Origin of the sequence: Ichthyenterobacterium magnum, from assembly GCF_003610635.1 — a bacterium.
Classification (GTDB): domain Bacteria; phylum Bacteroidota; class Bacteroidia; order Flavobacteriales; family Flavobacteriaceae; genus Ichthyenterobacterium; species Ichthyenterobacterium magnum.
In genome coordinates this window covers 288,357-346,027 of the sequence record NZ_RAQJ01000003.1, presented here as the reverse complement: position 1 = coordinate 346,027, position 57,671 = coordinate 288,357, and the positions used below count along the sequence as shown (strand labels likewise).

The following is a 57,671-nucleotide window of genomic DNA, read 5'->3' as shown; positions in this document are numbered from 1 at the left end:
CTGTATTGTTGTCTTGTGAACAAGATATAAATGATGTTAAGCATAAGACAATTAGAATTTTAAATGTTCGGTTTTTCATGGTTTGAGTTTTTTGATTTCTCCCATAAAAGTATATTGAGACGATAAAAAATAGATTTAAAAAGTGTAAATTAATGTAAATCTTGTGTAATTTAATTCAAAACAATTTCTACTCAGAGTTTATTTAAATAAGTTTGTTAAATGATATTTAATCTATTAAATAGACACATATTAGTTTTATTATTAACTGTTTTGGTAATTCCAAATGTTAAAGCAGAAACTAAAGATCAACACATAAAAGTTGCTCTTCGTAATATAGGTCATGAGTTTTTATTACAAATAAACGACAGCACTTCGCGTGTATTACCAGTTGAAAAGATTGATGGAAGATATGCTGTTAGATTTAAAAGAGAGTTTTCTTTTGAACCAGACTTACTTCTTTTTGCCGTTTTTAAAGTTTTAGAAGAAAGAAAAATTATAGAAAGTTATATTGTTGAAGTTGAAACATGCGAAACAAAAGAATTGGTACATAGCTTTGAAGCAAGTTTAAATATAGATGGTAATATGATTGCATGTAGCCAGAGAGCATTACCAAAAAGTTGCTATGTGTTTTACTTTACATTGATTGAAAATAATAAAAACACATATGCAGAAGAGCGTATTAAAAGTTCTGGCTTAAATTATATATATGTTATTATTGCTTTAATAATAGTTATTTGTGTGATTTTCTATCGCAGCATAAGAAATAGAAGTGCAAAATTAAACCCAGATTTAATTAACATTGGTCAATATCAGTTTGATAAAAAAGGAATGATTCTAACATTAAAAGCACAATCAATAGGCTTGTCAAGTAAAGAATCAGATTTGCTGTTTTTGCTGTTTTCTAATGAAAATAAAACCCTTGAAAGAGAATATATTTTAAATATTGTTTGGGGAGATGAAGGTGATTATGTTGGTAGAACTCTAGATGTATTTATATCAAAATTGCGTAAAAAATTAGAGGCAGATTCCAGTTTAAAAATTATTAATGTTAGAGGTGTTGGCTATAGATTTGTAATGAACTAGTTGTTCAATTTTGAAGTAGAAATAAAAAGAGTTTCAAGGCTAGGTATTGATAGTAAGTCTTCTAAAAAATAATCTTACAAATTATAAATTTTCTTGTAAAAGACTTATAAACTGCTTCATGCCAATAGTAGCCTTGTCACTAATAACAGTCAAGTTTTCTTTACTATCAATGGCAGGTTTTGGATCTATATAGTAAATAGGAGTTTTTGACTTCACATAATGTATTAAACTAGCTGCAGGATAGACTTGCATTGATGTGCCAATAATTAATAGTATATCTGCAGTTTCACAAATGTCGATTGCTTTAGGAATCATAGGAACATCTTCTCCAAACCAAACGATGTGTGGTCTTAACTGATGACCTTTTGAGCAATAATCACCAAGCACTAAATCTGAACTCCAATTATAAATATCACTAGCATCAAAAGAACTTCTAGCTTTTAAGAGTTCGCCATGCAAATGAATAACGTTTGTACTACCAGCACGTTCATGTAAATCGTCTACATTTTGAGTAATGATAGTAACTTTGTAATCATCTTCTAGTTTTGCTAAATCCGTATGAGCTGTATTGGGTTTAACAGTATGTAGTTGTTGGCGTCTTTGGTTATAAAATTCTAAAACAAGTTCTGGATTAGCGGCAAATCCTTCAGGTGTTGCAACTTCCATTACATCATGACCTTCCCATAAACCATCAGCGTCTCTAAAGGTTTTAATTCCGCTTTCAGCACTTATTCCAGCACCAGATAATACAACAATATGTTTTTTCATTAATTCACTAAATTTTCATTATAGGTTTTAATATTATAAAATTACTAATTTTGAATTATGATAGACATTAAACTCTTAGAACATTTAGAAACATATCTCACCGAACATAGAAAAGAACGTTTTAATACAGTTTTACCACAGCGCACTAAACATTTTACAGTGGCAACAGAAGATGTGTATCAACTTCATAATACAAGTGCAGTTATTAGAAGCTGTGATGTGTTTGGTATACAAGAAGTTAACATAATTGAAGAGAGAAACTCTAAGCGTATAGATAGAGAAATTGCCATGGGAGCACAAAAATGGGTAGATTTAAATCGTTATCATTCGGTTAAAGATGCTTTAAAAGATTTAAAACAAAAAGGGTATCAAATAGTTGCTACAACACCTCATGAGAATGATGCAGTGTTACATGAATTTGATGTCACTAAAAAATCTTGTTTTTTCTTCGGAAGAGAAACCGAAGGCTTATCACAAGACGTATTAGACGAAGCAGATTGCTTTTTAAAAATTCCAATGGTAGGCTTTACAGAAAGTTTAAATATATCGGTTTCTGCCGCCATCATTTTGCAACATGTAACTACAAAATTAAAACAAACAGATATAAGCTGGCAATTAACATTAGAGGAGCAATTAGAAAAACGATTTGATTGGTGTAAAAAAACAATTAAAAGCCACGAAGAGATTATAGAACGTTTTTATAAAAGCTGATAATTTTGTAATTTAAAGGACTAACTTTTTTTAAAACTTTAAATTATGAAATGCGATGTATACCTAACCTTTGATGGCAATTGTGAAGAAGCCATGACATATTACCAAGATGTTTTTGATGGCGAAATTCAAGTAATGATGCGTTATTCTGATGGACCTCCAGAGTATTCAAACCCAGAAATTGAAAATAAAATTATGCATGTTACCATGACATTTGGTAATGGTTGTGAGCTTAAAGCATCAGACAGAATGGATATATCTATTAATAAAGGAAATGGATATCATGTAAGTGTTATGGCAGAAGATGAAGACCAAGGACAAGCTATTTTTAGTGGCTTAGCTCATGAAGGTCAAGTAACCATGCCATTTAATAATGTGTTTTGGGGCGGAAAGTTTGGTAGTACAATAGATAAGTTTGGTGTACAATGGATGGTGAGTACACCTCATGATACAAATGCATAAACTTTAAAAAAAATAAATTATGATATATATTCTGTATATAGTTATTGCACTACTAGTAATTTTAGTTGCTCTAGCATTATTTGCACCTAAAACCTATGAGGTTAATAGAAGTATAGTTATCAATAAACCATTACCTGAAGTTTTTAGTTACTTAAAGCATATTAAGAATCAAGATTATTGGTCGCCATGGAAAAAGAGAGATCCAAATATGAAACAAGAATTTGTTGGTACCGATGGCGAAGTTGGTTTTATAGCAAAATGGGATGGCAATAAAGAGGTTGGTTTAGGTGAACAAGAGATTATTAAAATTGTTGAAAATGATAGAGTAGAAGCACGACTTCGGTTTTTTAAACCTTGGAAATCAGAGTCTGATGCTGTAACCAGCGTTGAAGCTGTTGATAATAATCAGACTAAAGTAACTTGGGGTTTTTTAGGAAAAAATAAAGTGCCGGCAAATATTTTTATGATGCTTTATAATGTAGATAAGCATGTAGGAAAAGATTTTGAAGAAGGCTTAGCGAGTTTAAAAGAGATTTTAGAAAATTAATAAGTAAAATTATGAAACATAATATGGTAGGTTGGTTTGAGATTCCTGTAACCAATATGGAACGAGCAAAAACATTTTATAATACTGTATTTAATATTGAAATTCAAGTACAGGAGTTTGCTGGCACGTTAATGGGATGGTTTCCTTATGCTGAAGGAAAAGAAGGCGCTTCAGGTTCATTAATACAACAAGAAGCCTATTCACCAAGTGATAGAAAAGGTGTATTAATTTATTTTTCTTCAGTAGATGTTGCTAACGAATTAAGTAGAGTAGAAGCTGCTGGCGGAAACGTGGTACAGCCAAAAACTCAAATTTCTCCAGAAGTTGGTTATATGGGAATTTTTATTGATAGTGAAGGCAACAGGATCGCACTGCATTCACGTTAATACTAACAGACTATATTTTTCGTTTACTTCGGCTTAAAACCTTATACTCTTCATAGCATTCGCTAATAGCATCAAGTACTTGAAGATCGTTTGCTGTTTGTATAAAGTCTTTAGAGTAATTACATTGGTTTACAATTTCATCAAGATCCACACGATCTACTTCAAGTAAAACCATAAGCATTTCTCTGTCAAAACGAGAAGCAAGTAAACTTCTAATCTCGTCATCTTTTTTCATTTGTTTTAACTTGCGTAATTCTCTAGGTTTTTTTCCAAACATATTATGCAAAAAATCTGCAGGATTAAAAATTGCGCCTAATACTTTACTCACAGCACTTGGCGATCTATTACCAGCTTCGTAGCCTTTATTAGATAAACCAGAAATACTATATCTGTAGTTTGTTTTTATTGGTACTTGCTTGATATCAACTTCTAAATAACCTGTTAATTTTAATTGCTTAACAACCACTTCTTCAAGAGCTAATGCCAATTCTGTCATTCCAATTTCTGTATCTCCAAACCTTAACCAGTCGTTGGTTACTCTAATCTTTATTGATTTGTAGCCTAAATACGAAAAATGAAGTGTATCGTTTACTTTGGCTTTAATTTCAAAAACACCTTTATCTGTAGTTGAGGTACCTATAACCTGATTTAGATTAACAATATTTACGCTTTCTAACGGTAAATCTGTACTGGTATCAATTACAGTTCCTTTAACGGTAGTATCTTCTTCTTCTTGAGCAAAACCAAAACTGGTAAACCCTAATATGAAAATAAATAAAAGTAGGTGCCTCATAAGTTAAAATTACGACATAAAAGTACTAAACAAAATACAGTTAATATATTAATAGTCTCAAATTTGACTAAATATTAACAAGAAGGTTTAAAAAAGAGGCAACCTAAAAAGTGTTTTAGTTGTCATTTTGAGCACAGTCGAAAAATCTTAATAATCTGCAAATCGAAAATTTAATTTCATAGAGATTCTTCAATTACATTCAGAATGACACTTTTTTAGACTACCTCTTAAATTTTAGTATTAACGTCTAGATCGTCTTGGTCTAGAATGCGTTGTTTTAAACTCAGATTTGTCTCTATCACTTCTTGAGTTAGACTTGCCTTCTGAGCCACGTCTGTCGCTTTTATTACCTGAGCGTCTATCACTTCTGTTTCCAGAATCACCTCTTGAGCTAGAACGTCTATCGCCTCTTGGTTTAAAATCACCAGAACGCCTATCGCCTCCTGAACGTCTATCACTTCTGTTGCCTCCACCATCACGACGCCTCTTGTTTCTACTTGTGCCGCGACCTCTATCTTCACTAACTTCTACATTTACAAAACGACCTTCATGTTTAAAATCTGTAAAGAATGCTAAAACTTTTTCTTGTAATTCTTTTTCAGTATTAAAGAAAGAGAAGCTTTCTTTTACGTCTACTTTAAAGACGTCGTCACGACCTAATTCAAGAACTTCTTTTAAGAAATCTTTCAATTTCATCCAGTCAAATCCATCTTTACGACCAACATTTATAAAGTACCTTGCATCATTAGAATTGCTTGTATAACCACGTCCGCCATCACGATCAGAACCAGACTCTGAAACATTTAGGTTTTTAGTTTTTTGGTAGTAATTAAAGAAGCGTGTAAACTCAACAGAGAAGAATTTTTTAATTAATTCGTCTTTGGTAGTATCTTCAAATAATTCATTAATGCTACTTAAGTATTTATCAATTTCGTGATTTACTTCAGTATTTTGAATTTTATTAGCCAACGACATTAATTGCACTTCGCAAATTTCCATTCCGTCAGGAATTTCCTTTTTCTCAAATTGCTTTTTAATGATACGCTCGATGCTCTTTATTTTTCTAGTTTCACTTTTAGAAACTATAACCATAGAAACACCTGTTTTTCCAGCACGCCCAGTACGACCAGATCTATGTGTGTAGGTTTCTATTTCGTCAGGCAATTGATAATTTATAACGTGTGTAATATCATCTACATCAATACCACGAGCTGCAACATCTGTAGCAACAAGCATTTGTATTTGTTTGTTTCTAAATGATTTCATTACCAAATCACGTTGATTCTGACTTAAATCACCATGCAAAGCGCCAGCGCTATAACCGTCTTCAATTAAGTTTTCTGCTACTTTTTGAGTATCACGTTTTGTACGACAAAAGATAACCGAAAATATATCTGGATTTGCATCAGACAAACGTTTTAAGGCTTGATAACGATCTCTAGAGTTTACTAAATAGTACTCATGAGATACTTGACTTGTACTTTCATTTTTGTTTCCTACTGTTATTTCAATAGGCTTATGCATGAATTTTTTTGCAATAGTTGCCACTTCTTTTGGCATTGTTGCAGAAAATAACCATGTGTTTTTATCTTCTGGTGTATGTGATAAGATATCGGTAATATCTTCATAAAAGCCCATGTTTAGCATTTCGTCTGCTTCGTCTAAAACTGAATATTCAATTTTAGAAATATCAACCATGTTACGGCTAATCATATCTTTCATACGGCCAGGTGTTGCAACAATAATCTGGGCACCACGTTTTACGGCTCTTGCTTGATCTGTAATACTTGCGCCACCATAAATAGCAACAACGTTAAGCCCTTTGCAATATTTACCATATTGCTTTAGCTCGTTTGTGATTTGTAAACAAAGTTCACGTGTTGGAGATAGAATTAAACCTTGTGTTGTTCTACTATCTACATTAATTTTTTGAAGCATTGGAAAACCAAAGGCTGCTGTTTTACCAGTTCCGGTTTGAGCTAATGCTACTAAATCTGAATCTTCTTTTAAAAGAATTGGAATGGCTTTGTCTTGGACATCACTTGGCTTTTCAAAGCCTAAATCTGTAATGGCATGCAAAAGGTCTTCATTAAGACCTAAATCTTGGAATGTGTTCATTTCGAGTATAAGTATTCGATTATATTATGTTCGTGTTATAAAAGAAGCGAATCGACATACTTAAACCTAAACTTCTACTAACACATCCTCACTCTGAGGAAATTACAACTCAATCTTTTGAGTTTCAAGCGGCAAAGATAGTCTTTTTTTTGAAATGTGTTATTATAGTGCTACATATCGATTGTGTGTATGATTTCGTTACATTATTGCTAAATTTGGGAGATGAAGAAAAATTTGTTTCAAGATTAGCTTAAAATTACTTGATATTAACTCAGTACTTTTGTCTGCTAGCGTATTTTGTTTACGCCAATTACAACTTAATATATTTAGATGGTAAAATCCCGTAGGCTTCCTGAAAACATTTAGAAAAATAAGAAGGACTACTAAACCCAGTTTGATAAGCAATCTCAGAGATGTTTGACGCTTGTTTATCTAATAATTCGAGCGCTTTATTCAATCTAAAATCCTTTATAAAACTGTTTGGTGACTTTCCTATAATTGGCATCATAGTTCTGTATAGTTTTGATTTACTAAAACCTAAATTCTCATTATAATTTGTGGCACTTATATTTGAGTTTGTCCATACACTTTCAGTATAGTCAAATAAGCGAATTACAAATTCCATTTCAGTGCTATTTAATGGTTTAACACCTTTAATATTAATTGGGTTATTTTGGTTTTCACTTTCGTATAGATCTTTAACTTCTGGTGTTAATATGATATTCCCTTTAGTAACATAAGTCAAGTACTCGGCTTTATTAATGGTATCTTCAAATATGCGTTCTTTGTTAGTGACAGGTATTCCTGCACTTATGCCAATTTTAAAATCTAAATCTGGTGTAATAACACAATTATGTAATTCTTGAATTTTAATAGCACTTTCTACAGCACTAGTAACACAAGAAAAAGACATTAAAAATGAATTGAATTCTTGTTTAACAACACGTCCTTTTTCCTTATTTACAATATTGATAATCGATTTGCTATAGCCACGAATGGCAGCCTGTAAGGTTTCAATATTTTTAGTTCTTAATGTATTCTTATTTAATTTAACAACCATTAAGGTTCTAAAAGCCGAATCATTAATAATATTGAGTTCCGTATTCTGTGATTTTTCAGGATCTTCTATACGACCTAAAAACGATTCAACTAAAGTGTCATTCACTTCTATTATACGTTGAGGCACTGCACCATGAGATTTTTCATGAAGTTCTTTAATGGCTTCTTTATTAGGAGCTTCTATTAAACAAAAGGCTGTTTGTCGTCGTTCATCACACCAATAGGTTAAACCACGACAGTTGTATTTGTGTTCAATTTTTAAATCTGCTTGATGCATTTCAGCAACATGCGCTGCCGTAACACCATCTGGCAAATCATGAAAGTCCATATATATTGGCATGCTCTAGTTTTTTAGGTAAGATACTAATTTAAAAAAATAAGAAGCTGACTATTTATTATAGACAGCTTCATACTTCTTATTGTTCTGCTGTTGCTGGACTAATTACTGTTGTGACTTCACTTACCGAGTTTGCTGGAAAACCACCTTTACTAGCATGTTCTTCAATTAATGCTTTAGTCTCTGCTTTATAAACGCAGTACACTTTATCTCCAGTAACATAGCTGTGTTGCCACTCAATTTTTGGTCCCATTTCTTTTAAGACTGAACATGATGTTTGAGAGATTCCTTTAAGTTGTTCTGCTGTTAAGTCTCCTGCTCCTGGAATATTACGTTCAATTACATAGGTTTTCATAGTGTCATTGTTTTTAAGTGTTGGTTGATTTTCTTTTTTTTGTGCTTGTGTATAATTGAGAGTAAACACAATTAGGGCTAAAACTAATTTGATTGTTTTCATTATAAAGGTTTTAATTATTAATGTTTCAAAACTAAAATAGTTTATAATCAATCAATTATGCTTTTAGTCCAAAAAATCGCAATTTTGGTTCAATGTTTTTTTGACTTGTAGGTAAGTAACTAGATAATAAATCATTTTATGATTTATATCTGACGATAAGTGAAGATAGTTTGTTTTGAGAAATCTTAAATAGAATTTAAAAAAAACACCAATTGCTTAACAGCTTTCCCTCTGTGACCAATATCATTTTTCAAGCCTAAGTCCATTTCGGCAAAAGTTTGTTCATGATGGTTTGGCTTAAAAATGGGGTCATATCCAAAACCTTGCTCGCCATGTTTAGTTGTTGTTATTTTTCCTTCACAAATACCAGTAAAAGTTTCTAGCTTGTTATTTAAGTAAAGCGCAATAACGGTTTTAAATTGTGCATCTCTATTAGGCTTATCTTTAAGGTTGCGGAGTAATTTATTCATATTATCATCAGCATTACGTTGCTCGCCAGCATAACGCGCCGAAAATACACCAGGTTCGCCATTTAAGGCTTCAACCTCTAAACCGGTATCATCTGCAAAACAATCAAAACCATAATGTTCTTTGATGTATTCTACTTTTTGAATGGCATTACCCTCAATGGTGTTTTGCGTTTCTGGTACATCTTCAAAACACCCAATATCTTTTAAACTTAGTAGTTGTACGTGTTCTGGAATTAAAGATTGTACTTCCTTTAGTTTATTAAGATTGTTTGTAGCGAAAACAAGTTGCATAAGTATGTGATAAAGTAAGTTTCAAAATTAGGAATATTATAGGAATCAAAAAATAGATTATTTTCGTTTGTGAAAACTTTTACGAGATGACTAAAACAAAATTTATTTTTATTTTATGCTTAATAGGAATTGCATTGGTTTCTTGCTCAAATGTTAAGAACAAAGGAATTACAAAAAAGAATACTAATGATTTAGAAATTCCTGATAGTTTAAAGATAAATGATGGTCCTTATGTGTTTATTAAAAATGAAGTTTTGATTGAAAAAAGTATAGTTAGTGGTAAAGTAACAAAGAAGTTTATGCCTTTAACTGCTTACGATATTAAATTTAAAGCTGAAGCTTCAGTATATAAAGATGTAGAACATATTGTTGCTTTAAGTGATATTCATGGACAATTTGATTTGGCAATTGAAATATTAAAGAATAATAAGGTTATAGATAACAATCTAAACTGGTCTTTTGGTAAAGGGCATTTTGTAATTGTTGGTGATGTTTTTGATCGCGGACCTAAGGTTACCGAAACACTATGGTTTATTTATAATCTTGAAAAGCAAGCAGAAAAAAGTGGAGGTAAAGTGCACTTTCTGTTAGGTAATCATGAGTATATGGTTATTCATAATGATTTAAGATATATACATGATAAATATGCTAAAGCTTCACAGTTATTAAAAACACCTTACAATGAACTTTTTAATAACGAAACTGTTTTAGGACGTTGGTTACGATCTAAAGCAACACTTATAAAAATTAATGATAATATGTTTGTTCATGGTGGAGTGTCTCCAGACTTTTTATCTGAAACGTTTAATATTGACAACACCAATCAAGTGATGCGTGAATCACTAGATCGCGACAAAAAAGAAATGAAAGCTGGACCATTTTATAAACGTTATTATGGTAAAACTGGACCTATTTGGTATCGTGGGTATTTTAATGATAATTTAGAAGAGTCTGTTATTGACGATGTATTAGCAAAAGTCGATGCTAATCATTTTGTTGTGGGACATTGCTCTCAAGAACAGGTTTTGCAATTGTATAACAAGAAGATTTTTGCAGTAGATTCAAGTATTAAAAATGGAGTTTATGGCGAAGTGCTTTTTATAAATTTAAATGCATATTCTCGAGGTAAAAAGACTGGAGAACAAATTAAATTAGATTAATCAAACATAATAGTATGCTAACTAAATTAGGAGAAAAGTTTACAGACGTATTTCAAAAATACATGCCAAGTGCTTTTGTTTTTGCATTACTATTAACAATTATAGCTGTACTTAGTGCATTTATGTGGATGGAAGCTTCGCCTATACAAATCATTTCGGCATGGTATGATGGTTTTTTTGATTTGTTGAGTTTTGGAATGCAAATAGTACTTATCATAATTACAGGATTTAGCATTGCTTTATCATCTACAATTAATAAAGGTATTGATAGATTAGCAGTTTACATTAAAACACCAAAACAAGTATACTTTTTTGTTATACTCATTGGGTCGCTTTTGTCTCTAGTTAGTTTTGGTTGGATTGTCATTACATGTGTTTTGGCAAGAGAATTGGCTATGCGAGTTAAAGGTGTTAATTATCCTTTTTTAATTGCTTGCGCTTATTTTTCGTTTGGTGGATGGGTTAGTGGTTTGTCAAGCTCAATACCGTTATTGTTAAATACTGAAAATAATTTTTTGATTGAAGCGGAGATTTTATCCTCTAAAATTCCAACAGCATATACTTTAGGTTCAGTTTTAAATATAGCAATGATTGTGTTGTTTGTGATTATAGCACCACTATTATTTCTGGTTTTTATTCCTAAACAAACAAAAGGTAAAGAACTAAAAGATTTATTAAAATCAGGAAATCAACCTAAAGAAGCTACTATTAAAGACGAAGCGGAGAGTTTTAAATTACCAGTTAAAGCTGTTTCAGATACGCTTAATAATACATTTGTTTTGCCTTTAATTATTGCTGCAATGGGTTTTACTTATATCGTTTATCATTTTTATACTAACGGATTTGACCTCAATTTTAATATCATGATTTTTATATTCTTGATGATAGGTTTGTTTTTACATAAAACACCAATGCGTTATAGTATTGCAATGAAGCGTGCAAGTAGTAATATTTCTGGTATTTTATTTCAATACCCTTTTTATGCAGGTATAATGGGAATCATGCTTTATACAGGAGTTGGAGAGAAATTAGCTGATGCTTTGGTATCTATAATGACTATTGATACTTACCCGTTTTTTGCATATTTAACAGGTGGTGTTGTGAATTTTGCAATTCCGTCAGCTGGAGGCGAGTTTGCAGTTGTAGGACCAAGCATTATTGAAGCGGTTAAAAACATTGGTGCAGGATTACCTCAAGAACAAGTTACAGCAATGGTATCAAGAGCATCCTTATCTGTGGCTTATGGCGAAAGTTTAAGCAATATGCTTCAGCCTTTTTTCATCTTGTTAGTATTACCTGTAATGGGAGCTGGCGTTAAACTACAATCGAGAGATATTATGGGATATTTAGTACTGCCATTTATCATCTTTTTTATTATTCAATCTTTAATGGTACTTTATATACCTCTATAGATTGTTAAATTATGAGATAGAAACTGCTCAAATAGATGAAATATTTAACGATGATTGAGTGGTTTGATAAAGTCTAAGAACTTTTGGGGAAAGAAAATGACGACTTCGTCCTAAGTCATTTTTATTGTAGTAATTTTTAATTCACTTTTAAGTGTAAACTTGAAGAAAACTTTTATTATGGAAAAATTTAATTCACCACTTGATGCCTTTTTATATTGGGAAATCGAAACTCCAAACCGCATTTTTTTAAAACAGCCTATTGATGGAAAAACTATAACCTATACATTTAAAGAAGCTGGAGAAGAAGCTCGAAAAATTGCATCTGCACTAAAAAACTATAAGCTACCTGAAAAAAGCCATATAGCATTATTGTCAAAAAATTGCGCACATTGGATTATGAGTGATTTAGCTATTATGATGTCTGGTCACGTGTCGACACCAATTTATCCTACGTTAAATGCAGCGTCTGTAAACCAGATTTTAGAACATAGTGGATCTAAAGCTATTATTATAGGAAAGCTTGATGATTTTGAATCTCAAAAACCTGGTATTCCAGATATCCCCAAAATAAGTATTGGGTTATATGGCCAAACTGAAGGCGAATTATGGGAAGATATTACTTTAAATAAAACACCTATTAAAGAATTGCCGAAACCCAACCCAGATGACTTACATACTATTATTTACACATCTGGAACTACAGGAACACCAAAAGGAGTAATGCATACTGTTGGTAATTTTATTGTTAGTGTAAACAAGATTACAACAATTACTAGTTTACCAAAACAACCAAGATTGTTTTCGTATTTGCCATTAGCTCACGTTGCAGAACGTGTTGGTATTGCAACTCACGGATTGGTTATAGGTGCAGCGATTTCGTTTCCAGAATCTTTAGAGACATTTGCTTCAGATCTTGAAAAATGTCAACCACATCTATTCTTTGCTGTTCCTAGAATATGGTCTAAGTTTCAAGAAAAAATATTAGAGAAACTTCCACAAAAAAAATTAAATATTTTGTTGAAAATCCCACTTATAAACGGAATAATAAAAAATAAATTAAAACAAAAATTAGGGCTTAAAAATGCTCTGTTTATTCTTTCTGGAGCAGCACCTTTATCAGTAAACTTAATGGAATGGTTTAATAAAATAGGTGTTACTATTTTTCAAGGATATGGTATGACTGAAGATTGTATTATTTCTCATGCTAATTTTTATGGACAAAATAAAATAGGAACTGTGGGAAAGGCTTTTAGTAATGTAAAAATTAAGCTAACTCCAGAAGACGAAATTTGTATTAAGAACAATTGCTTAATGAAAGGCTATTATAAAGCACCAGATATTACAGCATCTGTTTTTACAGAAGATGGTTATTTTAAAACAGGAGATAAAGGCGAATACGATCACGATGGCTATTTAACAATTACGGGTCGTGCTAAGGACGAATTTAAAACCGATAAGGGTAAATACGTTTCACCAGCACCAATAGAATTACAGTTGACTAAAAATACAGATATTGAACAGATTTGTGTTGTTGGTATGGGAATACCGCAGCCTATAGCGTTAATCACGTTGTCCGAATTAGGTAGAGTAAAATCTAAAGAAGGCCTTTCTAAAAGTTTAGCTGAAACTTTAATGAGTACTAATCCAAATCTAAAAAAGCACGAGAAAGTCGAAAAAGTGATTATAATGAAAGAAGACTGGACGGTTGATAACGGCTTAACTACACCTACATTAAAAGTTAAACGAAGCAGTATTGAAAAAATTCATCAGCCATATTATAAAGACTGGTTTAAAATGGATGAAACTGTAATTTTTGAATAATTATGGAGAGAATAGATATTAAGGTTAACGATTTCATTTTCGATTGTAGAACTTCTGGAAATTCTGATAATGAATTGGTGATATTTCTTCATGGCTTTCCAGAAAGTTCCTTTATGTGGATTAACCTAATGCAAGATATTTCGGCTTTAGGTTTTTACTGTGTGGCTCCAAATATGAGAGGTTATAGTGAAGCTGCAAGACCAAAAGGGAAAAAGCATTACACTATAGATAAATTAGTTCAGGACGTTCTTGATTTAGCAAAAGCGATTGGTAAAGAAAAATTTCATCTGGTTACGCATGATTGGGGCGCAGTAGTAGGATGGCAAGCATTAGGTAATCATTCAGGCAAAATTTTAAGTTTTACGTCATTATCTATACCTCATATTAAAGCTTTTGCTTACGCTATTACTAATGATGCCGAACAGCAAAAGAAAAGCAGGTATATCAAGAATTTTCAAATCCCGTTTTTACCAGAAATGGGCATCAGAAAAAATGATTTTAAATTGTTTAGAAAATTATGGAAACATAGTAGTGCAGAAGAAGTAGATGATTATTTATCGATTTTTAGAAATAAAAATGCATTAACAGCTGCTTTAAATTATTATCGTGCTAATCATAAGCTATTTAAACAAACTAATGTTGGGGTCATTGAAACACCAACCTTGTTTATTTGGGGGAAAAAGGATTTAGCTGTTGGAGCAGTAAGTGTAGCCCAATCACATCAATACATGAAAGGCTACTATAAATTTGTTGAGTTAGATACAGGTCATTGGCTCATTCAAACTAAATACGATGAAATTAAGGCTGAAGTTGAGGAGCATCTTTTGAAATTCATGACAACGTGATAAAATGAGTGATATCTACTAGTAGTTATCTGTGATGATAAGGTTCATTCTTTAAAATTGTGAAACCACGATATAATTGTTCAATTACAAATAAGCGAATCATTTGATGAGAAAAGGTCATTCTGGATAATGATAGTTTGCTTTGCATTTTTTTGTAAACGTCTTCAGAAAAACCATAAGGACCGCCAATTACAAATACTAAACGTTTAATGCCAGAATTCATGCGCTTTTGTAAATAATTTGAGAACTCAACAGAATCAAATTGTTTTCCATTTTCATCTAAAAGAAGTAAAGCATCAGTATTTGAAATTTTAGACAAAATAAGCTCGCCTTCTTTTTGTTTTTGTTGAGCTTCAGATAGGTTCTTAACGTTTTTTATATCTGGAATAATATCAAATTCAAACTTTATATAATGACTTAATCGCTTTTGATAGTCGTCAATTAAAGCTTGTAGTTGCTTATTGTCTGTTTTGCCAATGGCGAGAAGTTTAATTGTCATATTTCAAAGATATATTTTTTTAAAGTTTATTAATATGCAATTACTATTTTTACATCAAATATCTTATCTATGATTTCAGAAGAACAATTTAATAAAGAAATAGAATTAATAATTACTAATGCAATACGTGAAGATGTAGGCGATGGTGATCATAGTTCTTTGGCTTGTATACCAGCTTCAGCTCAAGGAAAAGCTAAGCTTTTAGTTAAAGATGAAGGCATTATTGCAGGTGTTGAGTTTGCTAAACAGGTGTTTGCTTATGTTGATGACAACATGAAAGTAGAAACACTTATTGAAGATGGAAGTCAAGTAAAATATGGAGATATTGTATTTTACGTAAAAGGCGCATCACAATCTATATTAAAAGCCGAACGTTTAGTATTAAATGCCATGCAACGCATGAGCGCTATTGCAACAAAAACAAGACAGTTTGTAGATTTACTTGAAGGTACAGGAACAAAAATATTAGACACCCGCAAAACAACACCAGGCATTCGTGCACTCGAAAAATGGGCTGTAAAAATTGGTGGTGGAGAAAATCATAGATTCGCTTTGTACGATATGATAATGTTAAAAGATAATCATATAGATTTTGCAGGTGGTTTAACTAAGGCGATAAATAAAACAAAACAGTATTTAAAAGATACTAATCGTGATTTAAAAATTATTGTGGAAGCAAGAGATTTAGGAGAAATAAAAGAGATTTTAAAAAATGAAGGCGTTTACAGAATTTTAATCGACAACTTTAATTATGAAGATACCCGAGAAGCTGTAAAACTAATTGGTAGTCAGTGTTTAACAGAATCGTCTGGAGGAATAAATGAAAACACAGTTAGAGATTATGCACTTTGTGGTGTAGATTATATATCGTCTGGAGCTTTAACGCACTCGGTTTATAATATGGACCTGAGCTTAAAAGCAGTCTAGCATGCCAAATGCCACGAGAGAAAAATTAGAAAAAATCCCTATACTCAATATACTTGTAAAGTTATTGGGTAAGATAAAGCTTCCTGGTTTAGAAGGTTTATCGCTTTACCATTTATTAGAGCTTTATGTCATTGGTATTGTAAAAGGCGCAGTAAGTACTAGAGCAAGTGCTATTGCTTATAGTTTTTTTATGGCATTGTTTCCGTTTTTGCTGTTTATAATTATTGTTATTCCTTATATTCCGATAGATAATTTTCAGGTTGAATTTTTAGATTTCCTTGAGTCGTTTTTGCCACCTACAACAACTGAGTTTTTTTCAGAAAACATTTTTGAAAACATAAAAGGTGGTGGTTTGATTTCTTCAGTATTTTTAGTGTCTATTTTATTAATGGCAAATGGCGTAAACGCTGTTTTTTCTGGTTTTGAAAACTCATATCATGAACAAATAACACGTAATGTTGTAAGACAATATTTATATGCTTTGGGTATTGCAATTATATTAGCATTACTACTTATTTTAACGGTTGCAGGTTTAGGTATGTTTCAAATCTATATTATTGAACCTTTGTATGAAAGCCTAAAAGACAGTGGTTTAGCAAAATCTGGCTCAGATGTATTTTGGCTCTTACTATCAAAGTATCTGTTTTTTGTATTCATGGTTTATATAGCTACTGCAACCTTGTATTATTTTGGTACTAAAGAAGGAAGAACTACACGATTTTTTTCAATAGGTGCTTTGTTTACTACATTACTATTTATGCTAACATCATATTTGTTTGGTATTTATATTGAAAACTTTGCACAGTATAATAAACTATATGGCTCAATAGGAGCGTTATTAATACTTATGTTTTATTTGTGGCTAAATGCAAATATATTACTATTGGGTTTTGAACTTAATGTGTCATTAAAAAAGCTTAGAAAGCGATGTTAATTATGAAAAATATTATCATATTATTTTGTTGTTTGATAACATGCTCTGTTTTATCACAAGATATTTACGGACAATGGAAAACTATAGATGACCAAACAGGTGAAGCTAAATCTATTGTTGATATTTATGAAGAAAACGGAAAGACGTTTGGGAAAATCGTTGAGGTTTTAAATCCTAACGATCGTGATGCTTTATGTAATAAGTGTGAAGGAGCTGAAAAGGATACACCAGTTTTAGGTTTAGTAATTATTAAAAATATGATTAAAGATGGTAAGTACTATAAAAAAGGAACCATTTTTGATCCTCAAGATGGTAAGACCTACAAATGTCGTTTAGCCTTAGATGAAGATCCTAATGTACTTCAAGTAAGAGGTTATGTTTCTTTTTTGTATGCAACACAATATTGGGTTAGAGAAAATTAATCAAACCGCCTCAAAAACTCATCTTTTTTCCTAACAGAAACAGGAACTTGAGCATTGTTTGACATTATCACGTAGCCTTGCTTCCCTTTATAATATTTTTTAACGTGATTAATATTTATTAAATATGATTTGTGGGTTTTAAAAAAAATGGTATCATCTAATAAGTCTTCATAGAATTTTATAGGTTTAGAAACTACCATTTTCTTATCCTTTGTAAATATATGTGTGATATTAGTGTCTGCTTCTAAATGAATAATATCTTCTACTTTAAGTGTTTCAAAACCAGTTAATGAAGGAAGGCTAATTATTTTATTTTGATTAGGCTTTAAATTATTGAAAAGACTCTGAATTTGATTTTCAATTGATTGATGTGATAGTTCACTTTTTAATCGTATTATTGAGTCACTAAAATCATCATTATCAATTGGCTTTAATAAATAATCAAAAGCACTAAATTTAAAAGCTTTAATTGCAAAATTGTCAAAAGCGGTAGTGAATATGATTTTGAAATTTATAGTATCAATCTCTTTTAAAAAATCAAAACCTGTTTTCTCATGGATTTTTATATCCAAAAACACTAAATCAGGTTGTAATTTAGGAACAAGGTCAAGTGCTTCTTCAACTGTATAACATGTTGCAACGATATTAAAGGTGTTTGGATGTCTCTCGATTAAATTTTGTAAACGTGTGATGCAATGTTGTTCGTCATCAATAAGTATAGTTTTTATCATTTAGTATACGAGTTGGATTGGTAGTGTTACTTCAATACGAGTACCTTGTGATTTGTCAATAATTCTAACACTACCTTTAGTTTTTTTGACCTTATTAATAATATCAATTCTACTTTTTGTTATTGTCATTCCCATAGATTTTTGATTTGAAGGTGTTTTATTTGAAGATGAATTATGACGACCAATACCATTATCGTCAACACTGCAAATAATCATATCATGGTTATCTTTAAAAGCAATTACTATATTGCCTCTCTTAATCTTTTGTGATAGTCCATGAATGATACTGTTTTCAAGAAATGGTTGAAGAAGCATTGGTGGAATCATTATATTTTCTGGATCTAAAGTTTTGTCTACTTCAATAGTATAATCAAACTTGTATTCAAACCTCTTACGTTCAATTTCTAAATATGTTTTTAAAAGTGAAATATCTTCAGATAAGAGAATTTCACTCTTTTCTGAGTTTTCCAAAGTCATACGCATTAATTTAGCAAATTTCCCTAAATAATCACTTGCAGATTGTGTATCATTTTTTAAAATATAATCTCCAATTGAGTTTAGAGAGTTAAAAATAAAATGAGGATTCATTTGGGATCGTAGGGCTTTAAGTTCAGTATCAGATACCTTAGCGTTAAATTCTGCTTCTTTAGTTTTAGTAACTGCTTCTTGCTTTCTTCGGTATAAAATAAAACCAATTAATGAAGCTAATATGAGTCCGCTGCCACCAATAATAGAAGCATTTTTAATTGATCTTTGACGTTCTATTTCAACTTGTGCAATAGCATTATTTTTATCGGCTTCATATTGGATTTCCTTTCTTGATATCTCAAGTTTTCGATCTGCATTAATTAGACTATCATTTAATATAATGTGTTTTTTATAATTAATAAAGGCCTTTTTGTAATCTTCTTTTTTTTCATAAACATTTGTAAGTGTCTCTAAAGCACTACTTTGGGTTGCTAAGCTGTTTGGAGCATCTTTTTGATTTAAACTTTGTGTGGCATAATATTCTGCTTTTTCAATATTATTATTCTTTAAATAGACTTCTGCAGCATTCACATACGCAGACACTTTTAGTAATTCAAAATTGTGTTTTTCAACAAGGCTTAAACTCTCATTGGTATTTGTCAACCCATCACTTAAATATCCAGCATTGGTTTGAACCAAACCTAAATTACTTTTTATATTGGCTATGTGCATGATATGTTTGACTGGGTCAGCTACAGTAATAGCTTCTTTGTAAAAATAAATAGAAGAATCGGCTTTTTTTTGATGCCCATAGATGTTACCAATATTAAAAAGAGTGTTTGTTTTGTATTGTGGGTATTTTAATAGTGTTTTATAGCTCTTCAATGCTTTGTCATAATCTTGTTGCTCGTAATGAATAAGACCAATATTTGTAAGCACTCCAACTACATATTTTTCAAATTTTGAATTGTTTTCTATAATTGCATAAGCATTTTGATAATAATCTAGAGCTTTTAGTGGATCAGACTTAAAATAATGTTCAATAATCCCTATACTATTATAGCTAAGAGCCATTCCTTTATCATAATTAAGTTTCTTAGAGATCTCTAGAGTTTTAAGGTTATAAGTCATCCAACTAGAATCTGTAGGTGTTAAAAACATTTTTCTAGCAGTGAATTTTGTTCTTAAATTCACATAAGTAGTGTCTTCTACTTTGTAGTTGTTAATTACGTTCTCAAGAGAATCAATGAGTTTGTTTTGGGATAAACAAAATAATGATGTCATGAAAAAGATGGTTAATAATAATCTTTTCATAAAGAATTTTATATAATTAATAGCTGCTTAAAAATAGCAAATAATTGTCATAAATAAGCTACAAGGCTAACGATAATATGTTCAAAGTCAACGATAATAATTTTGTTGTGGTTTTTTGAAAAGAAAAGAAGGTTATTTAAATATTCTAAAAATATACAACCATGAAAACAACATTCAATTTATTAAAAGCTATAATCATTACATTTCTTATCATTGGTTGTTCTGGTGATGATGATTCTAATTCTATTGGCAATACTACATTTGGTACGATTCAATTATCAGGGCTAGATACAGCAATTGTTGGTAGCACATTGGTTGTTGGCAATATTGATCCAGATGGATTGGATACCACCGGGACTAATAGTTCTGTAACACTATTAGATAAAAACACAACTATAGAAAACGGTGAAGTAGTGTCGACAGATTTTTTAAATGCTTTCGTTATTGTAGCTGCTCAATTTACAATTGGTGATAATACAACTTTTAATAAAGCTATTTCTATGCTTATTGCTAAAGATGGAGAAGAGTTTAGCTATGTATGTTCAACACCACCATCAAGTTCTGCAGATAATACAGATTGCGGAACAGGTTTTAGCGTAGATAAAGTTTCAAAGACTATAGTGTTTGATGATACTACAGTAATTAACACAGATTCTGGTGCAATATTAACAATGAATGGCACCATTAATTATTAAATGTCAAGAGTTTCTTAAAAATAAATAACCTTATAATTCAAACCCTCATGAAAGCAATTGATAATTTAAAAAAATACATTTCCGTAGTAATAGTCATTCTATTTTTAATTCCACAGAATGGTTTTTCGCAAAAAAAACGATTAAAACCACCAAAACGAGTTTCTAAAATTGAAAGTGTAGATCAGTTTGTAAGCCATTCATTTGAGTTGTATCATAAAGTATTTGTATATGATAGTTTAACTAAAGCAGGTGTTGAAGTGCCTGCTGAAATTGAAAATCAGTTATTAGAGCGTGCAGAACAAGATATTGATAGCTTATGGCAAGTGTTACCAACCATTTTGGACGATATGACAAGTGGTGATGCTAACATCATGATTAAAGGCAAAGCAACCATTAATCTTAATAAGTCTAAGAGAGCATTAAAGTATTGCATGAAAACAATGAAGGTTTACTTTATTGGGACTAATGAAGACGAAGATGACGATTAAAAATAAAGCAATTATTAAATGAAAATCAAGAACACTATAATTATATTGAGTATTATTTTCTTCGGAAACACAGCATCTAGTCAATCATATAAGTTAGCCTTTAGAGCTGATATGTGTGATTGTCTCACGCTAGAAAGTCAAAAACGAAACCTTACAGAAAATGCTTATAAAGCCTGTTTTCGAGAAATCTTACCTAAATATGCAACTCAAATTGATGCAGAAATAGAAGAAGAAGACGTCAATAAAAAATACTTGCTGGGTCAATTGGCAAGAAGAGATTTAATTGTTGTTATGCAATCAGAATTAGTTTACACATGTACAGCTTATTTTGACCATTTAGAAAGCGAGAAATTAAGTAAAAAACTCATAGCAAGAGAGCAAGCAAAAGAAAGCGACTTGGAAGCTCAAGATCAACTTGTGGCAATGGCTCCAAATACATATTCTTATTTTAGTAGAGCACAATTGCATTATAATTTAGGTAATTTTAAAGAGGCTGAGGCAGATTTAAAGAAATGTGCAGAGGTTAACCCCAATAAAGATAATATAAAATCTAGAAGACATGAATTGCTTTTAATGGCACTAATACATGAAGAAAATAAAGATTATGCACAAGCAATCTCCTTATATGATTTAGCTTATTTTGGAGTTTTTGATTCTACTGTAGCTATTTTAAGAGCTATTGCAGACAAAAATAATGGAGGTACGATTGCTAATATTCCAAAATTTGAAGACGAAAATCTTAAGCCAAAAGACCTTAATAATAAGAGCAGAAGACGATTAACAACTAGAAGTAAAACGACAACCAAAACGGCAAAGAAGAAAACAAATAACCAAAAGAAACAGTCTATAAAAAAGTCTGATACTTCCTCACTCAAAAAATTGTTTAAAATTGATAATTAATTTTTTGCTCTAGCCATAAAAACCATTGCTAATAGCGATGGTTTTTTTATTCAAACCTATTACCTTTGAGCAATGGATTGCTTCATAAATGTCATACTGCCAATTCCCTTAGAAAAAAGCTTTACCTATGCTATAACACAAGCAGAAGCCGAGTTTCTAAAACCTGGTATGCGAGTGTCTGTTCCTTTTGGAAAAAGTAAAATATATACAGCCATTGTTTTTAATGTACATAACGAAGCACCTTTGGTTTATGACGCCAAACAAATTCATCAAATATTAGATGATTCGCCAATAGTTACACAAGAACAACTGCAGCATTGGCAATGGATTGCTAAGTACTATTTATGTACTATAGGTGAGGTGATGCGAGCAGCATTACCAAGCGGATTTATTTTAGAAAGCGAAACCGTTATTAGTAAAAATAATGAGATTGTTATTAATGATGAAGACCTGAAAGATGATGAGTTTTTAATTTATGAAGCTTTACATCATCAATCATCATTAAAGATTCAGGATCTAATGAGCATTCTTGATAAAAAAAATGTGCTTCCTGTTATTAATCGCTTATTAGATAAAAATGCCATTTCAGTAGAAGAAACCGTTTACCAAAAGTATAAGCCTAAATTAGTTCGCTATGTTAAATTACATAGTCAATATACATCAGAAAGCAAGCTTCAAGATTTATTAAATGAATTAAGTAGAGCACCAAAACAACGTCATGTTGTAATGACCTTATTTTCTATTTCTGCCACTACAAAAAAGCCTGTAAAAGTTTCAGATTTAATTAAAGATGGTGATGCTTCCTCAACAGTTATAAAGACATTAATTGATAAAGGTGTTTTTGAAGCATACCATATTCAACATGATAGGGTTGAGTTTTCAGGTAAAGACAATGAGCATTCAAAACAATTAAATGAATATCAGGCTAAAGCTTTAGATGAGATAAATCAATCATTTAAAAATCAAAATATCACGCTTATCCATGGCGTGACATCTTCAGGAAAAACTGAAATTTATGTTAAGCTTATTGAGGAACAACTCAAAGCAAAAAAACAAGTCTTGTACTTGCTGCCAGAAATTGCATTAACGACACAATTAGTATCTAGGCTTCAAAACTATTTTGGAGAAAAAGTGGCTGTGTTTCATTCTAAATATTCGTCTCATGAACGTGTTGAGGTTTGGAATAATATGTTACGTAATTCTCTAAAAGCACAAATTATATTAGGAGCGCGTTCGAGTATGTTATTGCCGTTTCAAAATTTAGGATTGGTGATTGTTGACGAAGAGCATGAATCGTCTTTTAAGCAATTTGATCCTGCGCCAAGGTATCATGCAAGAGATGCTGCAATTGTTCTGGCTAGTATATTTAAAGCCAAAACACTTTTAGGATCTGCAACGCCTAGTTTAGAGAGCTATTATAATGCTAAACAAGGTAAATATGGTTTTGTAGAGTTAAAACATCGCTTCAATAATGTTTTAATGCCAGATATAGAACTGGTAGATATTAAAGATAAGCACAAGCGTAAACGAATGAATGGTCATTTTAGTGACCGTTTGATTGAAGAAATGACTGAAACCTTAAAAGATGGTTATCAAATCATTTTATTTCAAAATAGAAGAGGTTTTTCGCCTATTATAGAATGTAACACATGTGGGCATTCACCTCAGTGTCCAAATTGTGATGTGAGTCTCACGTTTCATCAGTATAAAAATCAATTACGCTGTCATTATTGTGGTTATAATACTGTAATGCCTAAAACCTGTGAGGCTTGCGGAAGTGTTGAGCTAGATAATAAAGGGTTTGGTACAGAGCAAGTAGAAGAGGAAGTGAAGTTGTTGTTTCCAGACCATAATGTAGCACGAATGGATTTAGATACTACGCGAGGCAAATATGGTTATGAAAAAATTATTACTGCTTTAGAGCAAGGAGAAATAGATATTCTTGTTGGCACACAAATGCTTACTAAAGGTTTAGATTTTAGAAACGTAAAGCTTGTTGGTATTATGAATGCTGATAACATGCTTAATTTTCCAGATTTTAGAGCGCATGAGCGGAGTTATCAATTAATGACTCAGGTTTCTGGTAGAGCAGGACGAACAGATAAAAGAGGTAAAGTATTAATACAAACGTATAATCCATATCATAAAATATTACAGCAAGTATCTACAAATGATTATGAGCAAATGTTTAATGAGCAATTAAATGAACGCCATGATTATAAATATCCTCCAATTTATAGGCTTATAAAAATTACTTTAAAACATAAAGATTATCAAAAAGTAGATGTTGGTGCAGAATGGTATGCAAAATCACTGCGAACTGTTTTTAAACAACATGTTTTAGGCCCAGAGTTTCCTCCTGTGTCTAGAATACGTAATCAGTATTTAAAAAATATTTTGATAAAGATTCCTCAAAAACAATCGTTGTCAAAAACAAAAGAAGCTATTATTAAAATAAATAACAGCTTCTTTAGTATAAAAGATTTTAGGGCAGTAAGAGTAATATTAAATGTCGATAATTATTAATTTAAATATTATTTAATGCATCTACAAGTTGGGTTTTCTTATTTCTACTTAAAGGAATTTCATAAGCACCAACTTCAACATTCTTACTATTAAATCGATCTACTTTGTCAAGATTTACGATATACGATTTATGAATTCTTAAAAACTTACCTTCAGGTAGTTCGTGTTCAAAAGCTTTCATTGTAGATAAAACGACCAAGCTGTTTTCTTCGGTTACTAATTTTACATAATCACCAAGTGCTTCAATCCATTTAATATCTTTAATGTAAACCTTACGTTTCTTTAAATTACTTTTAACAAAAATATGTTCACCATCTGTTTCATTAAAATCTAATTTGAGTTTATGTTGTTCTAATGCTTTTTCTACAGACGTATTAAAGCGTTCTCTCGTAATTGGTTTTTGTAAATAGTCAGTCGCATCATAATTAAATGCTTTGAATGCATATTCGGTTTTACCAGTAACAAAAATAATTTGGGGTTTGTTGTTGAGTACGTCGAGCAGTTCAAAACCGTTTAAAACAGGCATCTCAATATCTAAGAAGATTAAATCTACTTTATGAGTATTAAGTCCGTTTTTAGTTTCAAGTGCACTGCTGTATTCTGCAATAAGGTTAAGTGAGGTATGATTCTCAATTAACTTTACAATCGATAAGCGTTGGATTGCAGAATCATCAACTACTACACAGTTTAAAGTCATAACATTATCATATTTTAGGTTAAGATATCGACAATACTACAAAAAATTCGGATAAAAACCAAAAAACATCGGTAAAGTGTTTTGTTTAACAAAACTTTAACATTTTTAAAAACCTTGAATTTTACATGCAAAAATGTTGTCAGAAATATAAATAATAGTTATTTTTGCACTCATTTTTAACACAATAAAATAGATTTTTATGAATCATTATGAAACTGTTTTCATCTTAAATCCCGTTTTATCTGAAGATCAGATAAAGGAAACAGTAAAGAAATACGAAGATTTTCTTGTTTCTAAAGGAGCAAAGATGGTAGCCAAAGAAGATTGGGGCTTAAAAAAATTAGCTTACCCAATTCAAAACAAAAAGAGTGGTTTTTATCACTTATTTGAGTACACAGTAGATGGAGAAGTAATTACTCCATTAGAAGTAGAGTTTAGACGTGATGAGCGTTTTATGCGTTACTTAACTGTAAAATTAGATAAACATGCTATTTCTTGGGCAGAACGAAGAAGAGCTAAACTAAAACAAAAAGCGTAATTATGTCTTCAATAGAACAACAAGCAAAAGGAAAGAAGGATGGAGAGATTAGATATCTTACTCCATTAAATATAGACACTAGCAAAACAAAAAAATATTGTCGTTTTAAAAAATCTGGCATCAAGTATGTTGATTATAAAGATGCAGATTGGTTATTAGGTTTTGTAAACGAACAAGGTAAAATCTTACCAAGACGTTTAACAGGAACATCATTAAAATATCAAAGAAAGGTATCTGTAGCAGTAAAAAGAGCGCGTCATTTAGCTTTGATGCCGTATGTTGCAGATTTATTAAAATAAAATACCAATAACTATGGAACTTATATTAAAACAAGACGTTGAAAACTTAGGATTTAAAGACGATATTGTAACAGTAAAGAACGGTTATGGTAGAAATTTTTTAATTCCTCAAGGACAAGCTGTAATGGCTACAATTTCTGCTAAAAAAGTATTAGCAGAAACTTTAAAGCAAAGAGCTTTTAAAGAAAAGAAAGTTGTCGATGAAGCAACTAAAATTGCTGAGGCTCTTAAAACATTAGAAATTAAGATTGCATCTAAAGTTGGAACTGGAGATAAATTATTTGGTTCAGTAAACAATATAGATTTAGCAAACGCTTTGCAAAAAGAAGGTCATGAGATTGACAAAAAGTTTATTGCAGTAACTGGAGGAACTGTAAAACGTTTAGGAAAGTATGATGCAGTAATTAGACTTCATAGAGAAGTTACTGTTGATTTACCTTTTGAGGTTGTAGCAGAAGCTTAAAACTCACATCTTAGATTTATAGAAAAAGACTGTTCGAAAGAACAGTCTTTTTTTTTTTATCTATATTTATAGAACTAATTAATTAATCTAAATATAACCAATGAAAAAATCTTTTCTATCAATTCTGTTTTTGCTTTTTGCAATTGCGGGATTTTCACAGGTCACTACATCAAATATTAAAGGTCTAGTTTTAGATGAAAACTCCGATCCTTTACCTGGAGCTAACGTGTTGGCAGTTCATACGCCAACAGGAACTAAGTTTGGTGCCGCTACAAATTTTGATGGTAGATACAATTTACTCAATTTAAGAGTTGGTGGTCCATATACAATAACTATAAGTTATGTAGGTTACAAAGACCAAACATTTAGTGATGTATACCTTACTTTAGGCGAAACCGAAAATATAAATGTTTCTATGGTTACTGATAGTGAGCAACTAGATGCTGTAATTATTACAGCAACTTCTGGCACAAGTACTTTTAGTAATGATAGAACAGGAGCTGAGACAGCAGTTGGCAGACGAGAGTTAACTAGACTTCCCACAATATCTAGGTCAACAAACGATTTTACAAGATTAGAACCAACAGCTAGTGGTGGTTCGTTTGGAGGTAGAAATGATCAGTTCAATAATTTCTCATTAGATGGAGCAATTTTTAATAACCCATTTGGTTTAGATGCTGCACAGCCTGGCGGACAAACAGATTCTTCACCTATATCTATAGATGCAATTGATCAAATTACTGTAACAACAGCACCTTACGATGTTACACAATCTGGTTTTACTGGAGCATCTGTAAATGCAGTAACCAAAAGTGGAACAAATGAGTTTCATGGTACTGTTTATGGTTTTACAAGAAATGAAAGCTTTACAGGAGGAAAAATTAGAGGTGAAGATGTTGTTAAACCTAAGCTAGAACAAAATCAATATGGAGTTAGTATTGGAGGGCCAATTATAAAAAACAAATTATTCTTTTTTGCTAATTTTGAAAAAGATGAACGAACAGATTTAGGAAGTAATGGTTGGGTGCCTAATACAGGAAGTGGTGCAATAAATGAATCTAGAGTATTAGAAACAGATTTAATGGCTGTACAACAAGCGCTTTTAGATATAGGATATAATCCAGGAGCATATAAAGATTTTACATTTGGCTCAGAATCTACAAAAGGGATTATAAAACTAGATTGGAATATTAATGATAATAACAGGCTAGCTGTAATTTATAACTGGTTAGACGCATCAAAAGAAAAACCTGCACATCCAACAGCTATAGGATTTAGAGGTCCAAATGCGAATACATTACAGTTTGAAAATTCTGGTTACGAAATTAATAATAAGCTAAAATCTGTTCAGATAGAATTAAACTCAACCTTATCTAATACAGCATCAAATAAATTACAAATTGGATATACACATTTTGATGATTTTAGAAATCCGTTTTCAACGCCTGGACCATCAATTAATATTACTAAAGATGGGTCAAATTATATCATAGCTGGTCATGAACCTTTTTCTGTGCATAATAAGTTAGACCAGAAAGTATTGCAATTTTCAGATAATTTAAACTTCTATCAAGGAAATCATACCTATACTGTTGGCTTTTCATTTGAAAAATTTCAATTTGATAACTCTTTTAATTTAACAGCTTATGGTTTTGACCTTTTTGGTGGTGTAGATATCGCTGATTTTAATGCTAATGATTATGTAGGCACATTTGCTAACGCACAAAATGTATTTAATGCTAATAATGCAGTTCCTCCTGGAACTCCAGGCGGTTGGACATTAGCCGAAACTAATGTAGGTCAGTTATCATTTTACATTCAGGATGAATGGAACGTAAACGAAAAGTTTAAGTTAACCTATGGTTTGCGTTTTGATAAACCTTTATTTTTCGATTCTGCAGAGAAAGCTCAAGAAGTTATTGATAGAGGCGTAGTTGTACCAGATATTCCTTATGTAAATCCTAATACTGGAGAAACAGTATTAATAGATAATACAAATATGCCAAGTAATGATTGGTTAATATCTCCTAGAGTAGGATTTAATTATGATGTAAGAGGTGACAAAACATTTCAACTTCGAGGAGGTTCTGGGTTATTTACAGGGCGTTTCCCTTTTGTTTGGTTAGGAAACCAAATTGCTAATCCAGATGTATTTTTCTTACAAGCAGTAGATCCTGATTATAAGTTTCCTCAAGTATGGCGAACTAATTTAGGTGTAGATTATAAACTTGAAAATGGTGTTATTTTAACAGGTGATTTAGCGTATACTAAAGATATTAATGGTGCTCACGTACAAAATTGGGGATTAACAGAACCTTCAGGAACTTTAGGTGGAGTTGATAATAGACCAATTTATTTAGCAAGTGACCTTATTAATAATGCTTACGTATTTACAAATTCTGATAAAGGACGAACTATTAACGCCGTTATTAAAGCGCAAAAGAACTTTGATAATGGGTTATTTACGAGTTTAGCATATAGTTATTTAAACTCAAAAGATGTAAACTCTATTGAGGCAGAAATTACTAGTGATGCTTTTGCGGGTAATCCAATTTCTGGTAATGTAAATGATGACGTGTTATCATACTCTAAGTATGGTGATACACATAGAGTTGTTGGTGTTGCTAGCAAAAGATGGGTCTATGGTAATGATAAGTGGTCAACCACTATTTCAGGCTTTTTTGAATATGCTCAAGGTGGACGTTTTAATTATACTTATGGTGGAGATATTAATGGTGATGGTTCTGGTATTAACGACTTATTATATATTCCTACAACTAGTGAAGTACAACAAATGAATTTTGCTGCACCAGGACAAGCTGAAGCTTTTGAAGCTTATATACAACAAGATGATTATTTAAGTGATAACAGAGGAAGCTATGCTGAACGTTATGGTGCAAAAGCACCATGGAGAAGTCGTTGGGATGTTAAGCTACTACAAGATTATAAAATTAAAGTAGGTGAAGATAAATACAACACCATTCAGTTTAGTGTAGATATTCTTAACTTAGGTAACTTACTTAATAGTGATTGGGGTGTTGTACAACAACCAAATAGTGTACAACCAATTGGTATAGATAGTATAGATGCTAACAATGTACCAACATATACATTTAATCCAGACTTAATAGAAACATTTAATTATGATACAAGTCTTGCATCACGTTGGCAAGCACAATTTGGATTACGTTATATTTTCTAAGAAAATTAACTTATAATAAGTAAATTTGCGCTCTTAATTTTAAGAGCGCATTTTTTATTATTATAATATGAAATATACTAGACTTACAAAGGAACAGTTTGAAGAGTTACACCAAGAATTTATTAATTTTTTGGCTACGCAATCTATCACAGCAGAAGAATGGAAGGCTATTAAAGAAGATAAACCAGAAGTAGCAGAGCAAGAACTAGATGTGTTTAGCGATTTGGTTTGGGAAGGTGTTTTAACAAAGGTTAATTATATCGAGCATATATCGTCACAGCAAATGCATTTATTTCATTTAACAGAGCAATCAATGCGGTTAATTGCTTTAAAAATAACTAATACTGCTATAGATTTAACCACAAAAGAAGGTTTTGAATGGTTTAGAACTAATTTGTTGTCTGATGAGGTAGAGTTTTATACATCTAAAAAAGAATATTCAGACGATAAAGCATTAGATAAGTTTAAACTTATTCAACAAGGTGGCGTGATTACTAAAGGTGATTTATATAAATACTTCGAGACCTTAGTGAGTAAATAATAACTTTATTGAGTTATTTGGTTTTTATGAGTATTCATAAAGTGTAATAAAGCAAAAAAAATACGTCATTCTGAACTTGATTCAGAATCTCATAAGGTTGAAAACCAACATTATAAGGTGTGGTCCTGAAATAAATTCAGGGTGACAAATTGTAAATATGACAGAAAAAGACAGTCAAATTATTTTTTAATAAGATGTAATTGCCAGTAAAAATTATAATATTTTTACAATTCTTAAAAATGTCACACTGAGCGCAGTAGAAGTGTTTTTTTAAGAAACTCATTAATTCTAAATTAGTAATAACTAAATTTGATTTCCACTGTTGTGGATAACAACTATGGCACAAAAACCAAGCATACCAAAAGGAACCAGAGATTTTAATCCAGAACAAGTTGCTAAACGTAATTATATTTTTAATACGATTAGAGGGCAATTTGAACGTTTTGGATTTCAACCTATTGAAACACCTAGTTTTGAAAACTCTGAAACCTTGATGGGAAAGTATGGAGATGAAGGCGATCGTTTAATTTTTAAAATATTGAATTCTGGTGATTATTTAAACCCTAATAAAGGAGCTATAAGTGATGCAGATTATGGTGATAGAGATAGTAAAAAATTATCTAAATTTATATCAGAAAAAGCATTGCGTTACGATTTAACTGTACCGTTTGCACGTTACGTTGTGCAACACCAAAACGAGATAGAATTCCCGTTTAAACGTTATCAAATTCAACCCGTTTGGAGAGCAGATAGACCGCAAAAAGGACGTTTTAGAGAATTTTATCAGTGTGATGCAGATGTTGTAGGAAGTAGGTCGCTTTGGCAAGAAGTAGAGTTTGTACAATTGTATGATGCTGTTTTTTCGGCTTTAAAGTTAGAAGGTGTTACTATAAAAATTAACAACAGAAAAATTTTATCTGGTATAGCAGAAGTTATTGGTGCACAAGACAAACTCATAGATTTTACAGTTGCATTAGATAAATTAGATAAAATAGGCGAGGAGAAGGTAAAAGAAGAAATGCTTGACATAGGTATTTCACAATCTGAAATTGAAAAATTACAGCCTTTGTTTAACCTTTCAGGATCTTTTGAGTCTCAAATAGAAAGTTTAAAAACAATTTTGTCTTCATCTGAAGAAGGTAAAAAAGGAATTGAAGAATTAGAGTTTATAGATAAAGGCATTTCAGAATTAGCTTTGCAAACCGCCAAATTAGAATTAGATGTTACCCTTGCAAGAGGATTAAACTATTACACAGGAGCAATTTATGAAGTTGCTGCTCCAAAAAACGTAAAAATGGGCTCCATTGGTGGCGGCGGTCGTTATGATGACCTTACGGGTATTTTTGGACTTAAAGATGTAAGTGGTGTTGGCATAAGTTTTGGTTTGGATCGCATCTATTTGGTTCTTGAAGAACTTGATTTGTTTCCTAAAACCATAACAAATACTGTTGAGGCTCTTTTTATTAATTTTGGTGATACTGAAGCACTTTTTTGTTTAAAAGCGGTTAAAGCTCTTAGAAATAATAATGTAAGTGCAGAGCTATATCCTAATAGTGCAAAAATGAAAAAGCAAATGAATTACGCAAATAAGCGTCATATTCCTTTTGTGATATTAGTTGGTGAGTCTGAAGTGAATTTAAACACATATACATTAAAAAACATGACTTCTGGTGAGCAGCAAAGCCTATCATTAGAACAGCTTATAGCTGCATTAAAATAAAATGCACAGATACTTTTTTTCCAGACGTATAATCTGAGCGTCATTCCGAATTTATTTCGGAATCTCATCATTCAATAAATTAAGCATTTGTAATGAGAACTTGAAATGAGTTAAGGTTGACATAAGTTTATAACTTATTATGAACAGTTAAAAAATAAAAAGTCCCAAATCAAATTCGGGACTTTTATAGTTAAGAGTTAAGATAAGTTATTTCACTAATACTTTTTTAGATACTGAACCGCTTACAGTATGTATTTTAATAATATAAGTTCCTGTGCTTAAGTTCTTAACTTTATATTCAGAATAGTCCAGTTCTGAAATATCGTCAATAGTTGCAATAGATTGTCCTGCTATATTAAACAACTCTAAATATTTTATGTCTTTATTTGTTGGGTTTAATAAAACAATGCTTTCTATTTCATTAGAGTAGTATATCTCTAAGTTGTTTAGTTCGTTTTCTTCAAGGCTTAAAGCGTCGTCTTCAAAAAATGTTATTTCAAACTTATCTAAATATTCACCAGCTGGTAATGAGAATTCAAAATCACTAGTTCTTAAATTGTGATATGTGTTATTCTCAATATCATGTACAAGAATTTTTAAATTATTTGGCACATTTTCTAAGGCATCTATAGTAATTGTATTTAATCCACTTGTATTGGTCTTAATACCTAAAGGATATACGGTTTGTCCTCCAATTTCATTACTACCTTGAATAATATGTTTTTCACCATTAATTAGCCAATATAAATCATCAGTTTGTTCTTCGTTTAGTTTACCATCATAACCCCAATCTATGTCTGTTGTGGCATTATTATCTATGGTTAATAATAATTGCCTTCTTAAAGTATTAACAGAGTTAAAACCGATTCTAATTTTTGGTCTATTGTCTGAGTTAGTTGCAGATTGATTTGAGTTATTTCCGCTTCCGCTTCTAAGGAAAACAGAAGAACCACTTAATGAAGCTGCCTCTTTTTGGAATACACGTTGTCCGTTATTAAAATTAATTTTTCCTCCAGTTCCTTCACCAACAACAAAGAATCCTTGTCCTACAGGAATATATCTGCCTGGAGTTTTAGAAGGCGCTCCACCTGTTGCAACATCAGGATGTGTTGTTCCTTGATGAGCAGCTGGTGCACCTCCAGATAAGTTGTAAGTTGCATAACCACCTTGGTACTCTCCATAGATATGACTTCCGCCACCCCAATGTTCCCAGAAGTAGAGTGTTCCGTCGGTTATTGGGTTTGTTTCTGGGTGATCAGGATCATCATAGTTAATTATAGGTCCATTATCTAAAATAAACTGTACTGCATCAATAGCTGAAGGATATGGGTTACCGACTAAATAATCACTATTAGGGCCTAAGTCTAAATCTTTTATATCACCATTAGTACCAATATTTCCATTATTTGGTTTTCCATTAAAAACATAGTTTTGATCAGTTAGTATAGATCCTGAGCCTGGTCCTTTCATTGTATATCCTTGACCAGGATATAAAGATCCTGTACTACGTACATGTTGCCATGCTGAATACTCGCCATTTGGTTGATTTGCAAATTTCCAAATCCAATAATCTGCAACTGTTAAAGGAGCAGCAGTACCATTATACCCAGATGTATTGTAACTTAAATTTGTTATAACGTTTGCTAAGGTATAACTATTGTTGTTTGATAATGTGTTAGAAATACCTACAGGTGACGCCCAATAATTATAGGTATATGTGTCTGCTGTGCCTTGTTGATCTCTCTCCAGGGTACCAGAACTGTTAACATCTAAATCACTACCAATAGTTTGAATTAATTGAGATTCTCCTTCTAAATCAATATCACCATCTAAATCTAAGTAGTGCGTTACTGTTAATCCATTTCCTGTAAATGTACTTGTCGTTCTGTCTGTAACACCATCAACTGTTAGTGTGCCACTATATGCAGGCTCATCTTTTTCTGGGTCTACTGCATCTGTATATGATGATGTATCTTGAATTAATAAGCCTAAGACTGTTCTGTTTTCAGCATTCGCAATTGGTAATGTGCTATTACTCATGTTTATATCATGACCAATGTTAATAATATTCCAGTCTACAGTAATGTCTGTATCTACTATAGAGGCAGAGCCAGGAATAGTTTGTTCAGATCCATTTTTCCATGTAGCTGCTGTGTCCCAGCTAGTTCCATTTTGTGTAGTTTGATATGGTAATGGGGCAGTTTGTCTATCTACAGTTCTTAAGTTTCTTAAAGCGCCTTGGTTTCCTTTACCTGACTCATCTTTAGTATTTGTATATGTGTATGTAGACATTGGATAATAACCAATTAAATCATCCCAAGGAATGGAGTTTATATGATTTTTAGTAATTGAGTTTGGTAAAACTGTACCTCTTACTTTTGGTATTGTTTCAGAGTTTTGTTCAATTTCTTGATTCATTATTAAACGTAATTGGTCTACACTAAGTGCACGATCCCAAACACGTACTTCGTCAATATTACCTTTAAAATAAGCCGTAGGATTACCTTTACCAGCTGCTCCTATGTAAAAGGATTCGTTAGTTGCAGTTGGATTAGACATAGATGTTTCTTCTTCATCAAAAACACCATCAATATATAATCGAGCAGTACCACCACTATAAATAATAGCTACTTGATGCCATTGATCTACAGGTATTGGTGTTTTAGAGGTAATGAGGTCTGAACCACCATTCCAATGCATTTCTATATGGCCTGTAAGGTTAACTTTTAAATCATATCCTGTTGTGTATATAGTATTTCTTTTTGATAAAATGGATGTGTTTTCTGAACCAGATTCTCTTTTAATCCAGGCAGATACAGTAAACTCTGATGGGTTTAAGTCTAAGGCATCCTCCATATCAATATAATCTGAAGTTGTAGCTGGTAAAATTGGAGCACCACTAAAATATATAGATCGTTTATACTCTCTTTCTGGAGCCCATCCAAATGTTATGTATTTTGTACCATCAAAATCGTAATCTGTTTTTACTATAGCTTCACCTAATTCATTGGTGTCTGTGGTCATAATTCTATAGTCAGCTGTAGGATCAAAATTTGGCGTGTCAGAAATGAACATTAAATACACTCCGTTAGGTGGAGCAGCTGTTCTTACGGCGTTTTCTAATATAGCGACTTCAACTGTAGGAATATCGTCTGTTAAAGGGTTTTTAACGTTTTCGACAACCTTCCATGTTCTTGGTATACCGTTAAACTCGACCCAAGATCCATCTGTATGGCTTCCCAACCTTGTTGGTATTGCTGGTGTAATGTTTGCGCTCATATTAATCTCAACATTTATAGGAGCGTTATCTAAGTCTACACCATCATTTCCCCATATTAAAAATTCTTTATCTTCTAAAGCAGTACTAGGATTTAAATTATTGGTGTCATAAATACTAGATATTCCCATAGTAAGTACACCTTGCCCTCTAGTGCCTTCACTAACATCTATAGCATTGTTAACACTACGTGATTGTTTTTGTAGTAAATCTGAAGCATCATCACGCCCAATACCGGCAATATCATGATTAAAAACATCTTCAGCAGGTGTACCCGTATTTACATCCCAAATAACCGTACCATCACTATTTACATAATCTTGAGAGGTTCCATTTGTGCCTAGTGTAATACCATATTTAATAGCTAAATACGATTGAATTCTATTGCGTTCTTGTGTTAAATTGGCGTCGTCTTTTCTTGCCGAGTAAGTTATAATTTCTGCTATTCGAGCATCAGTACTACCTCGCCAACCTTCACTACGGCCTATCCAATATTTTTCGTCAGAAATAGTTCCAAAAGCACCAATATCAGACGTGTTGTTTACTATGTTGTTTGCATTATAATGTAATTCTTGAGTCGTTGCTGTAGTATTGTTATTATGTCGTGCATTTATAATCCCTACGTTATCATAAGTATGTGACCCACCATTTTGTGAGACACCAAACCCATCATCTACACCATTAGACATAGCATAGGCGTAGCATACTACTTCGCCACTAAAACGTTGCGAGTATGCTCCAAAACCAATACCTGAACCATCATTCTCTTGAGTTGATGTATCGTGATCTGAGCAAAATAAATCCATACTACCAAAGCTAGAGTTAATAGTTCTATTTGGTATTACTACCATAAAAATATCATTAGTGTAATAACCAGATGTGCCTTCTAAATATTGTTGTGGCATTTCAGTATAATCAAAACTGTTTTCGAACTCATCCGATAGATTATCAAAGTCAACAACAGGGTTAAAGTTTACATTTTGCGTTGCGCTATCATAATAGGTTGGTTCTTGCCCAGCAGTATTTACTGTAGCATCTGCACCACGCCCTTGATCTGCCCATAAACTTACAGATTGTCCACTTGTATAACTTAAACCATCTGTGCCTTTAAGCCAAAGCGCTAAATCTGATGTCACACCACCTGGTCCTTCTGTAAGAGGGACAACTCCTGTACCTTGTATGGTAAATGTATATGGGTTTTCACCTCCTGTTGTATCTCCATTTACTATTGATATTATCGCGCTTCTAGTACCATTGGCAGTTGGGTCAAAATCTACTACAAAATTAGAGCTTGAGCCAGCAGCTATAGATGCTGCAGGAAATGTAGAGACTGAAAAATCTAAGGGGTTAGCACCTCCAAAGCTTATTGCTCCTACAGTAAGTGGTAGCGTTCCTGTATTTTGTATTGTAAATGTATGTGAAATTGGAGTGCCCGAACCTGTACTTCCATAAAGCGTATTGTCTCCAGATATAGGTGTTGCATCTCCACTAAAAATAGTATTTGTTAAACCTGTAATGTTTATTTCTGGTTGAGGTGTTGTTGAAGCTGTTAATGATATATCATCAATACAGATATCACTTCTATAATTTGGGCCTGTAAGCCCTCTAAAGCGTATCATTATTGTTTGCCCTAAATATGCACTAAGGTCTATGTTTACCAAATTCCAAGCTTGAGTATGAGAAGTTTGTACTCTGCCAATTTGAGACCAAAGTATTGTAGGATAGGATAATCCATTGTTTGTACTGACTTCAACAAATAAATCACCCATACCTGGAACTTGATTTGCGTACATATGGTAATAAAATGAGAATTGAGCTGTAACAGCTCCTGTTAAATCAAAACATGGGCTTTCTAAATTTGCTGTATTACCATAATTACCTGAAGCTTCAGTATATAAATAATAAGAACCACCGTTTGCGCCTGGGTCAGGTCCTGTATTAGGAGACCCTGTTAGACCACTTAATCTTGACCAATTAAAATTATCGCCAGTATCTTGTGTCCAAGCTCCAAGTCCAGACTCAAAGCCTTCGTTGTATGGAAATGAACTTATAGGTGTTGAAGAGCATGTGCCAGAACAACCACCTGAGACGTTAAAATATACTGGAGCACTACCAGATGAACTTGCTGAATCTCCATTTTGATTAATTACATTAGTTCCAGCAGATGTAATAGTTATGTTATCTGCTCCATCCCATCCATCATCAGCAGTATCATACATTATAAAATAATAATTATTAGCATCTGCGATACAACCTAAAGAGACAGTAGTTGAATAACTATTGTTTGTGCCTCCAGTGTATCCATTGTCTATTGTGCTAATTAATGTCCCAATAGGATCATATATTTCTACTCTGTTTTCAGATGAATATGCTGGCCAAGTTACAGATACTTCTACGTATGAAGTTTGTGAGAAGGCTAAATTTGTTATTAAAAGTAGGCTACATATAGCAACATACTTTCTAAATGAAAGTGTAAAAGTTTTCATAAGCGGTTAAATTATAGTTTGGGACTAATTTAATTTATGTGTCAAATGTAAATCACAACTCTATGAAATGCAAATAAAATCGACGAAATGCATTATTTATTTTTAACTTATTGACTTTTAAGTAAATAAAAAAGGCTAAAATCATTAGATTTTAGCCTTTTTTGAGGTTAGTAATGTTTTATTGCTTAATTAATCGTTTAACAACTGTGTTAGTTTGCTCATTGTCAGTGATTTTTACAAAGTAAGTTCCGGTTGACAGTTTGTCTAAACTATTAAGTCTATAAATTCCGTTTTGAGAATTTAAGTTGTTCATGTTTACTATTATACGTCCACTAACATCTAATAATTGAACAGAAATACTATTACTAGTATATTGACTAGGAAGTTTTATGTTTATAGAGTTACTAAATGGGTTTGGATACACGCTAGCATCACTCAATTGATTAGTATCAGTAAGACTTAAAGTATCATCAACAGTTACAATGACTTCTTTTCTAGCACTTTTGATGCTTTCAATTTTCCAGTCATAAAAGAAATAGTAATATGCTGGATTGCCAATATTATTGTCTGTAATTGAAATAGCTCCGTTAGTATATGGATAACTAGCTCCTGAATTGTTTCTGTACATTTTAAAGCCAACAGACATTTCTGCACTAGCTAATCTCATATCAGTTCCTACAGGAATAAAGAAATCTAAATCTATTTGTTGAACACCAGCAGATTCTACTAGTATAACTCTAGAGTCCATCATATTACCAGAGCTATCTTGTAATTGAACTTCAATTTCTCCAGGCTGCTCAGCATTAATAGTTACTTGCGTAAGCTTTACAGCTTCAGTTGCACTAAATACTAAGTAACGATCAGTTGTTCCACCTCCAAAAAAGCCACCATTTGATGTGCTTTCTGTTGACCCTACATTAGGCATAGCGATTACATCTTCTACAAAGTAAGATGTTGTTGTTGTTAAAATGGGTGTATTGTATGACGTACCAGTAGCTAGTGGAGATGCATCATTTACGTTTTGATACCAATTTATTACGCCAGTACCAGATGCGGATAAAGCAGCACTTTCATTTTCGCCTATTGTTACATTACTAGCTGTTGGTAAAGCAGTAGTAGCTACCATAGTTACGTTTTGTACTGTTTTAGTATCATCTGTAACAGTAACGCTTATATTTTGTGTTGCATAACCAGGTGCTTCAAAAGTGACAGTGTAAGTACCGCCTTCAATTAATCTATAGTAATCTCCAAAGTCTGCATTAGAGAATACATATGAGTTTAGTTCATCGTGACCAGCTATAGATATTTTTGCAGCAATAGGGTTTCCAGACTCATCGGTTATAGTGCCTTGAAAACCATAATGAACTTGCTTGATATAATCTAAAAAGGCTTGTTTATTATAGTTCCAGTGATTTGGTAATTGAGAACCACTTACTTTTTTATTATCAGAAATCTCTACAGTAACTTCTTTAGAATGTCTAAAATAGTTCATATAATCTTGACGACCTCCATATACGACGTACCATATTGACCCTTGAGTTACACCAGGGCTTGCAGGGTTTTCTGGAGAATCATATTCGATATTAAAATAATTGCTTGGAGCAGATGTTGCTCTAATATTATCGACCCATTCTTGACAAATGTGCTCATAATAATTATGATCGGCATGTTTATCGTATGTATTGTCATAAGGGTAGTTCATAACTTCTGTACCACCATGAAAGTTAGCCGATAAAACAATATTATGAGATTCTTCAAAGTTCATGAATGCTAAAGTTTCTGGCTCGTAAACATCATTTACTTCACTGTAATGTAATCTACTACTAGTGTTAGTGCCTGGCACAAAATTTATTCTGCCAACTTCTTGGTTGTCTGGATAGTTTCTGTTTAAGTCTTGACCATTAGCGTTGGCTCTTGTTGGAGAATCAGTTAAGTTGCTATTTCCCCCATCATAAGCACCATCAGGATTTGCTAATGGGTTTATGTATAGAACTGTTGAGTTTATTATGTTGTCAACCTCTGTATCAGAACCATAATTGGTTAGTAGGTAGTCAATTAAACGAATCATTAATGGAAATCCGGTTAACTCATCACCGTGCATAGAAGAGGTATACATAAATTCTGGTTCAGCTTCATTAGTAGAAACATTGTCGGAAATTTTTAGCATTAGTAACGCTCTACCGTTTACTGTAGTTCCAATAGTTTCTAACGTGCAAATAGAAGGATACGTTGTAGCATAATAGTTCATTTTTGCTACATAATCAGAATATGATGGGTAAGCATCCCAAGTTGTATCCCAAGCAAGTGTATCATATTCAGGGTCACTATACTCTACCTCATTATCACTTTGGTTAACTACATATGGTAAACCATATGATAAAAAACGTTCAAAAGTTTCTGAGTTACCATATGCTTCAATTTCTAAAGTTTCTCTATTTACTTTATGTCCTAAAGGTAAAAAGCTTGATATTTCTTGAACTTGCGCTTCGTTATTTGCTGTAAATACAAAGCAAACTTCTCCTTTTGCCTCAATATATTGTTGAGCTTTTTGAAGATTTGTTGATTGTGAATGAATGCTAAATGATGTAAGTATTAGCACTACAAACATAAGTGTAATTTTTTTCATTAGATTTTGGGGTTTAATGGATTTGTTAAAAAATTTCGTGGCTAATATATTACTTTATTTTTAAAAACATCTACGAAATGCAAAAAAAATCGACGAAAAGCAATATTCAAATTTCGATTTTAATGTAATATGTTGATAAGTAAGGGTTTGCAATTTATATAAAAAAGGGGCTAAATTATTTTTAGTCCTTTTAAATTATTGTAGTGAGAACGAGATTTTTGATGATTTTCTTTAGGTCGCCATGACAATAGCAAAAGTCTATAACGCAAAACGCTGCTTTGTTTTTTTTGTATATATGTATTTAAGCAAGCTTTAGTAAAGCACAAAAAAAGTCTAGTGCTATTACACTAGACTTTTACTACTGTAGCGAGAACGAGATTTGAACTCGTGACCTCCGGGTTATGAATCCGACGCTCTAACCAACTGAGCTACCTCGCCATTTTAATTCGGCTGCAAATATAAAAACAAAATTACTGACAACAAACATTAAATGCTTAAATTATTTTTAAGAAATTAGTTTTTAAAGTCAACAATTAATGTATATATTGAACGCATAATATAAAAACGCTTTATGGACGAAAAGATTAAGTTTGAAATGGAGTTCCCAATACACGCTTCACCACAACTTTTATTTCAATATATATCAACACCATCTGGTTTATCTGAGTGGTTTGCTGATAATGTTAACTCTAGAGGAGAAAACTTTACTTTTATTTGGGATGATAGTGAAGAAAAGGCTAAGTTACTTAGTAAAAAAAGTGGCGAGCGTATAAAATTTAGATGGCTAACAGATGAAGAGGAAGGTGCTTCTTATTTTTTTGAAATTAGAATACAGGTTGATGAGATTACCAAAGATGTTTCGATTATTGTTACAGATTTTGCTGATGATGAAGATGAAGTAGAAGAAGCTAAAATGCTTTGGGATAATCAAATTTCTGATTTGAAACAAGTTTTAGGTTCAGCTTAAAGATACAACTAATATAGATTATATTTGTCTCGATTTTTAATCGAGACTTTTTTTATGGTTAATTATAATGGTACATTATTAGAAGATAAAAATTTTATTTCTTCAGAAAATAGAGGGTATAAGTTTGGTGATGCTCTTTTTGAAACATTAAAAGTTGTTAATGGTAAAATTTTATTTTGGGAGGATCATTACTTTAGGTTGATGGCTTCTATGAGAATTTTACGAATGGAAATTCCTATGCAATTTACCATGGAGTTTTTAGAGGCTGAAATTCTAAAAACGATTGAAGCTAATAGTCTTATTAATCATACAGCTCGCGTTAGGTTTAATGTTGATAGAGGAGAAGGCGGTAAGTATTTACCAAATAGTAAAGCGACTAGTTATAATATTATAGCAGAAAATTTGACATCAAGTATTTATTCATTACCAAATACTACAGATTATATAATTGATTTATATAAAGATTATTTTGTAACTCCAGGATTATTATCTACACTAAAGACCAATAATAAAGTTATAAATGTATTAGGAAGTATTTATGCAAAAGAAAATAATTTGAATAATTGTTTATTGCTTAATACTAATAAAAATATTGTTGAAGCACTTAATGGAAACCTTTTTTTAGTAAAAGATGCTGTTATAAAAACACCTCCATTAACAGATGGATGCTTAAATGGTATTATGAGAAAACAGGTTATAAATGCTATTAAAGATATTGAAGGTTTAGAATTTCAAGAAATATCAATTTCTCCTTTTGAGCTACAAAAAGCAGATGAGTTATTTACAACCAATGTAATTTTAGGATTACAACCCATATCTAAATTTAGAAAGAAGCATTATAAAGCAGTGGTTAGTAAATTAATATTGCAAAAAGTAAATACAAAGTTAAGACTATCTTAATTATAACTTGGGTTTTCTGGGGCATTAGACCAAAGCGAATACTCACCACCTAATTCTAACATTTTTTGTTTCCAGAATGATTGGCAACATTTCTCGATAAGCTCATTTTTATAAATGTTTTCTGAAATTATCCATGCGTTAGACGATAATTCGTTCTCTAATTGTTTTGGTTCCCACCCAGAATAGCCTAAGAAAAAACGAATGTCTGAACATTCTATTTCCTTATCATTTATAAGTTTTAGAACAATATCAAAATCGCCTCCCCAAAATATGCCGTGAGAAATCTCAATACTTTCAGGTATTAAATGTGGTATTTTATGTATAAAGTATAGATTATCCTGTTCTACAGGACCTCCATTAAATACCTTAAAATCTACATTGGTTTCAGGTATTAAATCTTTTAAAGTATACTCTAAAGGTTTATTAAGTATAAAACCTATTGAGCCCTCAATATTGTAGTCTGCTAATAAAATTACAGACCTATTAAAAGACAAATCACCAATAATTGATGGTTCGGCAATTAATAAATTTCCTTTTTTGGGCTTTTCAATAATCATACTTGTAATGATTTGATATTAAAACTAAAACATATTTTATTAATAAGCAATAAATTTGCTGACTAATACATCTTTATAAATAAAAAAAGCTCACTTATTTAAGTGAGCTTTTTAATATTTTGAAAAATATAATTAGTTAACAGCGTTACCTAAATCAGATCCAGCTTTAAACTTTACTACGTTTTTTGCTTTGATTTGTATAGTTTTACCTGTTTGAGGGTTTCTTCCTTCTCTTGCAGCTCTTCTAGAAACTGACCAAGATCCAAATCCTACTAAAGAAACTCTGTTTCCTTTTTGTAAAGATCCTTCGATATCAATTAGTAATGAATCTAATGCTTTTTTTGCAGCCGCTTTAGTAATTCCAGCATTTTCTGCCATTCCATTGATTAAATCTGTTTTGTTCATAAAATTTGTATTTAAAATTATTAAAAAAATAGTTGGGTTAAACGTTATTGTTAAATCCGTCTACAAATTTATACGGAATATCCATTCGTGCAAGTAATAGCAAGGGAAATACGATTATTTGTTAATAACTTTAGACATTTGTTAATAAACGTAGTGCATTTTGTCGATGTTTTTATAATATCAATGATAATAAGGGTTTAGAGCATTTTTGCATCGCTATTAAAATTATAACCGTTCAATAATGATTTTGTATCCATTTTTCGTTTTCCAGGAAGCTGAATTGTTTTAATATTTATGTAACCTTCTTTAACTGCGACTTTTATATCATTTTTATCAAAAACTAATTGCCCAATAGAATGAGAATGACAAACTTCTTCTTTTTCTATATCAAATATTTTTATAGATAAAGTCTCATCTTTATTATTTAAATAGCACCAAGCAGATGGAAAAGGGTTTAAACCTCTTATTTTATTATATATATGGTGTAACGGTTCATTCCAATCAATCTTGCAATTGTCTTTATTAAGTTTGTAGGCAGTTTTTATATTTTCATTTTTTGGTTGTACAGTTGCTTTGGCTTCATTATTTTCAATTAAAGAAACAGTATCTAATACGAGGTGGCTTCCTAAAACCATTAATTTATCATGAAGACTGCCAACAGTTTCATTTGTTTCAATATCAATTTCTCTACTATCAATAATAGCTCCTGTATCAATCTTTTCGTCAATAAAAAATGTGGTTGCACCAGTTTTGGTTTCGCCATTAATTATTGCCCAATGTATTGGAGCTGCTCCTCTGTAGTTTGGTAATAAGGATGCATGCAGGTTAAATGTACCATATTTTGGCATTTTCCAAACAGCTTCTGGTAACATCCTAAAGGCAACTATAATTTGTAAATTAGCATTAAGGCTTTGCAGTTCTTCTAGAAAAGCGTCATTTTTTAAGTTTGTTGGTTGTAGTATATTAAGCTTTTGAGTTAAAGCATATTTTTTTACTGCAGATTCATTTAATTTACGACCTCTTCCTGCAGGTTTGTCTGGAGCTGTAATAACTCCAACAATATTATAGTCTGATTCTATAAGTGTTTTGAGTGTTTCTACTGCAAAATCTGGTGTTCCCATGAAAACTATTCGTAATTTATTTTTCATTTAAATATGTTTTAGTTTATAGGTATTGGCAAAAGTAATCTCTATTATTTGATGCTCAATCATTAGTTGTAGTACTTTTAAAACTTCTGCCTCATTATAATTTAATTGTTCTACTAGTTCTCTTGAGTTAAGTTGCGCTTTTTCTAGAGCGAATACTATATTGTTTTCTATTGTTTTTAGATTAACTGTTTTAGTTGTGTTTTCTTTATCTCTACAAACGGAACATTTACCACAATTAGCCTTAAAATCTTCCCCAAAGTAATTTAAAAGTTGAATATTTTTGCAAGTAGTATTGTTATTTATATAATTGATTACAGCTTTTATTTGTTCTTTTTTAAGGTTGAGTTGCTGTTCTACAACAGAGGCTATTCTGTTAATTGTTTTTTCATCTTCTCTTGGTTGTAAAAATGTAATCTCTGAGTCTGTGTTAGAAAAATGAAACTCTATTATATTATCCTTTTTAAGTTGTTGTAAAGTGCTTAAAACAATATTTTCTGTTGTTGAAGCCTTAGTTGCAATTAATGTTAGGTTTATTTTTAATTGATGCTCAAAAATACCGCCATAAGTTCTTAAGATTGATTTTACTATTATTTCAAACTGCTTATTATTTTCTATATAGTTTAATAGAGTATTATTTGAAACTATAAACTGTAATTTGGTTTGATAGTTAAATTGTTGTGACAATTTTATAATACTATTTCTATCTAAAGTTTGTAAGGCCTTAAATGCTTTTGTGGTATTAAACTCATAAACTTTGCAAAAATCATTAAAATAAAACTGATGTGTTGATGAAACACCTTCTCCATATGAGATTTGAAAATAGTTGCAGAGTTTTCTGTAAACTAATTTTATAAAATCTATAGAAGGCAGTGTGTTTAAAAACTGATTTTTTAAGCGTGATTCGTCTGCGTTGTTTTTTAATAAAATTGCATAAGCCTTGCTGTTATTTCTACCAGCTCTGCCAGCTTCTTGATAATAGCTTTCTAAGCTTTCGGGTAAATTAATATGAATTATAGTCTCTACATCTGGTTTGTCAATTCCCATGCCAAAGGCATTTGTAGCAACCATTATTTTTTTCTGGTTGTTAGTCCATTGGTATAAACGGTCTTGTTTTTCTTTTGTATTAATTCCGCCATGAAAAAAAGTAGAAGAGAATCCTTTAGCTTCAAGATAGTTGTGTATTTCAATAGTGGCTTTTCTACTTCTAACGTAGATAATAGAAGCACCTTTATATGTTTTGAGTATTTGCTCTATTTTGTAATTTTTGTCTTCAGTACTTAGAACATGATATGCAATATTGGGTCTATTAAAGGATGCTTTAAACAGTTTTGGCGCAATAAAATCTAATTCTTTTATAACTTCTTCTACAACTATAGGCTTAGCAGTTGCTGTAAGTGCTATAACATTTGTGGTTGGATGTAACTGACGTAATATTGTAATGTTTTTGTATGCTGGTCTAAAATCATTTCCCCATTGACTTATACAATGCGCTTCGTCAACAGCTATAAGGTTTACATTCATTTGTTTTATGCGCTGTTGTACAATATCCTGCTGTAAACGTTCTGGAGAAAGGTATAAAAATTTGTAGTTACCGTAAATACAATTGTCTAAAAGCGAATCTAGTTCTGTATAAGAGATACCACTTGTAATTGCCATAGCCTTTATGCCCTTTTGCTGTAGTTGGGTTACTTGATCTTTCATTAAAGCAACTAAAGGTGAAACAACAATACAAATGCCTTCTTTTATAAGCGCAGGAATCTGAAAACAAATAGATTTTCCGCCTCCAGTTGGCAGTAAAGCAAAAGTATCTTCGTTATCTAAAACGGCATTTATAATATCTTCTTGTAAAGGTCTAAAAGAAGTATGGTTCCAATAACGCTCTAATATTTCAATAGGATGTGACATCACTATAAATTTAAAGCATCTAAAATAAAGTCGGCTCTATTTTCAATACTTCCAAACGGAACATCAATAAGGTTATAGTTATATGTTTTGTAAGTTTTTAGCAAATTTTCATGAATTTCAACAGCTTGGTCAAAATTTTCGTAGCGTTCACTATCACTTATAAATATTTCTTGCCAAGGTGCTAATACAAAAACTTGGTCATAAATATGTGCTTTGCAAACTTCAATAAAATGACTTGGATAATCACTCTTAACATAATCCATATATGCTAATACATCAGGTAAACCACGATCTAAAAATGCAAATTCATTTTCAATTTTTTCAGCATCATGAAATTGCTGTGTACGAGCTTTTAAAAGCATTTCGCTAAACAAAAGCGGTTCAGTTAAAAATAACTGTTCTATACCTTTTTTTCTAGCATCTAAGGTTACTTGTCTCGACACTTCATCAAAACAAACAAATGCTCTTTTTTTAAGTTCATTTATAATAGAAGATTTTCCAGTTCCTGGTCCACCAGTAATTACAATTTTTTTAGTATTCAATTTGGCAAGATTTTGGCTGTAAAATTCGGAATTAAATTCATTAATAAAAAATGTAAAGTAAAATGTATCTTTACGGTTAATAAAAGTAACAATGAGTAAACAACAAAACCCCGAAGAATTTTATAATAAATTAAGAACACAATTATTTGAAACGGCTAGCTGGCCGTCAGAATATTTATACAAATTTATAGTACCAACAGATGTAGAAAAGATTACAAAAATTGAATCACTATTTAATAATGTTGGGGCTGTAATTAATACTACCGAATCTAAAAACGGAAAGTATACAAGTGTATCTATTAATTTGTTAATGAAAACCCCAGATGCCGTAATAGATAAATACAAAGAAGTTGCCGAAAAAGTTGAAGGCGTTATTTCTTTGTAATTATAATAAAACTAACTATTTTTTTGTATTTTGCACATGTGTATAGTACACTACATGCACATGATACAAATACTACACATTTATTATTTTGATAGACGATTTAGAATACAATACAGAGCGTGAGCATTTAATCATTCCTGAATATGGAAGACATTTGCAAAAGATGATTAATTATGCAAAAGAGCTGCCAACAAAAGAAGAACGAAATAAAGTTTCGAAAGCAATAATCTCGGTTATGGGGAATTTACAACCTCACTTACGTGATGTTCCAGATTTTCAGCACAAGTTATGGGATCAATTGTTTATCATGTCAGATTTTGACCTTGATGCAGATTCTCCTTATGAGAAACCATCTAAGGAAGAGCTTACTTCGAGACCAGAACCCTTAAAGTATCCTCAAAATTTTCCTAAATATCGTTTTTATGGTAATAATATAAAAACCATGATTGATGTTGCTAATACATGGGAAGATGGAGAACTAAAAGAAGCATTAGTTTATACAATAGCTAATCATATGAAAAAATGTTTCTTAAACTGGAATAAAGATACAGTTGAAGATTACGTAATATTTAATCATTTATTTGAATTATCAGGAGGAAAGATTAATCTTAAAGAAAGTAAAGAAGCATTATCTGAAGCTTCTAACTTGATGAAAAGTAAGAAGAAATATAGCTCAAATAATAAGAAGCACCATAAAAAGAATAATAACTCTAATCGTAACAGAAAACGCTACTAATACTTCATGGGTACATTTATTATTGAAGGAGGTCACCAATTAAAAGGAAAAATACAACCTCAAGGTGCAAAAAACGAAGCTCTACAAATACTTTGTGCAGTATTACTTACTGCAGAAGAAATAACTATTAACAATATACCAGATATTGTAGATGTTAATAAACTTATTGCTTTATTAAAAAAATTAGGAGTAAAGATTAATAAAATTGCTAAAGGATCTTACACTTTTAAAGCAGATGAGGTTAACCTAAAATATTTAGAGTCTGCAGAGTTTAAAGAAGACGGACGAGGTTTGAGAGGTTCTATAATGATTGTAGGACCATTATTGGCACGTTTTGGTAAAGGTTATATCCCAAAACCAGGAGGTGATAAAATAGGACGTAGACGTTTAGATACTCATTTTGAAGGTTTTATTAACCTAGGAGCGAAGTTTAGATATAATAAAGAAGATTATTTTTATGGCGTAGAAGCTGATAGGTTAAAAGGAACTTATATGCTTTTAGACGAGGCTTCTGTAACAGGAACAGCAAATATAGTTATGGCTGCTGTTTTAGCTGAAGGCACTACTACTATTTATAATGCAGCTTGCGAACCTTATTTACAACAGCTTTGTAAAATGCTTAACAGAATGGGAGCTAAGATTAGTGGCGTAGGTTCTAATATGCTAATTATTGAAGGTGTAGATAAATTAGGAGGAACTCAACATAGAATGCTTCCAGATATGATAGAAATTGGTAGTTGGATAGGTCTTGCTGCTATGACTAAAAGTGAACTTACAATTACCAATGTAAGTTGGGACGATTTAGGACAAATACCAAATGTATTTAGAAAACTTGGCATTACTGTAGAGCGACAAGGAGATGATATTCATATCCCGGCACATACAGACGGTTATGAGATACAAAGCTATATAGACGGTTCTATTTTAACTGTAGCAGATGCACCTTGGCCAGGATTTACTCCAGATTTGTTGAGTATAGTTTTAGTGATTTTAACACAAGCTAGAGGAAGTGCATTAGTACATCAAAAAATGTTTGAAAGCCGTTTGTTTTTTGTTGATAAGTTGATAGATATGGGCGCAAAAATTATTTTGTGCGATCCACATAGAGCTACAGTAATTGGGCATGATTTTAAATCGCAATTAAAAGCAACAACCATGACATCTCCAGATATTAGAGCTGGAGTATCGTTATTGATAGCAGCTTTATCTGCAAAGGGAACATCTACAATTCATAATATTGAACAAATAGATAGAGGTTACGAGAATATTGATGAACGTTTAAGAGCAATTGGAGCAAAGATTACACGTATTAGCGGAAATTAACTTGCTTTAAAAAAAGAGAAAAACAAAAAAGCCTCGATAATTCGAGGCTTTTTTGTTTTTCTAAATTAGCTTATTCCATAGAATAGAAAAATTGTTCATTAGAGATTTTCCCGTCTTTAACTTCAAAGACAGCAACTTCTTCCATTTGTTGTCTTCCTCTATCTTTAAAGGTAACATCAAAAGTCATTTTTGTTGTAAAGTGATTTCCAGCTACAGCAGGCTCACTAATTTCTCCTGCATGAAATTCTTCAACATTATCTAACCATTGTTTGTTTTTATTCCAAACATTTTGTTTGCCTGAAACTATTTCATCAGGCATGCCAGGCATTTCTCTACTAGTAACATTATCAGCGTAAAGGTCGTTTACACATTCTAAATTTTTACCTTGTTGACACATGTTCCACCATTTATTTGCTACGTCTTTAGTACTCATGATTAATTGATTTTTTAAGATTAGAAACTAAAGTTAATGAAAACTAAAAAAGGATGTCTTAAAAAAATGTTATGATTATATCAATTAATAAATGCAAATAAAAAAGCTTCAGTGTTTCTGAAGCTTTTTAAGTATATGTTTGGCGAAAATTATTCTTTAATTATTTTATGAATATAAGTTGTATTATTGGTCTTTAAGTGAGCAAAATACACGCCACTATTTAAACGCGTTAAGTCGATTTGATTTTGAGTTAAAGAAAGTTGCGTTTTATTTAAAACAATTTTACCAGTAATATCATAAATTTCAAACGAAGCGTTTTCTAATTGTTGAAGCCCTTGAATAATTATTCTATCTTTTGTTGGGTTAGGGAAAATAGTAAATATAGATTGAGTAAAATCTTGACTTCCTAAAGTATCACCTTCTGTAATTTCGATAGATTCATTTATATTAGGGTTTATAATTGTGTCTACTGTACCAGAAGGCCACTTTACCGTAATAGATGTAATAGTTGTATTTGCTCCTAAACCAAAGTGCGTCATTAAAGAGTTCATTGTACCATAGCTTTCTCCAGACCTAACTTCTCTAATTTGTGTAATACCTCCAGCTACTAATTCTATTCTTGCTCCAATACCATTAATATTACTAGCTAAACCATTTAAACGTATTTCACTCCAGTTGTTTGCATTACCATCATTTAAATAAATTACATCTGGATTGCTTGAGTAGTTATTATAACCTGTTGCAAAACCAGCCATGACGTCAATAAAACCATCGTTATTTAAATCACCAACAGCTGCACTTTGAATTCTAGATGGTCCAGAAGGAAGTGTGAAAGGCGAAGCCATTTCTGTAAATGTTTTGTTTCCGTTGTTTTTAAACATACGGTGAGAGCCGCTTCTTGCTGTAATAAATAGATCAACATTCATATCATTATCAAAATCTTCCATAATAATTTGAATTCCGCCACTTCCCATTGCAAGTAATTCTGAAGCTATTCCAGAAGCAGCAGTAATGTCAGTAAATGTTCCGTCACCATTATTTTCATAGATAACGCTACTAATATCATGGTTAACTACAATACAATCCATATCGCCATCATTGTCAATATCTTCAAAACTAGAGGCCCAAGATTGACCATAAGGTCTTAATCCAGCTGCTAAAGCAACATCAGTATAGTTTCCGCTACCATCGTTTTGAAACAATAAATTTACACGTCTACCATCCATTGGTAATCCGCCAGCACTTAATCTACATTTAGAAATGTATAAATCGATATCGCCATCATTATCATAGTCTGTCCAAATGGTTCCATAATTGCCAGAATTATCTGATGCAATTGTAGAAGGCGTGCTAATTAGTGAAGCATCATAAGTCATTGTTCCGCTTCCATTTCCACTATAGGGTGATGACATGCCATCATCATGACAAGCAAAAATGTCTATGGTTCCGTTATTGTCTATATCTGCAAAGTTTACATTTTGCACAAAAATATTTGGTCCTCCTAAAACAGTTTCATTATAGTCTGTACCAGTACTATTTGCTGTTAGTATTTTAACGCCATTATAAGCACCTCCAACTAAAACGTCATTATATCCATTTTGGTCTAAATCTGCGATGGCCATTCCCCATTCACTACCACTACCAGAAATACTTCCGTAGTTTAATCGTGTGAAATTTCCATCAGTGTTTTGATATTCAATTTGAAGATTCCTAGCACGATCGAGTCTAACAATATCATCTAGACCATCTCCATTCATGTCAGCAACACCAATAGCACATCCACTTCTAAGCCCAGAATTTACTAGTTTGTTATTTGTGTTTGTAAAGGTTGTTTGCGAAATAGCAATAACTGGTATACACAGTAATGCATTAAAAAGTAGTTTTTTCATCATATTTGGTTAAGTTATAAAGTTGGTATAAATATAAGGTATTTTTATAAGCTCTTAAAAATCAATTAATAAATTAACTTAATTAACTAGGTTGTAAAGTAGAATTTAAGAGTCATAACACTTATCATCTTTAACCAATTTACAGCTAAATACAGCCAGAAAAACACCAATAAAGGCAGCTGTTAAGTAAAGTCAAAGGAGCTGTAAATTTCCTGAAACTATGGCATGTGCTAAAGAGCGAATTGGATTCATTGAGGCTTTAGTGATTGGGCCAGTAAACATAGCTTCTAATAAAATTACGCCTCCAACTGCAATCACAAAACACCATTGAGAAAGTACCAATAATTTCAGCATAATATTTTTTCATGTTCTAATTTTTAGCAAAGATACAGTCTCTTAATTTATGGTTTTATTAACAATGAACCGTTTTATGAATTTGTAATTTTATAGCATTAAAACTAATCATTAAATCTAAATAAAATGAAAAAATTACTTATGATTGCTTTAGTATTTGCAGTTTCAATGAACGTAAATGCTCAAGTAGAAACACCACAACCTAGTCCATTTTCAAAATTAGAACAGAAAGTTGGATTAACAGATATTACAATTGAATATTCTCGACCTGGAGTTAAAGGAAGAACAATTTTTGGAGGTTTAGAGCCTTGGGGAACAACTTGGAGAACAGGTGCTAATGCTAATACTAAAATAACTTTTAGTGATGATGTTAAATTTGCTGGAACAGATGTAAAAGCTGGAACTTATGCTGTTTTTACTAAATTAAATTCTGCTAAACAATGGGATGTTATGTTATATTCTGACTCAGATAATTGGGGAACACCAAGAGAATGGGATGATAGTAAAGTTGCTGCTACAGCTAAAGTTGATGTTCATGAAGTTCCATTTAATGTGGAAACATTTACAATGGATATTAATAATATTACCAATGATGGAGGAACTTTAGATATGATTTGGGAAAAATCTTATGTAGCTATTCCTTTTACGGTACCAACAGAAACAAAAGTAAATGAAGGTATTACTAAAGTAATGAATGGACCTTCTGCTGAGGATTATTATGCATCGGCTGTATTTTATTTAGAGTCTGGAAATGACATTAATAAAGCTGTAAAATGGATTGATAAAGCTATAGAAATGACTAGTGATAAACCTAAGTTTTGGTATATTCATCAACAAGCATTAATTCATGCTAAAAGCGGAGATAAAGCAGGAGCTATAAAAGCTGCAAAAGCATCTTTGGCTTTAGCTAAAGAAGCAAAGTATGCTCCTTATATAAAGAAGAATGAAGATGTTTTAAAAGAATTAGGAGCATTATAATTTATAATCTATTTAATAAACAAGCCGAAGCATATTGCTTCGGCTTTTTTTAATTCTCTTAAGTGTCAAATATTTTTGATGGTTTCTTTTGTTGAGCTTGGAGTTAACGTTTGTAGCAGACACGCTATTGTAATTACAATAAGGCAGCCAACAAAGTTTAGCCATAAAAAAGGTAGGTTTATAAACTCATATTCATTTAATAAAAATAAACCGATTACTAGTACTTGAGTAATTAATGCAGCTACAAAAACTGCATGACCTTTTACAAACTTAAAAAAGAAGGCTAGTAAAAAGATACCTAGTACATTACCGTAAAAAATAGAACCAATAATATTTACTAGTTGTATTAAGTTTTCTGCAAGATTTGCAACGCAAGCAACGCCAATAGCAATAACTCCCCAAGCTAATGTAAACCATCGTGAGGCTTTAACCATTTGACTTTCGGTTTGTTCTTTTATGTTCCTTTTGTATAAATCTATAGTTGTAGTACTGGCTAATGCATTTAACTCACTTGATGTGCTAGACATTGCTGCACTTAAAATAACAGCCAATAATAGACCAATTAAACCTCGCGGAAGATTATTTAATATAAAGTGAATAAAAACGTAATCTTTATCATTACTTTCAACTTTTACATTTTGAGATATTCCTGCTTTTTCTATAAGTGTTTTTGCTTCTGCTCTAATTTCTTCATTAGCTTCATTTGCTAATGCTATATAGGTTTTTGCTTCAGTGCTTTCAGAATTGATATAATTTGAAATGATTGTTTTTTTATCATTAAAAATTTGCAGTTGTTCTTTTTGAAGTGCTTCAAAATCTTTGGCATATTCAGAATTTAAAACAACCTCTGTAGCTGTAGGATTAAAATTCACAGGTGGTTTATTAAACTGATAAAATACAAATACCATTACACCAACTAATAAAATAAAGAACTGCATAGGTACTTTTAAGAGTCCGTTAAAAACTAAACCCAATTGCATTTCTCTTAATGATTTCCCAGATAAATAGCGTTGCACTTGACTTTGGTCTGTACCAAAATAAGATAGCATTAAAAATGTACCGCCAATAATACCGCTCCAAAAGGTATAGCGATTGTTTAAACTAAATGAAAAATCTAAAACCTCCATTTTACCACTAGCTCCAGCAATATCTAAAGCTTTAGTAAACGTAATATTTTCAGGAAGTTTATTTATGATTAAAATAAATGCAATAACCATACCTGTAAAAATCACAACCATTTGATGTTTTTGTGTAACATTCACAGCTTTCGTTCCGCCAGAAACTGTATAAATAATTACTAGAATACCAATGATGATGTTTAGCAATAATAAATTCCAACCTAGAACAGCAGATAAAATAATTGCTGGTGCAAATATGGTAATTCCGGCAGCTAAACCTCTTTGTATTAAAAATAATATTGCTGTAAGTGTTCTCGTTTTTAGGTCGAACCTGTCTTCTAAAAACTCATAAGCAGTATACACTTTTAAGCGATGATAAAGCGGAATAAAGACCATGCAAATAACAATCATGGCTATTGGTAATCCGAAGTAAAACTGAACAAACCCCATTCCGTCATTAAATGCCTGACCTGGTGTTGATAAAAATGTTATAGCACTTGCTTGGGTTGCCATAACAGACAAGCCAATAGTCCACCATTTTGATGTATTACCACCTTTTAAATAATCTTGAACATTTTTGCTGCCTCTGGTTTGATACGTTCCGTATGCAACAATAAGTAAAAGCGTACTTATAAGTACAATCCAATCTAGTGTTTGCATTTTAAAATGTTTTAGTTATAATAAAAAATGCAATGATGTATAAGATGTTAGCTATAAGTACAAGCGAGTACATTTTATTCCATTTGTAATTCTTCATTAGTTAGTTTTTTATCTGATTGTCTTGTTTTTTAATATCGTCTTTACCAATACTTAACATATTTGCAAATAGGCGATAAGCTCCAGAAACGCCTTCTGGAAATTCTCTAAAAAAGCTTAATCCAGTATAGATATAATAACCTTTACCGTGTTTTGCAATTAGTAAACTTCCATCTTTAGGTGTTTCTCCTTTGTCATTCATTGATAGAATAGGAGTGAACTCACTTGACCATTCGTTTGGAAAATACAAACCACGTTCTTGTGTCCAGCCTTCAAAATCTTTTTGAGTTATTTTATTTGGAAAGTTTAGTAATTCATGCTCTGGATTTAAAAAACGTACTTGAGCATTTTCATCAGTAACACGATCTCTAGATAGCTTTAAGTTGTATGGTGCTAACTCGTCTACCTTTACACGATGACTTGTATTGTACTGCACAATCATATTTCCGCCTCGAGCTACAAAATCAAAAAGTAACTGTTGCTTGTATTTTAACTCTTCAACAGTATTATATGCACGAATACCTAAAACAACAGCATCAAAACGATTAAGTGTTTCTGCATTTATGTCTTCTGGTTTAATTGTGATAACATTATAACCAATTTGTTTTAAGCTTTCTGGAACAACATCTCCAGCACCTTCAATATAAGCAATGTTTTCTCCTTTTTTCTGAATATTTAATCGAACAACCTTGCTTTCACTAGGTAATAAAACGGTTTGAAACGGAATGTGTTCGTAATCAATTTCTATTAGCTCTTTTGAAAATACTTTATTGCCAATAAATACTTTTGGAGTTATTTGTCCTTCACTTTGATTTTTTGGCGGAATTACAGTAAATACTAATATTTGCTCTTCATTTTTATGAGCAATCTCTATTTTTTGTTTTGCTGGATAAACATTCCAACCATCTGGATGTTCTAATTGAACAAAACCTTCTATACTATTTTTACCAGCTTTTACAATGACTTGAATTTCTTTTTGTTGGTCGTTTTCAAAAATGATGACGCTTTCTGATACTTTTACAGACGCTTCAGGAATAATTTCAAAAGGCCTATATAATTCTCCTTTATCTGGTTTGGAGTATCTATAGACTACATCTTTTGTGATTGAAAACGGAATATCATTAATCTTTAAGTTGAAATCTACACGTACACTTCTTGGTGTTTCTGGAAGTCCTATCAAGCTTTTATCTTCAACATGATACATGCCTAAAGTTCCTTTTTTGTTTAGCCAATATGGTCCAGTTGAAGCCATAGAACTTGGGATGTTTATAGCCTCTGTAAAGTTTTGCTTTTGATTAGGTTTTAACTTAGTGTTTTTAGAAATAGCCGTAGCTTTAGTTGAAACACCTAATGAAACAAGCTCAATTTTTGCGTTACTTCTATTTAAGGCTTCAATATTTAATTCTATGGTATTTCCGTTGCTTATAGTTGGTGTGCTTGCTGAAGCTTCCAAATATAAACCAGCACATGCTTCAATAATTGTTTTTAGTTCTTTTGTTTTAATAACTTTCCAATGCTCATCCTCAATAGACTTTAACAGTAGATAGGCTTTTAAAAGTTCTGGAATATGAATTGATGGGGTTTTAAAGTTGAAATTAGTTTCGATGGCATATAAAATATCACCTATGGTTTTTCCGCCTTTAATCCTGTTCCAAGAAGTGTCTATACCTGAAAAGATGTCTGTTTTATCTTCAGGAAAATCTCCTTTTAAAAACTCAATGTATTCTTTGCTAGAACCACGTTGAGATAAACGACCAAACCCTTGGCATAAATGCTGACTGCTTGCTAAGGAAGCAAGTTCGTTATTTGATAATCCTTTAAGCGGATAGTATGTGCCAATATCGAAATTTAGCATATTACTTTTGTCTATTTTATCAAACGCTTCTCGACTGCCATAGCGCCACCAACTTGTATTGTAAAACAAACGTTTTGGTTGCCATAAACCAGTCTGTTTTAGTTGATTTGGATATGCTGTATTATCGTTTGCTAAATCAAAAGCTTCAATACTTAACATTGCCGAACTTGTATGATGACCATGAGTTCTTCCTGGCGTTCTATGATCAAAACGATTTATAATAATATCTGGTTTAAATTGTCTAATGGCTAAAACCACATCACCTAGTACGTCTTCTTTGTTCCAGATGTTTAAGGTTTCATCTGGATGTTTTGAAAAACCAAAATCGTTAGCACGAGTAAACAGTTGTTCGCCACCATCAACACGTCTTGCAGCTAATAATTCTTGTGTTCTCATAACACCTAAAAGTTCTCTAATTTCTGGACCAATAAGGTTTTGTCCGCCATCTCCACGAGTTAAAGATAAATATGCAGTACGTGCTTTAACTTGGTTAGACATATAAGAAATTAAACGTGTGTTTTCATCATCTGGATGTGCAGCAACATAGAGAACAGATCCTAAAAAGTTTAATTTTTGTACAGATTCGTAGATATCTGTAGCACTCATTTTTTTAGGTTCTTGAGCTTGAGAATATATAGATAGAAAAAATAAAACTAAAAAGAATTGTAGAGGTTTTTGCATGGTTGTATTTAGTTAGCTTAAACCAAATATAGCAAAGTAGTATAGCCTAATCTTACGTTTTAGACTTTCTTTAACTTATGAGTTTAGGTTTTAACTTTTATTTATCAAAAGCATTTTTTTCAACAAGCGTTACAGCTTTTTGAAGTAGTAAGTTATTTGGGTAGGTTACTAAATTACCATCATCTTCTCTTAAATGTATTTGAAATGAACGGATATCTTCTATAATTGCTTCAATCTCATGATCTTTATCATGAATTTTAATTTTA

Annotated in this window: 52 protein-coding genes and 1 tRNA gene (2 of these 53 cut by a window edge); 28 read left to right on the top strand and 25 right to left on the bottom strand. The window is 31.7% G+C overall.

The annotated features are described in order from the left end of the window. A protein-coding gene (locus BXY80_RS09820) for a hypothetical protein (protein ID WP_120201437.1) crosses the window boundary here: on the bottom strand, positions 1–79 show its start. It extends 845 nt beyond the left edge of the window; 79 of the gene's 924 nt are visible here — the first part of the coding sequence; it begins with the start codon at positions 77–79; its stop codon lies beyond the left edge, outside the window. Positions 80–219: 140 nt separating this feature from the next. Between BXY80_RS09820 and BXY80_RS09815 the strand changes: the two genes are divergently transcribed. Then, positions 220–1,083 carry a winged helix-turn-helix domain-containing protein gene (locus BXY80_RS09815; protein WP_120201435.1) on the top strand — a complete coding sequence of 288 codons (864 nt, stop codon included), beginning with the start codon at positions 220–222 and terminating at the stop codon, positions 1,081–1,083. A gap of 81 nt (positions 1,084–1,164) precedes the next feature. On the opposite strand, the gene BXY80_RS09810 is transcribed toward BXY80_RS09815, so the two are convergent. Continuing rightward, the gene (locus tag BXY80_RS09810; protein WP_120201433.1) at positions 1,165–1,851 is read right to left on the bottom strand and encodes an SIR2 family NAD-dependent protein deacylase; all 687 of its coding nucleotides are present in this window, start codon (positions 1,849–1,851) and stop codon (positions 1,165–1,167) included. Positions 1,852–1,908: 57 nt separating this feature from the next. On the opposite strand from BXY80_RS09810, the gene BXY80_RS09805 reads away from it, so the two are divergent. Genes BXY80_RS09805 through BXY80_RS09790 form a run of 4 tightly spaced genes read left to right on the top strand, consistent with a single transcriptional unit; the run spans position 1,909 to position 3,957 of the window. Further along, positions 1,909–2,562: a TrmH family RNA methyltransferase gene (locus BXY80_RS09805; RefSeq protein ID WP_120201430.1), complete on the top strand. Its 654-nt coding sequence runs from the start codon at positions 1,909–1,911 to the stop codon at positions 2,560–2,562. Between the two features lie 45 nt (positions 2,563–2,607). Next, positions 2,608–3,024 (top strand): VOC family protein, encoded by a 417-nt coding sequence (locus tag BXY80_RS09800; protein WP_120201428.1) that lies wholly within the window; start codon positions 2,608–2,610, stop codon positions 3,022–3,024. A 19-nt stretch (positions 3,025–3,043) separates the two neighbouring features. Beyond that, a complete protein-coding gene (locus tag BXY80_RS09795) occupies positions 3,044–3,571 on the top strand; it encodes an SRPBCC family protein (RefSeq protein WP_120201426.1) in 528 nt (175 codons plus the stop codon). A gap of 11 nt (positions 3,572–3,582) precedes the next feature. Further along, positions 3,583–3,957, top strand: coding sequence for a VOC family protein (locus tag BXY80_RS09790; RefSeq protein ID WP_120201424.1), 375 nt, complete (start codon positions 3,583–3,585; stop codon positions 3,955–3,957). A 10-nt stretch (positions 3,958–3,967) separates the two neighbouring features. Here the strand turns inward: BXY80_RS09790 and BXY80_RS09785 are convergent, their stop codons facing one another. The 5 genes from BXY80_RS09785 to BXY80_RS09765 form a co-directional block, all read right to left on the bottom strand. Continuing rightward, positions 3,968–4,750, bottom strand: coding sequence for a carboxypeptidase-like regulatory domain-containing protein (locus tag BXY80_RS09785; RefSeq protein ID WP_120201422.1), 783 nt, complete (start codon positions 4,748–4,750; stop codon positions 3,968–3,970). Between the two features lie 240 nt (positions 4,751–4,990). Beyond that, positions 4,991–6,868, bottom strand: a complete 1,878-nt coding sequence (locus BXY80_RS09780; protein ID WP_120201419.1) for a DEAD/DEAH box helicase — start codon at positions 6,866–6,868, stop codon at positions 4,991–4,993. Between the two features lie 310 nt (positions 6,869–7,178). Continuing rightward, on the bottom strand, positions 7,179–8,267 hold the full coding sequence (locus BXY80_RS09775; protein WP_120201417.1) for a nickel-binding protein: 1,089 nt from the start codon (positions 8,265–8,267) through the stop codon (positions 7,179–7,181). Between the two features lie 76 nt (positions 8,268–8,343). Next, positions 8,344–8,721 (bottom strand): DUF4242 domain-containing protein, encoded by a 378-nt coding sequence (locus BXY80_RS09770; protein WP_245977246.1) that lies wholly within the window; start codon positions 8,719–8,721, stop codon positions 8,344–8,346. Positions 8,722–8,906: 185 nt separating this feature from the next. Next, the gene (locus BXY80_RS09765) at positions 8,907–9,482 is read right to left on the bottom strand and encodes a non-canonical purine NTP diphosphatase (RefSeq protein WP_120201415.1); all 576 of its coding nucleotides are present in this window, start codon (positions 9,480–9,482) and stop codon (positions 8,907–8,909) included. 86 nt (positions 9,483–9,568) lie between these two features. On the opposite strand from BXY80_RS09765, the gene BXY80_RS09760 reads away from it, so the two are divergent. The 4 genes from BXY80_RS09760 (at position 9,569) to BXY80_RS09745 (ending at position 14,720) form a co-directional block, all read left to right on the top strand. Beyond that, positions 9,569–10,642 carry a metallophosphoesterase gene (locus tag BXY80_RS09760; RefSeq protein WP_120201413.1) on the top strand — a complete coding sequence of 358 codons (1,074 nt, stop codon included), beginning with the start codon at positions 9,569–9,571 and terminating at the stop codon, positions 10,640–10,642. Positions 10,643–10,656: 14 nt separating this feature from the next. After that, complete coding sequence (locus BXY80_RS09755) at positions 10,657–12,054, top strand: short-chain fatty acid transporter (RefSeq protein WP_120201411.1); 1,398 nt, start codon at positions 10,657–10,659, stop codon at positions 12,052–12,054. A gap of 177 nt (positions 12,055–12,231) precedes the next feature. Beyond that, entirely contained in the window at positions 12,232–13,875 is a 1,644-nt protein-coding gene (locus tag BXY80_RS09750; RefSeq protein ID WP_120201409.1) for an AMP-binding protein, read from the top strand. Positions 13,876–13,877: 2 nt separating this feature from the next. Continuing rightward, positions 13,878–14,720: an alpha/beta hydrolase gene (locus tag BXY80_RS09745; RefSeq protein WP_120201407.1), complete on the top strand. Its 843-nt coding sequence runs from the start codon at positions 13,878–13,880 to the stop codon at positions 14,718–14,720. Between the two features lie 25 nt (positions 14,721–14,745). Here BXY80_RS09745 and rlmH read toward each other — a convergent pair whose 3' ends face one another. Then, a complete protein-coding gene (gene rlmH, locus BXY80_RS09740) occupies positions 14,746–15,219 on the bottom strand; it encodes a 23S rRNA (pseudouridine(1915)-N(3))-methyltransferase RlmH (protein ID WP_120201405.1) in 474 nt (157 codons plus the stop codon). Between the two features lie 69 nt (positions 15,220–15,288). On the opposite strand from rlmH, the gene nadC reads away from it, so the two are divergent. From nadC to BXY80_RS09725, 3 genes are read left to right on the top strand one after another with little or no spacing between them, the layout of a single operon-like run. Beyond that, positions 15,289–16,146 carry a carboxylating nicotinate-nucleotide diphosphorylase gene (gene nadC, locus BXY80_RS09735; RefSeq protein ID WP_120201403.1) on the top strand — a complete coding sequence of 286 codons (858 nt, stop codon included), beginning with the start codon at positions 15,289–15,291 and terminating at the stop codon, positions 16,144–16,146. Between the two features lies 1 nt (position 16,147). Next, complete coding sequence (locus BXY80_RS09730; RefSeq protein WP_120201401.1) at positions 16,148–17,080, top strand: YihY/virulence factor BrkB family protein; 933 nt, start codon at positions 16,148–16,150, stop codon at positions 17,078–17,080. A 2-nt stretch (positions 17,081–17,082) separates the two neighbouring features. Then, a complete protein-coding gene (locus BXY80_RS09725) occupies positions 17,083–17,502 on the top strand; it encodes a DUF2147 domain-containing protein (protein ID WP_120201582.1) in 420 nt (139 codons plus the stop codon). On the opposite strand, the gene BXY80_RS09720 is transcribed toward BXY80_RS09725, so the two are convergent. Continuing rightward, positions 17,499–18,233: a LytR/AlgR family response regulator transcription factor gene (locus BXY80_RS09720; RefSeq protein ID WP_120201399.1), complete on the bottom strand. Its 735-nt coding sequence runs from the start codon at positions 18,231–18,233 to the stop codon at positions 17,499–17,501. The two genes, BXY80_RS09725 and BXY80_RS09720, sit on opposite strands and share 4 nt — an antisense overlap. After that, complete coding sequence (locus tag BXY80_RS09715) at positions 18,234–19,985, bottom strand: tetratricopeptide repeat-containing sensor histidine kinase (protein ID WP_162843299.1); 1,752 nt, start codon at positions 19,983–19,985, stop codon at positions 18,234–18,236. A 191-nt stretch (positions 19,986–20,176) separates the two neighbouring features. On the opposite strand from BXY80_RS09715, the gene BXY80_RS09710 reads away from it, so the two are divergent. The 4 genes from BXY80_RS09710 to priA all read left to right on the top strand — a co-directional run bounded on the left by BXY80_RS09710 (position 20,177) and on the right by priA (position 24,624). Then, positions 20,177–20,710: a hypothetical protein gene (locus BXY80_RS09710; protein ID WP_120201395.1), complete on the top strand. Its 534-nt coding sequence runs from the start codon at positions 20,177–20,179 to the stop codon at positions 20,708–20,710. 47 nt (positions 20,711–20,757) lie between these two features. Beyond that, positions 20,758–21,198 carry a hypothetical protein gene (locus BXY80_RS09705; protein WP_120201394.1) on the top strand — a complete coding sequence of 147 codons (441 nt, stop codon included), beginning with the start codon at positions 20,758–20,760 and terminating at the stop codon, positions 21,196–21,198. Positions 21,199–21,216: 18 nt separating this feature from the next. Further along, a complete protein-coding gene (locus BXY80_RS09700) occupies positions 21,217–22,098 on the top strand; it encodes a tetratricopeptide repeat protein (protein WP_120201392.1) in 882 nt (293 codons plus the stop codon). Positions 22,099–22,170: 72 nt separating this feature from the next. Then, positions 22,171–24,624: a replication restart helicase PriA gene (priA, locus tag BXY80_RS09695; protein ID WP_120201390.1), complete on the top strand. Its 2,454-nt coding sequence runs from the start codon at positions 22,171–22,173 to the stop codon at positions 24,622–24,624. A 1-nt stretch (position 24,625) separates the two neighbouring features. On the opposite strand, the gene BXY80_RS09690 is transcribed toward priA, so the two are convergent. Continuing rightward, the gene (locus BXY80_RS09690) at positions 24,626–25,321 is read right to left on the bottom strand and encodes a LytR/AlgR family response regulator transcription factor (protein WP_120201388.1); all 696 of its coding nucleotides are present in this window, start codon (positions 25,319–25,321) and stop codon (positions 24,626–24,628) included. Between the two features lie 199 nt (positions 25,322–25,520). Between BXY80_RS09690 and rpsF the strand changes: the two genes are divergently transcribed. From rpsF to hisS, 6 genes are all read left to right on the top strand, one after another. Continuing rightward, the gene (gene rpsF / locus BXY80_RS09685; protein ID WP_120201386.1) at positions 25,521–25,859 is read left to right on the top strand and encodes a 30S ribosomal protein S6; all 339 of its coding nucleotides are present in this window, start codon (positions 25,521–25,523) and stop codon (positions 25,857–25,859) included. A gap of 2 nt (positions 25,860–25,861) precedes the next feature. Beyond that, entirely contained in the window at positions 25,862–26,158 is a 297-nt protein-coding gene (rpsR, locus tag BXY80_RS09680) for a 30S ribosomal protein S18 (protein WP_028873640.1), read from the top strand. 13 nt (positions 26,159–26,171) lie between these two features. Continuing rightward, positions 26,172–26,621, top strand: a complete 450-nt coding sequence (rplI, locus tag BXY80_RS09675; RefSeq protein ID WP_120201384.1) for a 50S ribosomal protein L9 — start codon at positions 26,172–26,174, stop codon at positions 26,619–26,621. Positions 26,622–26,721: 100 nt separating this feature from the next. Then, positions 26,722–29,823, top strand: a complete 3,102-nt coding sequence (locus BXY80_RS09670) for a TonB-dependent receptor (RefSeq protein ID WP_120201383.1) — start codon at positions 26,722–26,724, stop codon at positions 29,821–29,823. A 67-nt stretch (positions 29,824–29,890) separates the two neighbouring features. Beyond that, positions 29,891–30,364 (top strand): DUF6495 family protein, encoded by a 474-nt coding sequence (locus BXY80_RS09665; protein ID WP_120201381.1) that lies wholly within the window; start codon positions 29,891–29,893, stop codon positions 30,362–30,364. Positions 30,365–30,701: 337 nt separating this feature from the next. After that, positions 30,702–32,084, top strand: a complete 1,383-nt coding sequence (gene hisS, locus BXY80_RS09660; protein ID WP_120201379.1) for a histidine--tRNA ligase — start codon at positions 30,702–30,704, stop codon at positions 32,082–32,084. Between the two features lie 207 nt (positions 32,085–32,291). Here the strand turns inward: hisS and BXY80_RS09655 are convergent, their stop codons facing one another. From BXY80_RS09655 to BXY80_RS09645, 3 genes are all read right to left on the bottom strand, one after another. Further along, a complete protein-coding gene (locus BXY80_RS09655; protein ID WP_120201377.1) occupies positions 32,292–37,847 on the bottom strand; it encodes a LamG-like jellyroll fold domain-containing protein in 5,556 nt (1,851 codons plus the stop codon). A gap of 178 nt (positions 37,848–38,025) precedes the next feature. Beyond that, positions 38,026–40,473, bottom strand: a complete 2,448-nt coding sequence (locus tag BXY80_RS09650; protein ID WP_120201375.1) for a M14 family zinc carboxypeptidase — start codon at positions 40,471–40,473, stop codon at positions 38,026–38,028. A 364-nt stretch (positions 40,474–40,837) separates the two neighbouring features. Then, positions 40,838–40,911, bottom strand: a tRNA-Met gene (locus BXY80_RS09645). Between the two features lie 133 nt (positions 40,912–41,044). Between BXY80_RS09645 and BXY80_RS09640 the strand changes: the two genes are divergently transcribed. Beyond that, a complete protein-coding gene (locus tag BXY80_RS09640; protein ID WP_120201373.1) occupies positions 41,045–41,440 on the top strand; it encodes an START-like domain-containing protein in 396 nt (131 codons plus the stop codon). A 54-nt stretch (positions 41,441–41,494) separates the two neighbouring features. Further along, positions 41,495–42,340 carry an aminotransferase class IV gene (locus BXY80_RS09635; protein ID WP_120201371.1) on the top strand — a complete coding sequence of 282 codons (846 nt, stop codon included), beginning with the start codon at positions 41,495–41,497 and terminating at the stop codon, positions 42,338–42,340. On the opposite strand, the gene BXY80_RS09630 is transcribed toward BXY80_RS09635, so the two are convergent. The 5 genes from BXY80_RS09630 to BXY80_RS09610 form a co-directional block, all read right to left on the bottom strand. After that, entirely contained in the window at positions 42,337–42,897 is a 561-nt protein-coding gene (locus BXY80_RS09630; RefSeq protein ID WP_120201369.1) for a YqgE/AlgH family protein, read from the bottom strand. The two genes, BXY80_RS09635 and BXY80_RS09630, sit on opposite strands and share 4 nt — an antisense overlap. Positions 42,898–43,029: 132 nt before the next feature. Further along, positions 43,030–43,320 carry an HU family DNA-binding protein gene (locus BXY80_RS09625; protein ID WP_262603172.1) on the bottom strand — a complete coding sequence of 97 codons (291 nt, stop codon included), beginning with the start codon at positions 43,318–43,320 and terminating at the stop codon, positions 43,030–43,032. Positions 43,321–43,499: 179 nt separating this feature from the next. Next, positions 43,500–44,450: a methionyl-tRNA formyltransferase gene (gene fmt, locus BXY80_RS09620; RefSeq protein WP_120201365.1), complete on the bottom strand. Its 951-nt coding sequence runs from the start codon at positions 44,448–44,450 to the stop codon at positions 43,500–43,502. Next, a complete protein-coding gene (locus BXY80_RS09615) occupies positions 44,451–46,355 on the bottom strand; it encodes a RecQ family ATP-dependent DNA helicase (protein WP_120201363.1) in 1,905 nt (634 codons plus the stop codon). 2 nt (positions 46,356–46,357) lie between these two features. Then, positions 46,358–46,897: an AAA family ATPase gene (locus BXY80_RS09610; protein ID WP_120201361.1), complete on the bottom strand. Its 540-nt coding sequence runs from the start codon at positions 46,895–46,897 to the stop codon at positions 46,358–46,360. A gap of 91 nt (positions 46,898–46,988) precedes the next feature. On the opposite strand from BXY80_RS09610, the gene BXY80_RS09605 reads away from it, so the two are divergent. The 3 genes from BXY80_RS09605 (at position 46,989) to murA (ending at position 49,341) form a co-directional block, all read left to right on the top strand. After that, positions 46,989–47,282 carry a DUF493 family protein gene (locus BXY80_RS09605; RefSeq protein ID WP_120201359.1) on the top strand — a complete coding sequence of 98 codons (294 nt, stop codon included), beginning with the start codon at positions 46,989–46,991 and terminating at the stop codon, positions 47,280–47,282. A gap of 88 nt (positions 47,283–47,370) precedes the next feature. Continuing rightward, positions 47,371–48,018 carry a DUF4290 domain-containing protein gene (locus BXY80_RS09600; protein WP_120201357.1) on the top strand — a complete coding sequence of 216 codons (648 nt, stop codon included), beginning with the start codon at positions 47,371–47,373 and terminating at the stop codon, positions 48,016–48,018. Between the two features lie 6 nt (positions 48,019–48,024). Beyond that, positions 48,025–49,341 carry a UDP-N-acetylglucosamine 1-carboxyvinyltransferase gene (gene murA / locus BXY80_RS09595; RefSeq protein ID WP_120201355.1) on the top strand — a complete coding sequence of 439 codons (1,317 nt, stop codon included), beginning with the start codon at positions 48,025–48,027 and terminating at the stop codon, positions 49,339–49,341. 70 nt (positions 49,342–49,411) lie between these two features. Here the strand turns inward: murA and BXY80_RS09590 are convergent, their stop codons facing one another. From BXY80_RS09590 to BXY80_RS09580, 3 genes are all read right to left on the bottom strand, one after another. After that, entirely contained in the window at positions 49,412–49,774 is a 363-nt protein-coding gene (locus BXY80_RS09590) for a nuclear transport factor 2 family protein (protein ID WP_120201353.1), read from the bottom strand. A 149-nt stretch (positions 49,775–49,923) separates the two neighbouring features. Then, complete coding sequence (locus tag BXY80_RS09585) at positions 49,924–51,663, bottom strand: FG-GAP-like repeat-containing protein (protein WP_162843298.1); 1,740 nt, start codon at positions 51,661–51,663, stop codon at positions 49,924–49,926. 192 nt (positions 51,664–51,855) lie between these two features. After that, positions 51,856–52,017, bottom strand: coding sequence for an aquaporin (locus tag BXY80_RS09580; protein ID WP_245977244.1), 162 nt, complete (start codon positions 52,015–52,017; stop codon positions 51,856–51,858). A gap of 126 nt (positions 52,018–52,143) precedes the next feature. Here BXY80_RS09580 and BXY80_RS09575 point away from each other — a divergent pair, with 126 nt between their 5' ends. Next, a complete protein-coding gene (locus tag BXY80_RS09575) occupies positions 52,144–52,995 on the top strand; it encodes a DUF2911 domain-containing protein (RefSeq protein WP_120201349.1) in 852 nt (283 codons plus the stop codon). Between the two features lie 65 nt (positions 52,996–53,060). On the opposite strand, the gene BXY80_RS09570 is transcribed toward BXY80_RS09575, so the two are convergent. The 3 genes from BXY80_RS09570 to BXY80_RS09560 all read right to left on the bottom strand — a co-directional run. Beyond that, complete coding sequence (locus BXY80_RS09570) at positions 53,061–54,773, bottom strand: sodium:solute symporter (RefSeq protein ID WP_120201347.1); 1,713 nt, start codon at positions 54,771–54,773, stop codon at positions 53,061–53,063. A gap of 100 nt (positions 54,774–54,873) precedes the next feature. Beyond that, complete coding sequence (locus BXY80_RS09565) at positions 54,874–57,405, bottom strand: PIG-L family deacetylase (RefSeq protein ID WP_120201345.1); 2,532 nt, start codon at positions 57,403–57,405, stop codon at positions 54,874–54,876. Positions 57,406–57,502: 97 nt separating this feature from the next. Further along, positions 57,503–57,671, bottom strand: partial view of a mechanosensitive ion channel domain-containing protein gene (locus BXY80_RS09560; protein WP_120201344.1) — the 3' end only. Its footprint extends 353 nt past the window's final position; the window shows 169 of its 522 coding nt (coding positions 354–522); its start codon lies beyond the right edge, outside the window; its stop codon occupies positions 57,503–57,505.

Excerpts from the sequence above, each read along its gene's own strand:
- BXY80_RS09770 (WP_245977246.1), bottom strand. The coding sequence starts at position 8,721 with ATGAAAACAATCAAATTAGTTTTAGCCCTAATTGTGTTTACTCTCAAT.
- BXY80_RS09640 (WP_120201373.1), top strand. The coding sequence starts at position 41,045 with ATGGACGAAAAGATTAAGTTTGAAATGGAGTTCCCAATACACGCTTCA.
- rlmH (WP_120201405.1), bottom strand. The coding sequence starts at position 15,219 with ATGACAATTAAACTTCTCGCCATTGGCAAAACAGACAATAAGCAACTA.
- fmt (WP_120201365.1), bottom strand. The coding sequence starts at position 44,450 with ATGAAAAATAAATTACGAATAGTTTTCATGGGAACACCAGATTTTGCA.
- BXY80_RS09705 (WP_120201394.1), top strand. The coding sequence starts at position 20,758 with ATGAAAGCAATTGATAATTTAAAAAAATACATTTCCGTAGTAATAGTC.
- BXY80_RS09755 (WP_120201411.1), top strand. The coding sequence starts at position 10,657 with ATGCTAACTAAATTAGGAGAAAAGTTTACAGACGTATTTCAAAAATAC.
- BXY80_RS09790 (WP_120201424.1), top strand. The coding sequence starts at position 3,583 with ATGAAACATAATATGGTAGGTTGGTTTGAGATTCCTGTAACCAATATG.
- BXY80_RS09720 (WP_120201399.1), bottom strand. The coding sequence starts at position 18,233 with ATGATAAAAACTATACTTATTGATGACGAACAACATTGCATCACACGT.
- rpsR (WP_028873640.1), top strand. The coding sequence starts at position 25,862 with ATGTCTTCAATAGAACAACAAGCAAAAGGAAAGAAGGATGGAGAGATT.
- BXY80_RS09650 (WP_120201375.1), bottom strand. The coding sequence starts at position 40,473 with ATGAAAAAAATTACACTTATGTTTGTAGTGCTAATACTTACATCATTT.
- BXY80_RS09670 (WP_120201383.1), top strand. The coding sequence starts at position 26,722 with ATGAAAAAATCTTTTCTATCAATTCTGTTTTTGCTTTTTGCAATTGCG.
- BXY80_RS09760 (WP_120201413.1), top strand. The coding sequence starts at position 9,569 with ATGACTAAAACAAAATTTATTTTTATTTTATGCTTAATAGGAATTGCA.
- BXY80_RS09585 (WP_162843298.1), bottom strand. The coding sequence starts at position 51,663 with ATGAAAAAACTACTTTTTAATGCATTACTGTGTATACCAGTTATTGCT.
- BXY80_RS09805 (WP_120201430.1), top strand. The coding sequence starts at position 1,909 with ATGATAGACATTAAACTCTTAGAACATTTAGAAACATATCTCACCGAA.
- hisS (WP_120201379.1), top strand. The coding sequence starts at position 30,702 with ATGGCACAAAAACCAAGCATACCAAAAGGAACCAGAGATTTTAATCCA.
- BXY80_RS09810 (WP_120201433.1), bottom strand. The coding sequence starts at position 1,851 with ATGAAAAAACATATTGTTGTATTATCTGGTGCTGGAATAAGTGCTGAA.
- rplI (WP_120201384.1), top strand. The coding sequence starts at position 26,172 with ATGGAACTTATATTAAAACAAGACGTTGAAAACTTAGGATTTAAAGAC.
- priA (WP_120201390.1), top strand. The coding sequence starts at position 22,171 with ATGGATTGCTTCATAAATGTCATACTGCCAATTCCCTTAGAAAAAAGC.
- nadC (WP_120201403.1), top strand. The coding sequence starts at position 15,289 with ATGATTTCAGAAGAACAATTTAATAAAGAAATAGAATTAATAATTACT.
- BXY80_RS09665 (WP_120201381.1), top strand. The coding sequence starts at position 29,891 with ATGAAATATACTAGACTTACAAAGGAACAGTTTGAAGAGTTACACCAA.
- BXY80_RS09690 (WP_120201388.1), bottom strand. The coding sequence starts at position 25,321 with ATGACTTTAAACTGTGTAGTAGTTGATGATTCTGCAATCCAACGCTTA.
- BXY80_RS09575 (WP_120201349.1), top strand. The coding sequence starts at position 52,144 with ATGAAAAAATTACTTATGATTGCTTTAGTATTTGCAGTTTCAATGAAC.
- BXY80_RS09785 (WP_120201422.1), bottom strand. The coding sequence starts at position 4,750 with ATGAGGCACCTACTTTTATTTATTTTCATATTAGGGTTTACCAGTTTT.
- BXY80_RS09775 (WP_120201417.1), bottom strand. The coding sequence starts at position 8,267 with ATGCCAATATATATGGACTTTCATGATTTGCCAGATGGTGTTACGGCA.
- BXY80_RS09715 (WP_162843299.1), bottom strand. The coding sequence starts at position 19,985 with ATGACATCATTATTTTGTTTATCCCAAAACAAACTCATTGATTCTCTT.
- BXY80_RS09570 (WP_120201347.1), bottom strand. The coding sequence starts at position 54,773 with ATGCAAACACTAGATTGGATTGTACTTATAAGTACGCTTTTACTTATT.
- BXY80_RS09780 (WP_120201419.1), bottom strand. The coding sequence starts at position 6,868 with ATGAACACATTCCAAGATTTAGGTCTTAATGAAGACCTTTTGCATGCC.
- BXY80_RS09815 (WP_120201435.1), top strand. The coding sequence starts at position 220 with ATGATATTTAATCTATTAAATAGACACATATTAGTTTTATTATTAACT.
- BXY80_RS09565 (WP_120201345.1), bottom strand. The coding sequence starts at position 57,405 with ATGCAAAAACCTCTACAATTCTTTTTAGTTTTATTTTTTCTATCTATA.
- murA (WP_120201355.1), top strand. The coding sequence starts at position 48,025 with ATGGGTACATTTATTATTGAAGGAGGTCACCAATTAAAAGGAAAAATA.
- BXY80_RS09800 (WP_120201428.1), top strand. The coding sequence starts at position 2,608 with ATGAAATGCGATGTATACCTAACCTTTGATGGCAATTGTGAAGAAGCC.
- BXY80_RS09580 (WP_245977244.1), bottom strand. The coding sequence starts at position 52,017 with ATGCTGAAATTATTGGTACTTTCTCAATGGTGTTTTGTGATTGCAGTT.
- BXY80_RS09765 (WP_120201415.1), bottom strand. The coding sequence starts at position 9,482 with ATGCAACTTGTTTTCGCTACAAACAATCTTAATAAACTAAAGGAAGTA.
- BXY80_RS09710 (WP_120201395.1), top strand. The coding sequence starts at position 20,177 with ATGAAAACAACATTCAATTTATTAAAAGCTATAATCATTACATTTCTT.
- BXY80_RS09725 (WP_120201582.1), top strand. The coding sequence starts at position 17,083 with ATGAAAAATATTATCATATTATTTTGTTGTTTGATAACATGCTCTGTT.
- BXY80_RS09615 (WP_120201363.1), bottom strand. The coding sequence starts at position 46,355 with ATGTCACATCCTATTGAAATATTAGAGCGTTATTGGAACCATACTTCT.
- BXY80_RS09795 (WP_120201426.1), top strand. The coding sequence starts at position 3,044 with ATGATATATATTCTGTATATAGTTATTGCACTACTAGTAATTTTAGTT.
- BXY80_RS09745 (WP_120201407.1), top strand. The coding sequence starts at position 13,878 with ATGGAGAGAATAGATATTAAGGTTAACGATTTCATTTTCGATTGTAGA.
- BXY80_RS09655 (WP_120201377.1), bottom strand. The coding sequence starts at position 37,847 with ATGAAAACTTTTACACTTTCATTTAGAAAGTATGTTGCTATATGTAGC.
- BXY80_RS09700 (WP_120201392.1), top strand. The coding sequence starts at position 21,217 with ATGAAAATCAAGAACACTATAATTATATTGAGTATTATTTTCTTCGGA.
- BXY80_RS09630 (WP_120201369.1), bottom strand. The coding sequence starts at position 42,897 with ATGATTATTGAAAAGCCCAAAAAAGGAAATTTATTAATTGCCGAACCA.
- BXY80_RS09605 (WP_120201359.1), top strand. The coding sequence starts at position 46,989 with ATGAGTAAACAACAAAACCCCGAAGAATTTTATAATAAATTAAGAACA.
- BXY80_RS09730 (WP_120201401.1), top strand. The coding sequence starts at position 16,148 with ATGCCAAATGCCACGAGAGAAAAATTAGAAAAAATCCCTATACTCAAT.
- BXY80_RS09750 (WP_120201409.1), top strand. The coding sequence starts at position 12,232 with ATGGAAAAATTTAATTCACCACTTGATGCCTTTTTATATTGGGAAATC.
- rpsF (WP_120201386.1), top strand. The coding sequence starts at position 25,521 with ATGAATCATTATGAAACTGTTTTCATCTTAAATCCCGTTTTATCTGAA.
- BXY80_RS09635 (WP_120201371.1), top strand. The coding sequence starts at position 41,495 with ATGGTTAATTATAATGGTACATTATTAGAAGATAAAAATTTTATTTCT.
- BXY80_RS09590 (WP_120201353.1), bottom strand. The coding sequence starts at position 49,774 with ATGAGTACTAAAGACGTAGCAAATAAATGGTGGAACATGTGTCAACAA.